49 protein-coding genes (1 of these 49 running past the window's edge) are annotated in these 57671 nt (G+C 65.7%); 30 read left to right on the top strand and 19 right to left on the bottom strand.

Annotation, left to right across the window (positions count from 1 at the left end):
• From IP86_RS15490 to IP86_RS15500, 3 genes are all read right to left on the bottom strand, one after another.
• The coding region (locus IP86_RS15490) for an LLM class flavin-dependent oxidoreductase (protein ID WP_156332523.1) at nt 1-517 on the bottom strand (517 nt) is incomplete at its 3' end.
• A 93-nt stretch (nt 518-610) separates the two neighbouring features.
• Nucleotides 611-2599, bottom strand: a complete 1989-nt coding sequence (locus IP86_RS15495; RefSeq protein ID WP_054163432.1) for an adenylate/guanylate cyclase domain-containing protein — start codon at nt 2597-2599, stop codon at nt 611-613.
• A 219-nt stretch (nt 2600-2818) separates the two neighbouring features.
• Entirely contained in the window at nt 2819-3466 is a 648-nt protein-coding gene (locus IP86_RS15500) for a TetR/AcrR family transcriptional regulator (RefSeq protein ID WP_054163433.1), read from the bottom strand.
• A 114-nt stretch (nt 3467-3580) separates the two neighbouring features.
• Here IP86_RS15500 and IP86_RS15505 point away from each other — a divergent pair, with 114 nt between their 5' ends.
• The 4 genes from IP86_RS15505 (at nt 3581) to dusA (ending at nt 10501) form a co-directional block, all read left to right on the top strand.
• The gene (locus tag IP86_RS15505; RefSeq protein ID WP_082364037.1) at nt 3581-5119 is read left to right on the top strand and encodes an efflux transporter outer membrane subunit; all 1539 of its coding nucleotides are present in this window, start codon (nt 3581-3583) and stop codon (nt 5117-5119) included.
• Between the two features lie 65 nt (nt 5120-5184).
• Entirely contained in the window at nt 5185-6306 is a 1122-nt protein-coding gene (locus tag IP86_RS15510) for an efflux RND transporter periplasmic adaptor subunit (protein ID WP_054163434.1), read from the top strand.
• An 11-nt stretch (nt 6307-6317) separates the two neighbouring features.
• Nucleotides 6318-9401 (top strand): efflux RND transporter permease subunit, encoded by a 3084-nt coding sequence (locus IP86_RS15515; RefSeq protein ID WP_054163435.1) that lies wholly within the window; start codon nt 6318-6320, stop codon nt 9399-9401.
• Nucleotides 9402-9508: 107 nt separating this feature from the next.
• Nucleotides 9509-10501, top strand: coding sequence for a tRNA dihydrouridine(20/20a) synthase DusA (gene dusA / locus IP86_RS15520; protein ID WP_082364039.1), 993 nt, complete (start codon nt 9509-9511; stop codon nt 10499-10501).
• 6 nt (nt 10502-10507) lie between these two features.
• Here dusA and IP86_RS15525 read toward each other — a convergent pair whose 3' ends face one another.
• The 4 genes from IP86_RS15525 to IP86_RS15540 form a co-directional block, all read right to left on the bottom strand.
• The gene (locus tag IP86_RS15525) at nt 10508-11038 is read right to left on the bottom strand and encodes a TIGR02281 family clan AA aspartic protease (protein WP_054163437.1); all 531 of its coding nucleotides are present in this window, start codon (nt 11036-11038) and stop codon (nt 10508-10510) included.
• Between the two features lie 10 nt (nt 11039-11048).
• The gene (locus tag IP86_RS15530) at nt 11049-11255 is read right to left on the bottom strand and encodes a DUF1289 domain-containing protein (RefSeq protein WP_054163438.1); all 207 of its coding nucleotides are present in this window, start codon (nt 11253-11255) and stop codon (nt 11049-11051) included.
• Nucleotides 11256-11300: 45 nt separating this feature from the next.
• Nucleotides 11301-12893 (bottom strand): sensor histidine kinase, encoded by a 1593-nt coding sequence (locus IP86_RS15535; RefSeq protein ID WP_054163439.1) that lies wholly within the window; start codon nt 12891-12893, stop codon nt 11301-11303.
• Nucleotides 12894-13064: 171 nt separating this feature from the next.
• Complete coding sequence (locus IP86_RS15540; RefSeq protein WP_054163440.1) at nt 13065-13934, bottom strand: NAD(P)-dependent oxidoreductase; 870 nt, start codon at nt 13932-13934, stop codon at nt 13065-13067.
• A gap of 298 nt (nt 13935-14232) precedes the next feature.
• Between IP86_RS15540 and IP86_RS15545 the strand changes: the two genes are divergently transcribed.
• Complete coding sequence (locus IP86_RS15545; protein WP_054163441.1) at nt 14233-15351, top strand: Mrp/NBP35 family ATP-binding protein; 1119 nt, start codon at nt 14233-14235, stop codon at nt 15349-15351.
• Nucleotides 15352-15555: 204 nt separating this feature from the next.
• On the top strand, nt 15556-16644 hold the full coding sequence (locus IP86_RS15550) for a TRAP transporter substrate-binding protein (RefSeq protein ID WP_054163442.1): 1089 nt from the start codon (nt 15556-15558) through the stop codon (nt 16642-16644).
• A gap of 329 nt (nt 16645-16973) precedes the next feature.
• On the opposite strand, the gene IP86_RS15555 is transcribed toward IP86_RS15550, so the two are convergent.
• The 5 genes from IP86_RS15555 to IP86_RS15575 all read right to left on the bottom strand — a co-directional run bounded on the left by IP86_RS15555 (nt 16974) and on the right by IP86_RS15575 (nt 22043).
• Nucleotides 16974-18815 carry a TRAP transporter large permease gene (locus IP86_RS15555; RefSeq protein WP_054163443.1) on the bottom strand — a complete coding sequence of 614 codons (1842 nt, stop codon included), beginning with the start codon at nt 18813-18815 and terminating at the stop codon, nt 16974-16976.
• 37 nt (nt 18816-18852) lie between these two features.
• Complete coding sequence (locus tag IP86_RS15560) at nt 18853-19446, bottom strand: TRAP transporter small permease subunit (RefSeq protein ID WP_054163444.1); 594 nt, start codon at nt 19444-19446, stop codon at nt 18853-18855.
• Nucleotides 19447-19617: 171 nt separating this feature from the next.
• Nucleotides 19618-20649 (bottom strand): GTP 3',8-cyclase MoaA, encoded by a 1032-nt coding sequence (gene moaA / locus IP86_RS15565; protein WP_054163445.1) that lies wholly within the window; start codon nt 20647-20649, stop codon nt 19618-19620.
• 119 nt (nt 20650-20768) lie between these two features.
• A complete protein-coding gene (locus IP86_RS15570) occupies nt 20769-21218 on the bottom strand; it encodes a PEGA domain-containing protein (protein WP_054163446.1) in 450 nt (149 codons plus the stop codon).
• Nucleotides 21219-21368: 150 nt separating this feature from the next.
• Nucleotides 21369-22043, bottom strand: coding sequence for an HAD-IA family hydrolase (locus IP86_RS15575; protein ID WP_054163447.1), 675 nt, complete (start codon nt 22041-22043; stop codon nt 21369-21371).
• 141 nt (nt 22044-22184) lie between these two features.
• Here IP86_RS15575 and rpiA point away from each other — a divergent pair, with 141 nt between their 5' ends.
• From rpiA to IP86_RS15620, 8 genes are all read left to right on the top strand, one after another.
• On the top strand, nt 22185-22883 hold the full coding sequence (rpiA, locus tag IP86_RS15580) for a ribose-5-phosphate isomerase RpiA (RefSeq protein ID WP_054163448.1): 699 nt from the start codon (nt 22185-22187) through the stop codon (nt 22881-22883).
• 24 nt (nt 22884-22907) lie between these two features.
• Nucleotides 22908-23417, top strand: a complete 510-nt coding sequence (locus tag IP86_RS15585; RefSeq protein ID WP_054163449.1) for a DUF2059 domain-containing protein — start codon at nt 22908-22910, stop codon at nt 23415-23417.
• A gap of 158 nt (nt 23418-23575) precedes the next feature.
• A complete protein-coding gene (gor, locus tag IP86_RS15590) occupies nt 23576-24961 on the top strand; it encodes a glutathione-disulfide reductase (protein WP_054163450.1) in 1386 nt (461 codons plus the stop codon).
• A gap of 178 nt (nt 24962-25139) precedes the next feature.
• The gene (locus tag IP86_RS15595; RefSeq protein ID WP_054163451.1) at nt 25140-26528 is read left to right on the top strand and encodes a class II 3-deoxy-7-phosphoheptulonate synthase; all 1389 of its coding nucleotides are present in this window, start codon (nt 25140-25142) and stop codon (nt 26526-26528) included.
• A gap of 312 nt (nt 26529-26840) precedes the next feature.
• Nucleotides 26841-27194: a diacylglycerol kinase gene (locus IP86_RS15605; protein ID WP_054163453.1), complete on the top strand. Its 354-nt coding sequence runs from the start codon at nt 26841-26843 to the stop codon at nt 27192-27194.
• A gap of 45 nt (nt 27195-27239) precedes the next feature.
• The gene (locus IP86_RS15610) at nt 27240-28994 is read left to right on the top strand and encodes an NAD+ synthase (protein ID WP_054163454.1); all 1755 of its coding nucleotides are present in this window, start codon (nt 27240-27242) and stop codon (nt 28992-28994) included.
• A 178-nt stretch (nt 28995-29172) separates the two neighbouring features.
• A complete protein-coding gene (locus IP86_RS15615) occupies nt 29173-29916 on the top strand; it encodes an AbiU2 domain-containing protein (protein ID WP_054163455.1) in 744 nt (247 codons plus the stop codon).
• Between the two features lie 323 nt (nt 29917-30239).
• On the top strand, nt 30240-30665 hold the full coding sequence (locus tag IP86_RS15620; protein ID WP_054163456.1) for a cupin domain-containing protein: 426 nt from the start codon (nt 30240-30242) through the stop codon (nt 30663-30665).
• A 417-nt stretch (nt 30666-31082) separates the two neighbouring features.
• On the opposite strand, the gene IP86_RS15625 is transcribed toward IP86_RS15620, so the two are convergent.
• Together IP86_RS15625 and IP86_RS15630 are read right to left on the bottom strand one after the other, a co-directional pair.
• A complete protein-coding gene (locus IP86_RS15625; protein ID WP_054163457.1) occupies nt 31083-32300 on the bottom strand; it encodes a zinc-dependent alcohol dehydrogenase in 1218 nt (405 codons plus the stop codon).
• Between the two features lie 126 nt (nt 32301-32426).
• Nucleotides 32427-34238, bottom strand: a complete 1812-nt coding sequence (locus tag IP86_RS15630; protein ID WP_054163458.1) for an amidohydrolase — start codon at nt 34236-34238, stop codon at nt 32427-32429.
• A 586-nt stretch (nt 34239-34824) separates the two neighbouring features.
• Here IP86_RS15630 and IP86_RS15635 point away from each other — a divergent pair.
• On the top strand, nt 34825-35565 hold the full coding sequence (locus IP86_RS15635; RefSeq protein ID WP_054163459.1) for a helix-turn-helix transcriptional regulator: 741 nt from the start codon (nt 34825-34827) through the stop codon (nt 35563-35565).
• On the opposite strand, the gene IP86_RS15640 is transcribed toward IP86_RS15635, so the two are convergent.
• The 3 genes from IP86_RS15640 to IP86_RS15650 form a co-directional block, all read right to left on the bottom strand.
• Nucleotides 35562-36899, bottom strand: coding sequence for an FAD-dependent oxidoreductase (locus tag IP86_RS15640; RefSeq protein ID WP_054163460.1), 1338 nt, complete (start codon nt 36897-36899; stop codon nt 35562-35564). The two genes, IP86_RS15635 and IP86_RS15640, sit on opposite strands and share 4 nt — an antisense overlap.
• Before the next feature lie 109 nt (nt 36900-37008).
• On the bottom strand, nt 37009-38163 hold the full coding sequence (locus IP86_RS15645; protein WP_054163461.1) for a DUF2865 domain-containing protein: 1155 nt from the start codon (nt 38161-38163) through the stop codon (nt 37009-37011).
• 186 nt (nt 38164-38349) lie between these two features.
• On the bottom strand, nt 38350-38658 hold the full coding sequence (locus tag IP86_RS15650) for a hypothetical protein (RefSeq protein ID WP_054163462.1): 309 nt from the start codon (nt 38656-38658) through the stop codon (nt 38350-38352).
• Nucleotides 38659-38968: 310 nt separating this feature from the next.
• Here IP86_RS15650 and cysS point away from each other — a divergent pair, with 310 nt between their 5' ends.
• The 5 genes from cysS to IP86_RS15670 all read left to right on the top strand — a co-directional run bounded on the left by cysS (nt 38969) and on the right by IP86_RS15670 (nt 44838).
• Entirely contained in the window at nt 38969-40435 is a 1467-nt protein-coding gene (gene cysS / locus IP86_RS15655) for a cysteine--tRNA ligase (protein ID WP_054163463.1), read from the top strand.
• 421 nt (nt 40436-40856) lie between these two features.
• A complete protein-coding gene (locus IP86_RS29610) occupies nt 40857-40988 on the top strand; it encodes a hypothetical protein (RefSeq protein WP_283804782.1) in 132 nt (43 codons plus the stop codon).
• 3 nt (nt 40989-40991) lie between these two features.
• Nucleotides 40992-41498 carry a GNAT family N-acetyltransferase gene (locus IP86_RS15660; protein WP_054163464.1) on the top strand — a complete coding sequence of 169 codons (507 nt, stop codon included), beginning with the start codon at nt 40992-40994 and terminating at the stop codon, nt 41496-41498.
• Entirely contained in the window at nt 41498-43096 is a 1599-nt protein-coding gene (gene cimA / locus IP86_RS15665; RefSeq protein ID WP_054163465.1) for a citramalate synthase, read from the top strand. Before IP86_RS15660 ends, cimA begins: the two co-directional genes overlap by 1 nt.
• Nucleotides 43097-43281: 185 nt before the next feature.
• Nucleotides 43282-44838 carry an acetolactate synthase large subunit gene (locus IP86_RS15670; protein WP_054163466.1) on the top strand — a complete coding sequence of 519 codons (1557 nt, stop codon included), beginning with the start codon at nt 43282-43284 and terminating at the stop codon, nt 44836-44838.
• A gap of 3 nt (nt 44839-44841) precedes the next feature.
• Here the strand turns inward: IP86_RS15670 and IP86_RS15675 are convergent, their stop codons facing one another.
• A complete protein-coding gene (locus tag IP86_RS15675; protein ID WP_054163467.1) occupies nt 44842-45441 on the bottom strand; it encodes an LOG family protein in 600 nt (199 codons plus the stop codon).
• 192 nt (nt 45442-45633) lie between these two features.
• Between IP86_RS15675 and IP86_RS15680 the strand changes: the two genes are divergently transcribed.
• The 10 genes from IP86_RS15680 to IP86_RS15725 all read left to right on the top strand — a co-directional run bounded on the left by IP86_RS15680 (nt 45634) and on the right by IP86_RS15725 (nt 57194).
• A complete protein-coding gene (locus IP86_RS15680; protein ID WP_054163468.1) occupies nt 45634-47589 on the top strand; it encodes an ABCB family ABC transporter ATP-binding protein/permease in 1956 nt (651 codons plus the stop codon).
• Between the two features lie 48 nt (nt 47590-47637).
• Nucleotides 47638-48336: a phosphatidylserine decarboxylase gene (locus IP86_RS15685; protein WP_054163469.1), complete on the top strand. Its 699-nt coding sequence runs from the start codon at nt 47638-47640 to the stop codon at nt 48334-48336.
• Nucleotides 48337-48412: 76 nt separating this feature from the next.
• Nucleotides 48413-49285, top strand: a complete 873-nt coding sequence (gene pssA, locus IP86_RS15690) for a CDP-diacylglycerol--serine O-phosphatidyltransferase (protein WP_054163488.1) — start codon at nt 48413-48415, stop codon at nt 49283-49285.
• Between the two features lie 244 nt (nt 49286-49529).
• On the top strand, nt 49530-50303 hold the full coding sequence (locus tag IP86_RS15695; protein ID WP_054163489.1) for a motility protein A: 774 nt from the start codon (nt 49530-49532) through the stop codon (nt 50301-50303).
• Between the two features lie 30 nt (nt 50304-50333).
• Entirely contained in the window at nt 50334-51155 is an 822-nt protein-coding gene (locus IP86_RS15700; RefSeq protein ID WP_054163470.1) for an OmpA/MotB family protein, read from the top strand.
• Nucleotides 51156-51278: 123 nt separating this feature from the next.
• On the top strand, nt 51279-53177 hold the full coding sequence (locus IP86_RS15705; RefSeq protein ID WP_054163471.1) for a potassium transporter Kup: 1899 nt from the start codon (nt 51279-51281) through the stop codon (nt 53175-53177).
• 201 nt (nt 53178-53378) lie between these two features.
• A complete protein-coding gene (locus tag IP86_RS15710) occupies nt 53379-53705 on the top strand; it encodes a rhodanese-like domain-containing protein (protein ID WP_054163472.1) in 327 nt (108 codons plus the stop codon).
• 7 nt (nt 53706-53712) lie between these two features.
• On the top strand, nt 53713-54867 hold the full coding sequence (locus IP86_RS15715) for an aminotransferase (RefSeq protein WP_054163473.1): 1155 nt from the start codon (nt 53713-53715) through the stop codon (nt 54865-54867).
• Nucleotides 54868-54907: 40 nt separating this feature from the next.
• Nucleotides 54908-55990, top strand: a complete 1083-nt coding sequence (locus IP86_RS15720; RefSeq protein WP_245290643.1) for a polyamine ABC transporter substrate-binding protein — start codon at nt 54908-54910, stop codon at nt 55988-55990.
• Between the two features lie 214 nt (nt 55991-56204).
• Nucleotides 56205-57194, top strand: coding sequence for a hypothetical protein (locus IP86_RS15725; RefSeq protein ID WP_245290640.1), 990 nt, complete (start codon nt 56205-56207; stop codon nt 57192-57194).
• Between the two features lie 89 nt (nt 57195-57283).
• Here the strand turns inward: IP86_RS15725 and IP86_RS15730 are convergent, their stop codons facing one another.
• Nucleotides 57284-57671, bottom strand: partial view of a B12-binding domain-containing radical SAM protein gene (locus tag IP86_RS15730; protein WP_245290641.1) — the final stretch only. The gene runs 1421 nt beyond the window's last position; 388 of the gene's 1809 nt are visible here — the last part of the coding sequence; the start codon falls outside the window, past its right edge — the gene reads right to left on this strand; the stop codon is at nt 57284-57286.

Below are 57671 nucleotides of genomic sequence, written 5' to 3' on the forward strand. Positions count from 1 at the left end.
GGAGCCGCAACAGGCCCGGCGGATTGGGAAACATCGGCCGCGGATTCGGCTTGGCAAAGCCTTCGCCGCGCAGCACGTCGAGCAGCACTTCGGTGTGGCGCCGGCCCATGTCGGCGTCGCTCTGTCCCTCGGCCGGCTGATAGCCGAAGTAGCGCCAGCCATCGATCACCTGCTCGGGCGAGCCGCGGCTGATGCCGAGCTGCAGACGTCCGCCGGCGATCAGATCGGCCGCGCCGGCATCCTCCGCCATGTACAGCGGGTTCTCGTAGCGCATGTCGATCACCGCGGTGCCGATCTCGATGCGGCTGGTCTTGGCGCCGATCGCGGCGAGCAGCGGAAACGGCGATGCGAGTTGCCGCGCGAAATGATGCACGCGGACATAGGCGCCGTCGGCGCCGAGCTGTTCGGCGGCCTGCGCCAGCTCGATCGATTGCAACAGGGCGTCGGCGGCCGAGCGCGTGCCGGATTGCGGCGACGGCGACCAATGGCCGAACGAGAGAAAGCCGATCTTCTTCATGCGGAAAGGGCCTCGAAGGTTTGAGGCCCTAGATAGGGAGTTTCACGGCGTTGGGAAGTCATGCCTGCAATGCGGCGCATCGCGGCCACGGCTTCACGCGCTGTCGAGCTCCTCGACCACTTTGGCGAGAGCTTCGCGAACCTCGCCGCGATCGGCCGCCGCCGTATCGATGAACAGCCGCATTCCGGGCAGCTCCTTGCGGATCACTTCGGCAGGCGCGGCGGCTTTCAGCCCGCGCACCGCATAGGCGCGCACCGGCTCGCCGAATCCCTTCACGGTCAGCGCCGGCCGCTCCTCGGCATCGATCACCTCGTTCACCAGCGACCAGGTGACGTGCGAGATCAGGATCGAGCCCGGCTCGCAGTTCTGTTCGAGGCGGGACGTCAGGTTCACCGCGCTGCCGATGATGGTGTAGTCCATGCGGTCCGGGCTGCCGAAATTGCCGACGGTGCAGAACCCGGTGTTGATGCCGATGCGGACCTGGAACGGACGCTCTGCGCCGGAATCCATCCACTCCATTTCCAGCTGCGCGAGTTTCTGCTGCATCTCGATCGCCATCATCACGCAGGCGATCGCGTCCTCCTTGACGCCGCGGCTTTCCGGATCGCCGAAGAAGGCGAGCACGGCGTCGCCGACGTATTTGTCGATCGTGGCGCCGTGCTTGAGCGCGATCTGCGCCATCTCGGCGAGATAGCGGTTGAGCATCGCGGTGAGGTCCTCGGATTCGAGCTTGTCGGTGGTGGCCGTGAAGTTGGCGATGTCCGACAGAAAGATTGTCAGCTTCTTGCGCTTCGAGGCGATCTCGGCGACCTGATCGCCGCTGAAAATCGAGGAGTAGACCTGCGGCGACAGATATTTCGACAGTGCCGCCGACAGTCCTTCGAGGCTGCGGTTGCGAGTCTCCAGTTCTTCGGTGCGCTGCTTCACCATCGAGTCGAGATATTCTTCACGAGCGGCGACCTGGCCGGCCATGCCGGTGAACACCCGCGCCAGCTGGCCGAGTTCGTCGCGGCGTTGCGACACATGTGCGAGCAGCTTCGGATCGAACCGGTGCGCCTCCAGCGCGGTGGCGGCACGGGTGATTTCGCGCAGCGGCGCCGACTGATAGCGGGCGACGCCGATCGACAACAGGATGCCGAGCACGGCGATCGCCGAGGCGGTGACGGCGGCGATCTCGGCCTGGCTCTGCACCGTCGCCCATACCCGGTTCATTGGCAGCCGCACCAGCGCGGCGCCGACGATCTCCTTCTGGTCGTTGCGCACCGGCGCGATCACGCTGAGATTGTCGCGGCTCTCGACGTGCCGGGTCTGGCCGTCGGCAATCACCAGCCGGACCGGGCCGAGCTCCTTCTGGTTCGGGCCGTCGCGAAGGTCCGCGCCGTAGATGCCGGGGCCGACCAGCGCATCGAGCTTGCGATCGAACACCCACACTGCATTGATGTCGCCGTCGGCCAGCAGGTTTTCCACGGTGCGCGGCAGGCCGACCTTCATGGTGAGCTGTTCGAGGAATTTGGCGCTGCGCCCGACCTGGATGATCCGCGGCTTGTCGATGCCGCCGACGCCGACGTACTTGAAGTGCTCGTTGTCGATGTCGCGCTTGCGCGCTTCCTGATTGACGATCTGCTGTTTGCCGGTCAGCAGGTCGTGAAACGCATAGGCTTGCGGCTGCATCTGCGGCGAGTTGCTGAACGTGAAGTCGACGTCCGGCATGCTGTGCAGATAAGCGTGTCCCTTGTCGTCGGTGATCCAGATCTCGTCGAGCGTGGTGCCGTCGGTGATGCTCTTCAGCCGGCGATTGATCTCGTCGGTCGGCATGCTGGCGCGCTCCGCCGCCTCGACGAAATGTCCGAGGATCGTGGCCTGCGCCACCATTTCCTGAGCGAGGATCGATTCCACCTCGGTTGGAATCGAGCTGGCGAGGCTGGCGCTGCGAGCCAGCAGCCGCGCGACCTTCTCGCCCGACGCTTCCGCTTCGGTGATGATGGCGCGCCGCGTGGTCCATGTGAGCAGCGCCGCGGTGACCAGTGTCGCACTGACGGTCAGAACGGTGACGAGAAGGACCAGGCGGGTGGTGAATTTCATCGAACAACCTGTTCTTGCCGCTCGCGAAGGCACGATGTGGAGAGCCGCGAGGAGCTTGGCAGCGGCGAGGCGCAGGCTCGCGCTGCGACGAGCGAACTATCGTCGCGGGCGGATCGCGCTGTCAACAAATCGCGCCTGCTATGCTCAATCCACGCGGAGGCGGCTGATCGCGTGTACGCGAACGGAATGCATGTGCATCGAGACGCGGCGGGGCGGCCTTCAAGGCGTCGAAGAGCCGGGCGCCGAATAGTACCGGATGAACATGGCGATGCTGCTGCGAGCCATTTCCTCGCTGCTCTCCGCCGACCTACGCGGCAGCGAAAGAGCGCCGCGTAACTCGAGGTCGCCGGTGACCAGGAAAATGAACTGCTCGGCGGCGATCTCCGGATCCGGGATCTGCAATCGGCCGGTCTCGCAAAGGCTCTGCAGGTAGGCCGCAGTGTCGCGGATCGCGGCTCCCGGACCTTCCTCGAAGAAGATCTGCGCAAGGCGCGGAAAGCGGGCCGCGACCGGCACGATGATCCTGTACACGGCCGGCACGTCGTTCCCGCTGAACAGCTTCCGCAGATTGGCCGCCAGCTTCTCCAACTCGTCCGCCCAGGCTTCTGCGCCCGGGTCCGGTCGATAGAAGGTGGCGCCGATCGTCTGGCATTCGAACCGGATCAGGGCTTCGAACAAGTCCTCCTTGTTCTCGAAATGCGCGTAGAGCGTCGCCTTGGAGACGCCCGCCTGGCGGGCGATCGCATCCATCGAGGCGGTATCGAATCCGGCTTCGAGAAAGATCACCCGCGCGGCATCCAGGATCTGCTGGGCCTTCGGCCGCAGCTGGCGAATTCGGCCCTCGCCATAGGACACAACCACGCTCATCGGCGCGGTAAAACGGAATTGAACTGAACGGTTCGGTTCATATTGACTCTCCTAGAAGCGCAGCCTAACGATAAACTGAACTGTACGGTTTAGTTTCTAATTGTTTCGGCCGCCATGATTCTAAAGAAGCACAAGGGTAGCGCGATCAGGTGTTGGGCGGGGAGGGCCGCGAGCCAGGCCTCCTTGCTGCTGCTCGCCGGCTGCATGGTGGGGCCGGACTTCGTCCCGCTGGATGCCCCCGCCGTCTCCGGGTATGTCAGGGAAACCAGCCTGCCGCCAACCAGTTCGGCGGAGACGCATGCCGGCGATGCGCAGGCCTTCCGCATGGGCCGCGATCTGCCCGGTGACTGGTGGTCGATCTTCCGAAATCGCCAGATCAACGACTTCGTCGCCGAGGCGATCCAGAACCATCCCGACATTGCGGGGGCGCAGGCGGCGCTGCGCGCAGCTCGTGAGAACGTGCTGGCCGAACAAGGGGCGCTGTTTCCGCAGGTCTCGGCCAGCAGCAGCGCCACCCGGGAGCTGGTGTCCCCCGCGAGCCTCGGTCAGACCGGCTCGGGCAGCCTGTTCAATCTCTACAACGCCAATGTCAGCGTCAGCTACACCCTGGACGTCTGGGGCGGCACGCGTCGCCAGGTCGAGGCCCTGCAGGCGCAGGCGGACTATCAGCGCTTCCAGCTCGAAGCGAGCTATCTCAGCCTCACCGCCAACGTCGTGACGGCGGCGATCAACGACGCCTCGCTCCGCGCCCAGATCGACGCCACCAACGACATCATCAAGTCCGAGCAGGAGCAGCTCACCCTGGTCCAGCGCCAGTTCGATCTCGGCGCGGTGGCGCGCTCGGACGTGCTGTCGCAGCAGTCGACGCTGGCGCAGACGCAGTCGACCCTGCCGCCTTTGGAAAAGCAGCTCGCGCAACAGCGCAATCAGCTGATGGCCTATCTCGGCCGGCTGCCGAGCCAGGATCGTGGCGAGCACGTCAACCTCGCCAGCCTGGCGCTGCCGCGCAATCTGCCGGTGAGCGTGCCATCCGCGCTGGTGCGCCAGCGTCCCGACATCGCGTCCGCCGAGGCGAGCTTGCACAAGGCCACCGCCACCGTCGGCGTCGATATCGCCAACATGCTGCCGCAGGTGAAGCTCACCGGCAGCTATGGTGGTTCGAGCCTCACCCCGGACAAACTGTTCTCGCCGAGTTCGGCCGCCTGGAGCGCGGCCGGCAGTGTTGCGCAGACCGTGTTCGACGGCGGCACGCTGTTCCACGACAAGGAGGCGGCGATCGCGCTGCGCGAGCAGGCGTTCGCCAGCTACAAGAGCACGGTGATCACCGCGTTCCAGAACGTCGCCGACTCGCTGCGCGCGATCCAGGCCGACGCGAAAACCCTGAAGGCGCAGCTCGCTTATGAGCGCTCCGCGCAGGATAGTCTGACGATCGCCCGTTCGCAGTATCTGTCCGGCGCCGTAACCTATCCGTCCGTCCTCACTGCGCAGCAGAACTACCAGCAGGCAGTGATCGCCCGGGTGAAGGCCCAGGCGGCGCGCTTCAGCGATACGGCGGCTCTGTATCAGGCGCTCGGCGGCGGGTGGTGGAATCGCATGGACCAGACCGCGCAGGCCTTTCCCCGCACCCAGGCCGGCTTGTTTCAGGACCACTGACTGGATCGTTCGTGACGAGGCGCGGGCGCTCGGCGCCCGCTCGCCGGCGGACAGGAGAGATACGCATGAAGAAACGCATGATCATCATGCTGGCCGTCGTCGGTCTCGTATTCGGCGCCTTGTACGGCTTTCAGACCTTCAAGGCGAGCATGATCAAGCAGGCGCTGGCCTCGCTGCGCGACCCGCCCCAGACCGTCGCCACGACGCAGGCCGCGGTGACGCGGTGGCAGACCACCATCAAGGCGGTCGGCAGCGTCCGCGCCGAGAAGGGTGCCGATCTGGCGCTGGAGGTCTCCGGTACGGTGACGGAGCTGAACTTCACGTCGGGCGACGACGTTCGCGAAGGCCAAATTCTGATGCGGCTGCGGGCCGACGACGATATCGCCAACCTCGACGCGCTGAAGGCGACCGCAGATCTCAACAACATCGTCCTCAAGCGCGATCAGGAGCAGATCAAGATCCACGCCGTCAGCCAGGCCACGATCGACAGCGACGCCGCCAACCTGAAGAAAGCCGTCGCGCAAGTCGCGCAGCAGCAGGCGGTGGTCGACAAGAAGATCCTGACGGCGCCGTTCTCGGGGCGGCTCGGCATCCGCTCGGTGGATCTCGGCCAGTATCTCGGCGCCGGCACGACGGTGGTTACGCTGCAGTCGCTCGATCCGGTGTTTGTCGATTTCTATCTGCCACAGCAGGCGCTTGCGAATGTCAGGTCCGGGCAAGGGGTGAAGGCGCGCGTCGACACCTATCCGGACAGCGCGTTCGACGGCAAGATCACCGCGATCAACCCCAAGGTCGATAGTACGTCGCGCAACGTGCAGGTGCGCGCCGAGTTCGCCAACGCCGACCACCGGCTGGTGCCGGGCATGTTCGCCACTGTGGAGATCATGATCGGTGATCCGAGCGGATTGGTGACGCTGCCGCAGACCGCCATCACCGAAAATCCCTACGGCGACGTGGTCTTCCTGGTCGAGAAGAAGGATGGCTCGAGCACCGGCCTGGCCGTGAAGCAGGTGTTCGTCAAAACCGGCGAAACCCGCGGCGATCAGATCGCAGTGACCTCGGGCGTGCAGGCGGGCGATCAGGTGGTGATCGCCGGGCAGATGAAGCTGCACAACGGCTCTCAGGTGAAGATCAACAACGCCGTCGTCCCGACCGACGACGCCCATCCCACCATCGTCGATCGCTGAGCGGAGCCGCCATGTCGTCCTTCACCGACATCTTCATCCGCCGGCCGGTGCTGGCCATCGTCGTCAGCCTGATGATCCTCGTGCTCGGGTTGCGCGCGATGAGCGGGATGCCGATCCTGCAGTACCCGCGCACGCAGAACGCCATCGTCACGGTCACCACGTCCTATCCCGGCGCCGATCCGGACGTCGTCGCCGGCTTCATCACACAGCCGCTGGAAAATGCCGTCGCGCAGGCCAACGGCATCGATTACATGACGTCCACCAGCACCACCGGCACCAGCACCATCTCGATCAACCTGCGGCTCAACTACGACACCGGCAAGGCCCTCACCGAGATCAACACCAAGGTCAACTCGGTACTCAATCAGCTGCCGTCCGGCACCCAGCAGCCGGTCCTGACCGTGAAGGTCGGGCAGACGATCGACTCGATGTATATCGGCTTCCGCAGCGACGTGATCGACAGCAACCAGATCACCGACTATCTGCTGCGCGTGGTGCAGCCGAAGCTGCAGGCGGTGGAGGGCGTGCAGACGGCCGAACTGCTCGGCAGCAAGACGTTCGCGATGCGGGCGTGGCTCGATCCGATCCGGCTCGCGGCCTATGGGGTGACGGCCAGCGAAGTCGCCACCGCGCTCACCAACAACGACTACATCGCCAGTCTCGGCAACACCAAAGGCCAGATGGTGCAGGTCAATCTGACCGCCTCCACCAGCCTGCACAGCGTCGACGAGTTCAAGAAGCTGATCGTCAAGCAGGCCAACGGCGCGATCGTTCGCCTGCAGGACGTCGCCAACGTCACGCTCGGCGCCGACGACTACGAATCCGCCACGATGTTCAACGGCAGGCAGTCGGTCTATATCGGCATCCAGATTGCGCCGGCCGCCAATCTGCTCGACGTCATCAAGGGCGTGCGCGCGGCGCTGCCCGGCATCGAGCAGCAATTGCCCAACGGGCTGACGATGGGGGTGATCTACGACAGCTCCGAATTCGTCAACAGCTCGATCGACGAGGTGATCCACACGCTGGTTGAAGCGCTGGTGATCGTGACGCTGGTCGTATTCGCGTTCCTCGGCTCGTGGCGCTCGGTGCTGATTCCGGTGATCGCGATTCCGCTGTCGCTGATCGGTACCTTTCTGATGATGCTGGTGTTCGGCTTCAGCATCAACCTGCTGACGCTGCTGGCGCTGGTGCTCGCGATCGGGCTCGTCGTCGACGACGCCATCATCGTTGTGGAGAGCGTCAATCATCACATGGAAGAGGGCATGACTGCACGGCAGGCGGCATTCGCCGCCGCGCGGCAGCTCGCCAATCCGATCATCGCGATGACCGTGGTGCTGATCGCGGTCTATGTGCCGATCGGCTTCCAGGGCGGGCTGACGGGCGCGCTGTTCACCGAGTTCGCCTTCACGCTGGTCGGCGCGGTGACGATTTCGGCGATCGTCGCGCTGACGCTGACGCCGATGATGTCGGCCAACATGCTGAAGCCGGTGGATCACGCCGGCGGCGATCTGGAATCCCGCATGGTGCTCGCGGTCGACCGGGTGATGGGGCGGTTGACCGCCGCGTATTCGCGCTCGCTCGCCGGCGCGCTCAATTTCCTGCCGGTGATCGCGGTGTTCGCCGTTCTGGTGCTGAGCAGCGTGTACTGGCTCTACACGTCCTCGCAGAGCGAGCTCGCGCCCGAGGAGGACCAGGGCATCATCCTGGCGCAGAGCGTATCGGCGCCGGATGCGACGCTGCAGCAGAAGCTGCTCTACACCCAGCAGGCCTACGAGACGTTCAAGAAGCATCCCGAGACCGAGGCGGTGTTCCAGGTCGAGGCGCAGAGCACCAGCATCGCCGGCTGGGTGCTCAAGCCCTGGGATCAGCGCCGCGCGACAACGAAGACGCTGCAGCCGATGATCCAGCAGGAGCTGAACGAGATCGCCGGCCAGAAGATCGTGGCGTTCCAGCAGTCGCCGCTGCCGGGTTCGACCGGTCTGCCGATGCGGGTGGTGATCGGCACCTCCGACGGTTTCGACAAGCTCAACGGCGTCGCCGACAAGTTCATGCAGGACGCGCTGAACACCGGCCTGTTCATCTTTCTCAACAACGATCTGAAGATCGACCAGCCTCGGGCCTCGGTGATCATCGACCGCGAGAAGACCTCGCTGCTCGGCCTCAAGATGAGCGATGTCGGCGCCGCGCTGTCGAGCCTGCTCGGCGGCGGCTATGTGAACTACTTCAGCCTCGATGGCCGCTCCTACAAGGTGATTCCGCAGGTCAAGCAGGAGGCGCGGCTGAACACCGATCAGGTGCTCGACTATTACATCCGCGCTTCCGACAACACGATGGTGCCGCTGTCCACGGTGGCGCGCATCCAGAAGAAGACCGTTCCGGAATCGCTCAATCACTTCCAGCAGGTCAATGCGGCGACGGTTTCGGGCGTCGTCGCGCCGGGAGTGACCACCGGCGATGCGATCACCGCGCTGCGGGATCTCGCCAAGCGGACGCTGCCGGCCGGTTACACGATCGATTTCGGCGGCGCGTCGCGGCAATTCGTCCAGGAGAGCGGCGGTTTCGTCACCACCTTCGCGTTCGCGCTGATCGTGATCTTCCTGTCGCTGGCGGCGCTGTTCAACAGTTTCCGCGATCCGATCGTGATCCTGCTGTCGGTGCCGATGTCGCTCGCCGGCGCGCTGATCTTCATCAGTCTCGGAATCGGCGGCGCCAGCATCAACATCTACACTCAGGTCGGCCTCACCACGTTGATGGGCCTGATCAGCAAGCACGGCATCCTGATGCTGGAGGTGGCCAACGAGGAGCAGATCGCCGGCAAGTCGAAGCGCGACGCGATCATCGCGGCCGCGACGCTGCGGCTTCGGCCGATCCTGATGACCACGGCCGCCATGGTGCTCGGCGTGGTGCCGCTGATCATCGCCTCGGGCGCCGGCGCGTCCGCGCGCTACAACCTCGGGCTGGTGATCGGCACCGGGCTGGCGATCGGAACCCTGTTCACGCTCTACGTCGTGCCCGCGGCCTATGTTCTGATGGCCAAGACGCATTCGGCCGAGGCCGGGGAGGGCGCGGCCGAGTCGGTGGCGCATCCGGCGTGAGCGAAGCCGGCCTGCCGCGCTGATCCGCTGCCGAGATACAAAAACGCCACAAGATGGCGTAAGACAGCCGGGCGAGACGCGACGAAATCGAACCGACCGGAAAACGTGTGATCAGCCAGGCATTTAGATTCTGCACCGCCCCGATGATGGAATGGAGCGACACGCATTGCCGCGTGTTCCATCGGCTGCTGACGAAGCGGGCGCGGCTCTACACCGAGATGGTGACGACCGGCGCGGTGATCCACGGCGACCGCCAGCGGCTGCTCGGCTTCGATCCGTCGGAGCACGCGGTCGCGCTGCAGCTCGGCGGCTCCGATCCGCGCGACCTCGCGACCAGCGCCAGGATCGGCGAGGATTTCGGCTATGACGAGATCAACATCAATGTCGGTTGCCCGTCGGATCGCGTGAAGGAAGGCCGGTTCGGCGCCTGCCTGATGGCCGAGCCGCAGCTCGTCGCCGAGGGCGTGGCGGCGATGAAGGCCGCGGTGAAAGTGCCGGTGACGGTGAAGTGCCGGATCGGCATCGACGATCAGGACCCCGAGGTGGCGCTCGACGCGCTCGCCCGCGCGGTGGTCGCCGCCGGCGCCGATGCGCTGATCGTGCACGCCCGCAAGGCGTGGCTGAACGGCCTGTCGCCGAAAGAGAACCGCGATATCCCGCCGCTCGACTATGATCGTGTCTATCGGCTGAAGCAGGCGATGCCGAACGTGCCGATCATCATCAATGGCGGCATCAAGAGCATCGCCGAGGCGAAGCAGCATCTCGCTCATGTCGACGGCGTGATGCTCGGCCGCGCCGCCTATCAGGAGCCGTGGCGGCTGCTCGAGGTCGATCCGGAGCTGTTCGGCGAAGCCCAGCCTTATGCAACCATGAAGGACGCGCTCGAGGCCCTGATCCCGTACATCGAGCGCCAGCTCGCGCAGGGCCTGCGGCTGCACGCGATCACCCGGCACCTGATCGGCTCGTATCAGGGCGTGCCCGGCGCGCGGGCGTTCCGGCGCTATCTGTCGGAGTTCGGCGTCCGGCCGGATGCCGATGCCGGCGTGCTGCTGAAAGCGATGGTCGCGGTCACCGAGAGGGCGCCGGCCGAGGCCGCCTGACCGTCGTCACGGATAGCCGTGCAGCCGGAGCTGATCGGCGCGCACCTCCCAGCTCTCCAGCCGGTCGAGGAAGCTCATGCCGAGCAGGTTGGTCTTCATCTGGCCCCGCGGCACCACCAGCGCCGGCACCGAGCGCTCCACCAGCTTGCCGATCGCGATGCTGTCAAGCGACAGCCGCGCCGCGCGGGTGCGGCCGCCGACGGTGTCGAGGTCGACGTTGAAATCGAGGATCTCCAGCGGCAGCCCGGCCGCCTTGGCGGTCTCGTAGGTGAGCACCACCGAGGTCGCGCCGGTGTCGATCACCATCGGCGCGCTGACGCCGTTCACCTTGGCGCGCACCGCGAACTCACCGCCGGTGCCGCGCGGGATTTGCACCACACGGTCGTGGGCCGCTGCGGCCGTCGCCGCCGCAACGCGCTTGCGCAGCATCGTGGAGACCGCGTCGCCGGCATCGGAGATCCGCTTCGGGTCACCATAGGCCACCACCGCGCCCGCAGTGCCCAGCAGCACGACCAGGACGAGCAGCAGCCGGCTCACGGGGCACCTGTCAGCGTGCGCGGGCCGCGCGCGGTTTCGGCGGCTCGAGCCCGGCTTCGGACATCCGCTGCGGCAGCACCGCCATGATGGCGAGCCGCTCGTCGCGGTCGAGTCGGTGCCAGCGGGCGATTTCCGGCATGGTGCGGCCGCAGCCGAAGCACAGACTGGTTTGCGGATCGATCAGGCAGACCGCGATGCAAGGCGTTTCGATGCTCATACCCGATGGTGACGGACATTGGACGGTTTCCGCAAGGCCCCATCGCTATAATCCGGTGCCGGCATTCATGATCGGCTTGCTGCGGGCGCGCTTGCGTTCGTCGGTCTCGACGAGGATGGGCTGCAGCGGCGCTTCGTCGGCCATCGGCGCCAGCGCCGACATCACGCGCTCCGGCGGGAAGGTGACGATCACTTCGGTGCCGATGCGCAGCTTCGACTTCAGCGTGAAGGTGCCGCCGTGCATGTCGACCAGGCTCTTGGCGATCGGCAGGCCGAGGCCGGCGCCCTGTTCGGCCGACTTGATCGAGTTGGAGCCCTGGCCGAACGAGGCCAGCACGATCGGAATTTCCTCTTCGGGAATGCCCGATCCCGTGTCCTTGACGCTGAGATACTGCCCGCCCGACGCAGTCCAGCCGACCTTGAGCCAGATCTCGCCGCCCTGCGGGGTGAACTTGATCGAGTTCGACAGCAGGTTCAGCACCACCTGGCGCACCGCGCGCTCGTCGCCCCACAGCCGCGGCATGTCCTGTTCGAACACTTCGTGGATGGTGATGCCGCGGCTGCTGGCGCGCAGCTTGAGCAGATGGTGGCAGTCGCTCACCACGTGCACCAGCGAGATCGCTTCCTCGTTGAGTTCGTAGCGGCCCGCTTCGATCCGCGACAGATCGAGGATCTCGTTGATCAGGTTGAGCAGGTGGACGCCGGAATTGTGGATGTCGCCGGAGTAATCCTTGTACACCGGCACCGCGTGGCCGCCGAAGATCTCGCTCTTCATCACCTCGGAGAAGCCGAGGATGGCGTTGAGCGGCGTGCGCAGCTCGTGGCTCATCTGCGCGAGGAAACGCGACTTCGCCACGTTGGCGGCCTCGGCGCGATGGCGCGCCTCGTCGGAGATTGCCTTGGACTGTTCGAGTTCGCCGATCAGCGCGTCCTTTTCGGCGCGCGCCTCCAGCGTCGCCAGCGTGGTCGAATGCAGGCGATGCGACAGCAGCGCGAAGCAGGCTTCGGCCGCCACCGTCAGCGCCGCCAGCACGTAGCCGTCGAGCGTTCCGCCGAGCGCAAAGTTCAGGGCGATCGCGCAGGTCACCGGCACGGTCGCCGCGAGCGCCGCGATCGGCAGGCTCGCCGCCAACATGCTGGAGACGGCGACGACCAGCAGCATCAGGAACATCAGCAGCGTGTTGGAGACGGTCGTCAGCCCGAGCGGATGCACCAGGATCGAGGTCCAGCCGAGCCCGTAGAACAGGTCGAGGATCACGAAGCGGCGATGCCACGACCGCGTCGTCTGCGGCGACACCGGCTCGTGCATGAAGCGCTTGCAGCCGCTGATCACCACCGCGTGGATGCACAGCATCGCGACCGTCCAGACCGCCGCAGTGATCGGATCGATCCAGAAGCCGAACAGCGCGCCGGTGACGATCACCAGCAGCATGATGACGAAGGAGGCCGACAGCCGGGTCTGCGCGTATTGCCGGATCAGTTCGTGATCGAAGGCGGGGCGGGTGCCGCTGGTCGAGGTCAGCCGGTCGCGCGCCTCGCGTACGCGCTGAGCGGCCGCGCGCCGGTTGCGAGCCGGAGCGACCACCGGGTCCTCAGCCGGAAGCTGGAAAACTTCAGGCTTTTCGGCGGACTCACTCATCACCAACACGATTCCAGCGCAAAAAACGCGCGCAGTTACATCAGCCTATATCTGGCGAGAAATCCTTAAGAGTAGCCTTAGAGGGAAAGATATTCCGGTTAACGAGGCGCTAACGATCGCGGTTACCAAAGTCTGAACACCGCGATCGTGGCGATGTGTGGGCGCCGCGCCTCAGCGTTCCAGCCGCGCCAGCAGGCTCGACGTATCCCAGCGACGGCCGCCTAGTTTCTCGACTTCGGCGTAGAACGCATCGACCAGCGCGGTGACCGGCAGGCTGGCGCCGTTGCGACGGGACTCCGCGAGGCAGATCGACAGGTCCTTGCGCATCCATTCGACGGCGAAGCCGAATTCGTATTTGCCGTCGTTCATGGTCTTGTGCCGGTTCTCCATCTGCCAGGACTGCGCCGCGCCCTTGGAGATGGTGTCGATCACCTGATTGACGTCGAGGCCGGCCTTCTTGGCGAAGTGGATGCCTTCCGACAGGCCCTGCACCAGACCGGCGATGCAGATCTGGTTGACCATCTTGGTGAGCTGGCCCGAGCCTGCGGGCCCGAGCAGTTTGCACATCCGTGCGTAGGACGCGATCACCGGCTCGGCCTTGGCGTAGTCCTCGGCGCCGCCGCCGCACATCACCGTCAGCACGCCGTTCTCGGCGCCGGCCTGGCCGCCCGACACCGGCGCATCGATGAAGCCGAAGCCGGCCTTGGTGGCGGCGGCGTCGAGTTCGCGCGCGACCTCGGCGGAGGCGGTGGTGTGATCGACGAACAGCGCTCCCGATTTCATCGCCGCGAAGGCGCCATCCGGGCCGAGCGTGACCGAGCGCAGATCGTTGTCGTTGCCGACGCAGGCCATCACGAAGTCCTGACCTTCCGCTGCCGCTGCCGGCGTCGCCGCGGTCTTGCCGCCGAACTGATCGGCCCAGGCCTTCGCCTTGGCCGGGGTGCGGTTATAGACGGTGACCTCGTGGCCGCCTTTCTTGGCGAGATGTCCGGCCATCGGAAAACCCATCACGCCGAGACCGAGGAAAGCGACTTTGGCCATGTCTGTACCCTTCATTGCGCGGCTTGAACGAGACGCCGGATGGATGAATTGAGGGAGCGGGCGCGGCCCAATGCGGGCCGGCGGCAGGGGCTGCAGCATAGGCCGCGAGGTCCGGCGGGCAAGGGGCTGCCGGAGGATATCGATGCGGCGAGGGCGGGCGCCCGTCTCGCAGTGCAGCAGCCCGATCGATGCCGCCGAACGATGCGCTCACAGGGGCAGGTCTGGGCCGTCCGATTCCGCCCTTGAACCCTGCGATGTCATGTGTTCGTACAGGGCCGACCGGCCAAGGAGATTTGCATTGAGCGTCACCCAGCAACAGATTCGCGACAGCCTGACCAAGGTGGCGACCCCGCGCGGCGTGCCGCTGACGCAAGCGGATGTGCTGTCCGAAATCGCCGTGACCGACGGCAAGGTGTACTTCTCGATCAACGTCGATGCCGCCGAAGCGCGCGCCTGGGAGAGCGTGCGAGCCGCTGCCGAAGCGGCCGTGCGCGCGGTTCCCGGCGTTCGCAGCGTGCTGGTCGCGCTGACGGCGGAACGCAAGCCGGGTGCAGCGCAGCCGCAGCGGGCAGGCGTCGCGCCGGCTTCGGCGCATCGTCCGGCGCCGACTGGCGGTGCGCAGTCGCCGATGTCCAAGCAGGCCGAGATTCCGGGCGTCCGCGCGGTGATCGCCGTGGCGTCCGGCAAAGGCGGCGTCGGCAAATCGACCACGGCGCTCAATCTCGCGCTCGGGCTGCGCGACCAGGGCCTGCGCGTCGGACTGCTGGACGCTGATATCTACGGCCCGTCGGTGCCGCGCCTCACCGGCATCCAGCAGAAGCCCGAGCTCGACGACAGCCGCCGCATGATTCCGATCAAGCGCTTCGGCCTGTCGGTGATGTCGATCGGCTTCCTGGTCGACGAGGAGGCGCCGATGATCTGGCGCGGCCCGATGGTGATGTCGGCGATCACCCAGATGCTGCGCGACGTCGATTGGGGCCAGCTCGATGTGCTGGTGGTCGACATGCCGCCCGGCACCGGCGACGCCCAGCTGACGCTGGCGCAAAACGTGCCGCTGAAAGGGGCGGTGATCGTTTCGACGCCACAGGACCTCGCGCTGATCGATGCGCGGCGGGGCCTCGCGATGTTCACCAAGGTCGACGTGCCGGTGCTCGGCATCATCGAGAACATGAGCTACTTCATGTGTCCGCACTGCGGCACGCGGTCGGACATCTTCGGCCACGGCGGCGCGCTGCACGAGGCCGAGCGGCTCGGCGTGCCGTTTCTCGGCGAGGTCCCGCTGCACATGGAGATTCGCGCCAGCTCCGACGCCGGCAAGCCGGTGGTCGAGAGCGAGCCGAATGGCCCGCACGCGGCGATCTATCGGACCATCGCCGGCAAGGTCCGGGACAGGCTGAAAGCGGCCGCTGCAATCTGACGCAGCCCCGCCGCGGTGCGGCCGGCGTGACGTGCTGGCCGGATTCGACTTTGGTTGAATCTCGATGATCCGGCCGCCGGCAACGTTTCCGCCGCTGACCAATCATGATAGAGACGCACCACCAATCGGCTTTGCACGGATATATTCTTATCCGACAACGCGAGCCGGGAATCCGGGAAACGCCGGCAACCAAGGAGATGCCTTATGAAGCGTCGTGACTTTCTGAAAGTATCAGCAACCGGCGCCGCAGTCGCGGCGGTGGCTTCACCGGCGATCGCGCAGTCGTCGCCCGAAGTGAAGTGGCGGTTGACCTCGAGCTTCCCGAAGTCGCTCGACACCATCTACGGCGGCGCGGAGTATCTCTCCAAGCAGGTCGCCGAGATGACCGACAACAAGTTTCAGATCCAGGTGTTCGCCGCCGGCGAAGTCGTCCCGGGTCTGCAGGCGCTCGACGCCACCTCGAACGGCACCGTCGAGATGTGCCACACCGTGTCGTACTACTATGTCGGCAAGGACCCGACTTTCGCGGTGTTCGCCTCGGTGCCGTTCGGCCTCAACGCCCGTCAGCAGAACTCCTGGCTGTATCAGGGCGGCGGCAACGAGCTCGCCAACGAGTTCTACAAGAAGCACGGCGTCACCGGCTTCCCCTGCGGCAACACCGGCACCCAGATGGGCGGCTGGTTCCGCAAGGAGATCAAGACCGTCGCCGACATGAGCGGCCTGAAGATGCGCATCGGCGGCATTGCCGGCCAGGTGCTGCAGAAGGTCGGCGTCGTGCCGCAGCAGATCGCCGGCGGCGACATCTATCCGGCGCTGGAAAAGGGCACCATCGACGCTGCCGAGTGGGTCGGCCCGTATGACGACGAGAAGCTCGGCTTCCAGAAGGTCGCGAAGTACTACTACTATCCGGGCTTCTGGGAAGGCGGTCCGACCGTGCACGCCTTCGCCAATCTCGAGAAGTTCAACGCGCTGCCGAAGAACTATCAGTCGATCCTCGCCAACGCGGCGGAAGCGACCAACACCTGGATGGCCGCGCGTTACGACATGCAGAACCCGACCGCGCTGAAGCGGCTGGTGGCGAGCGGCACGCAGCTGCGTCCGTTCTCCAACGAAATCCTCGACGCCTGCCTCAAGGCCACCAACGAGCTGTGGGGCGAGATCTCGGCGAAGAACCCGGACTTCAAGAAGGCGATCGACGCGATGCAGGCCTACCGCTCGGATCAGTATCTGTGGTGGCAGGTCGCCGAATACACCTACGACAGCTTCATGATCCGCTCGCGCACCCGCGGCTGATCAGCTCGAGCGTCGCCAAACAATCAGCCCGGCCTCCGCAAGGAGGCCGGGCTTTTTTATTCAAGCTGCGATTATTTCCGTCATGGCCGGGCTTGTCCCGGCCATCCACGCCTTTTCGGCATTTCGGTCAGCAAGGCGTCGATGCCCGGCACAAGGCCGGGCATGACGAGTTGATACTCACGGCCTCTCAACGCGTTATTGCGAGCGAAGCGAAGCAATCCAGCGCCGTGCACCTAGCTGGATTGCTTCGTCGCGGAGCCTGTACTCGGACGGCGCGGAGCGCCGATCCGGGTGCTCCTCGCTATGACGGGGAGGACGTTGCGCCTCGATCAGAACTTCGGCGGGCCGAAGTCGAGCGGCGGCGCGTCCATTTGGGGCAGGTCGATCTGCACCTTCGAAGGATCGACCGTGCTGGCGGCGCCCTTGTAGTGCATCACCATGGCCGGGAAGGTGATCACCAGGCCGACCATGATCAGCTGGATCAGCACGAACGGCACCGAGCCCCAGTAGATCTGCCCGGTCGTGACCGGCTCCATTCGTTTGCCGCTGACCCGGTCGATATAGGATTCCTTCGGCGCTACCGAGCGCAGATAGAACAGCGCGAAGCCGAACGGCGGATGCATGAACGAGGTCTGCATGTTGACGCCGAGGATGACGCCGAACCAGATCAGGTCGATGCCGAGCTTCTCGGCCGGCGGGCCGAGCAGCGGGATGACGATGAAAGCGAGTTCGAAGAAGTCGAGGAAGAACGCCAGCACGAACACGAAGGCGTTGACGAAGATCAGGAAGCCGATCTGGCCGCCGGGCAGCGACACCAGCAGTTCCTCGACCCAGCGATGGCCGTCGACGCCGTAGAAGGTCAGCGAGAACACGCGGGCGCCGACCAGGATCATCACCACGAAGGCCGACAGCTTGGCGGTCGCCTCGGTGGCCTGCCGGGTGAGGTCGAAGGTAAGCCGGCCCTTCATCAACGCCAGGATCACCGCGCCGGCCGCGCCCATCGCGCCGCCTTCGGTCGGGGTCGCGACGCCGATGAAGATGGTGCCGAGCACCAAGAAGATCAGGCCGAGCGGCGGCACCATCACGAACACGACCTGCTCGGCGAGCTTGGAGAGCAGATTGAGCCGCGTCACCTTGTTGAGCACCGCGATCACGAACGACAGGCCCACCGTCACCGACATGGTCAGCACGACGTAGTCGGCGCCGCCTTTGACGTCGGTGAAGCTCATCGCCAGGATGCCGACCGCGGTGGACAGCACGACCACGATGTACAGCGACATCGTCAAGGTGCGGATCACGCCGATGAACGGCCGGAACAGCACGGCGAGCAGGATCACGAACCAGAAGCCCTGCATTACGATCTTGGACAGGCCGATCTTGGCGAAGGCCGGCAAGCTCCAGTCGAACAGGTCGAGGTGCACCGCGAACAGATAGGCCGCGCCGGCCGCCGAGATCGCCGCCAGCGGCATGATCAGCGGATGGCGGGCGGTCTCCGGCTCGCGCAGCGTCTGGGCTTCCAGCGGCAGGCCGGGCGCGGCCTGCGGCGCGAACACCGTCACCAGGAAGATGTAGCCCGCATACAGCAGCGACAGCACGATGCCGGGAATGAACGCGCCTTCGTACATGTCGCCGACCGAGCGGCCGAGCTGGTCGGCCATCACGATCAGCACCAGCGACGGCGGGATGATCTGCGCCAGCGTGCCGGACGCCGCGATGATGCCGGTCGCGACGCGGCGGTCGTAGCCGTAGCGCAGCATGATCGGCAGCGAGATCAGGCCCATCGAGATCACCGAGGCGGCGACCACGCCGGTGGTGGCGGCGAGCAGGGCGCCGACGAACACCACCGCATAGGCGATGCCGCCGCGGATCGAGCCGAATAATTGACCTATCGTTTCGAGCAGATCCTCGGCCATGCCGGATCTCTCCAGCACCAGCCCCATGAAGGTGAAGAACGGAATCGCCAGCAGGGTGTCGTTGTTCATCACGCCGTAGACGCGATCGGGCAGCGCCTGCATGAAGTCGGGGCGGAACAGGCCGAGTTCGATGCCGATGAAGGCGAACAGCAGGCCGTTGGCGGCGAGAGAAAACGCGACCGGATAGCCCAGCAGCAGAAAGATCACCAGGGAGCCGAACATGATCGGCGCCATGTAGTGGATGAACATTGCGGTCATTCGACCCAGCCCCCTAAGACAACGACCACAGTTCGATTTACGGCTTGTCGCCGCTGATGTGCATCACCAGCCGCTCGGCTTCGAGTTCGGCGGCGTGCTGATTGCTTTGCTTGGCGTTGCTGTCGGGGATGGTCCCGGCCAGCATCGCGGCGCGCTTGATGATCTCGGAAATGCCCTGGATGATCAGCAGCACGCAGGCGATCATGATCAGCGATTTCGCGGGCCACTGCGGCAGGCCGCCGGCGCTGAACGACTGCTCATTCTGACGATAGGAGACGAGGAAGAACGGGATCGACCACCACAGCAGGATGATGGCGAACGGCATCAGGAAGAACACGTGGCCGATCATGTCGATCCAGCCGCGTAGCTTCAGCGGCAGGGTGTGGTTGATGATGTCGATGCGGATGTGTTCGTTGCTCAGCAGCGTCCAGGGCGAGCACAGCAGGAACACGATGCTGAACAGCACCCACTGCAGTTCGAGGAAGGAGTTCGACGACACGTCGAACAGCTTGCGGATGATGGCGTTGGCGGACGAGATCACCACGGCCACCACGATCAACCATGACAGCCAGCGCCCGACCAGTGTGTTGAACGCGTCGATTTTCCGGCTCAGTCCCAGCAAAGCCCGCAACGGTCAACTCCTCCCGTATCTGCCCTGATCGTGCAGTGTACGAACCCGCACTTGCAGCCAAGGCGTGAAGCGGAGGCACCATTTCAGCGCGCACGGATGCCGTCAATCGGAATTTGGCATTCCGATGACGTATCAAAAGGTTGTGGTAGAGAAGGCCGATGCCGGCCGATATCAACCGCCGGTGACGCTCATGTGCCGGCTCACACTCGGCCGGTTGTGCTTGCGGTCGATGATGAAGTCGTGGCCCTTCGGCTTGCCGCCGATGGCGCGGTCGATGGCCGCATTGAGCAGGTCGTCGTCCGGCGAGGCGCGCAGCGGATGCCGCAGGTCGGACGCGTCCTCCTGGCCCAGGCAGGTGTGGATCGTGCCGGTGCAGGTGATGCGCACCCGGTTGCAGGATTCACAGAAATTGTGGGTGAGGGGGGTGATGAAGCCGAGCTTGCCGCCGGTTTCCTCCACCCGCACATAGCGCGCCGGGCCGCCGGTCGAGTCCGGCAGATCGGTCAGCGTGTAGTTGGTGGCGAGGCGGGCGCGGATCAGCGACAGCGGCACGTACTGATCGATGCGGCCTTCGCCGACTTCGCCGAGCGGCATCACCTCGATCAGCGTCAGGCCCATGCCGAGGCCGTGGGCCCAGCGCATCAGCGACGGGATCTCGTCCTCGTTCTCGCCCTTCAGCGCCACGGCATTGATCTTGACGGCGAGGCCGGCGGCGCGGGCCGCCTCGATACCCTCGAGCACGCGGCCGAGATCACCCCAGCGGGTGATGGCGCGAAACTTCTCCGGGTCGAGGGTGTCCAGCGAGACATTGACGCGGCGCACGCCGCAGTCGCGCAGTTCGGCGGCGAAGCGGGCGAGCTGCGAGCCGTTGGTGGTCAAGGTGAGTTCGTCGAGCGCGCCGGAGTCGAGATGCCGCGACAGCGAGCGCACCAGCGACATCATGTTGCGGCGGACCAGCGGCTCGCCGCCGGTCAGTCGCAGCTTGCGCACGCCGCGGGCGATGAACGCCGAGCACAGCCGGTCGAGTTCTTCGAGCGTGAGCAGATCCGCGCGCGGCAGGAACGTCATGTCTTCCGACATGCAGTACACGCAGCGGAAGTCGCAACGATCGGTGATCGACACCCGCAGGTAGCTGATCGTTCGACCGAACGGATCGGTCATCGCCGATCCGCCAGCGCGCGGGGTCATTACATCACTGATCATTCGCGGCCCTGTCAGACACGCCTCCTCGGCGGCAGGCGTTCGACTTTATATGTAGGCATGATCAGGGCGGCACACAATCGCATCGTGTGCCGCGCACGCGTCCCGTCTCGCAACCCGCGTCAGCGCGCGGGCGCGGCGCCCGGTGCGGGGAACGGCGAGCCTTCGGCAGCCGGCGCGGCGGCGGCAGCCGGTTTCGGCGCGCGCGGTCGCTTGGCCCTCGGCTTGCGCACCGGCTTCAGCGGCTGCAGTTCAGCGACCACCGGGTTCGGCGTCGCGGTCACGGTCGCGGAGGTGGTGAAGTCGCCCGGATTGACCACGACCGTCACCGGCACCGTCGCCGGCTGGAACTTGTCGAGGCTGAAGGTCACGCTGAAATCGTTGCCGGGAACGGTGATCGAGCAGGGCGTCTTGCAGCTTTGACCGCTGGAGGCGAGCGCCTCGGCGCCGGGCGGCGTCGTTTCGAGCTGGACGGTTGCGGTCGGCGGTGCCGACTTGAACGCGTCGAACGACAAAGAAGAACAACCGGCGAGGCTTAAGCCAGCCGCAGCGATAACGACGAAACGACGCATGGATACCCACCCTTGGTGCGGCTAACAGCCACAGCCCCCGGCGCGACCATAAAAGGCTCGGCGTGCGCATGCAACTGCCGGCGCCGCAATCTTAAGTATTGGTTAACGCCGCTTGCCGCGCAGGCGTGCAAAAACCCCTCGCAGGCCGGCTTAGCCGGGCAGTAATCGGGTGACGGCCTGCGGCAGATCCCGCATATGGCCGACCACGATGTCCGGATTGAGTTCGGCGATCGGAACCTCGGTGTAGCCGAACTCGACCCCGATCACCGGGACGCCGGCCCGGCGGGCGACGCCGACGTCGGGGCCGGCGTCGCCGACCATCACGGTCGAGGCGAGGGTGCCGCCGGCCTTGGCGACCGTCTCGCGCAGGATCGTCGGATCCGGCTTGGCGGCGCCGAACGTATCCGCGCCGCAGATCGCCGCGAAGCGCGAGCTGAGGCCGAGCTGGTCGAGCAGCAGCTTCGACAGCCATTCCAGCTTGTTGGTGCAGACCGCGAATTGGTAGCCCTGGCCCGCCAGGTGGTCGAGCGTCGCCTCCAGCCCTTCGAACGGCCGGGATTCGACCGCGATATTGGCCGCGTAATAGTCGATGAAGTCCACCGCCAGCCGGTTGACGTCGTCCGGGCTGATGACGCGGCCGTCGAGCTCCAGGCCGCGCTCCAGCAGGCGCCGGGCGCCCTGGCCGATCATGTTGCGCGCCTTGGCCAGCGGCACGGCCGGCATGCCTTCGCGGACCAGGATGTAGTTGAGGGCGTTGATCAGGTCCGGCGCGGTGTCGATCAGCGTGCCGTCCAGGTCGAAAACAACGGTGCGAACTGTGCTCATGGCATCAGCGCTACCGTTCCCCGCGGATTTCTGCAACCGCCCCATAAGCAGTGGCGGGCCGCAATCCGCCCTGTTGTTCTCCCGCAAACGCCGTTAGATATGCCGCGCCGCGGGGGACGCTGGCGGAGCGGGGATATCCGGATGGACAAGGAAAATCTGAAGCGGCTGGCGGCGGCACGGGCCCTGGAGGAAGTGCGCGGCGGCATGAAGCTCGGCCTCGGCACCGGCTCGACCGCCAAGCATTTCGTCGAGCTGCTGGGCGAAAAGGTTCGCGGCGGGCTCGATGTCGTCGGCGTGCCGACGTCGGAGGCGACCCGCGCCGACGCCGAGCGCTGTGGTATCCGGCTGAGCACGCTCGACGAGATCGACCATCTCGACCTGACGGTGGACGGCGCCGACGAGGTCGATACCCGGCTCGACCTGATCAAGGGCGGCGGCGGCGCGCTGCTCCGCGAAAAGATCGTCGCGGCCGCATCGGATCGCATGATCGTGATCGCCGACGAATCGAAATGGGTCGACCGGCTCGGCCGCTTTCCGCTCCCGGTGGAGGTGATCCCGTTCGGCCTCGCGGCGACCCGCCGGGCGATCGAGAAAGCCTGCGCCGAGGTCGGCGCCGCGGGCGAATTAAAGCTCCGCGCCGGCAAGGACGGCCATGCTTTTGTCACCGATGGTGGCCACTGGATCGTCGATGCCCATCTTGGGCAGATCTCGGATGCTCCTCGCTTGGCCCAGTACCTCTCGGCGATTCCGGGCGTAGTCGAGCATGGGTTGTTTATCGGGATCGCCAGCACCGTGGTGCTCGCGGGCGCCGAAGGAATTCGAACTGTCGAACGGGCGTAGCGCCCACCATCCTGGAGACATGCAATGAAGTACCTCTCGAAAGCACTGCTGGCCGCCGGCCTGACGCTGGGCATCGCGTTGTCCGCGGGGCAGGCGATGGCGCAGGCGAAGCCGCCGACCCCCGCCGCGATCGCTGCCGCCAAGGAGATTCTGGAGCTGAAGCGCGCCAACACCATCTATGCCAACGCGGTGCCGAACATCGTCCAGCGCACCATGGACACCCTGATGCAGACCAATCTGAACTATCAGAAGGATCTCAAGGAGGTCGCCGAGGTGGTCGCCAAGAACATGGCCGGCCGCGAGAAGGAGATCGGCGACGGCATGGCCAAGATCTACGCGCAGGACTTCACCGAGCAGGAGCTGAAGGACCTGGTGACGTTCTACAAGACGCCGCTCGGCCAGAAGCTGCTGAACGAAGAGCCGAAGGCGATCGCGTCGAGCATGCAGTACATGAACCAGTGGGCGCAGACCTTCGCCGAGGAAGTCAACGGTCAGTTCCGCGCCGAAATGCGCAAGCGCGGCAAGGCGATCTGATCGACGGCGCGGCGGAGCATTCCGCCTCGTATTCCGTCATTGCGAGCGAAGCGAAGCAATCCAGAAGCGTCGTGCACTGAGCTGGATTGCTTCGTCGCTTCGCTCCTCGCAATGACGGAGAACTAAGTTTCGGGCCTTAGCCCCAGGGCGAACACGTCATGACCGACTTTGATACTGATCTGTTCGTCATTGGTGGCGGCTCCGGCGGCGTGCGCGCCGCCCGGATCGCCGCCGGCCATGGCGCCCGCGTGATGATCGCCGAGGAATATCGCTTCGGCGGCACCTGCGTGATCCGCGGCTGCGTGCCGAAGAAGCTGATGGTCCACGCCTCGCACGTTCACGATGAAATCCGCGACGCCGCGGGCTTCGGCTGGACCATCCCGGAGGCGCGGTTCGACTGGCGGGTGCTGACCCGCAACATCGACACCGAGCTCGCGCGGCTCGAAAACATCTACGCCAGCAATGTCGAGAAGTCGGGCGCCAAGACCGTCAAGGCGCGCGCCGTGTTCGAGGATCCGCACACGCTACGGCTGTCGACGGGCGAGACGATCCGGGCGCAGCATGTGCTGATCGCGACCGGCGGCGCGCCCAACCACGGCACGATGATCCCGGGCATCGAGCACGTCATCTCGTCCAACGAAGTCTTCCACCTGAAGCAGTTGCCGAAGCGCATCCTGATCCAGGGCGGCGGCTACATCGCGCTGGAATTCGCCTGCATCTTCGCCGGCCTCGGCAGCGACGTCACCGTGGTGTATCGCGGCGACAACGTGTTGCGCGGCTTCGACGAGGACGTCCGCGCGCATGTCCGCACCGAGATGGAGCGGGCCGGCATCACCATTCTGACCGGCTGCACCGTCGCCCGCGTCGAGAAGCCGGGCGAGGAATACATCTCGCATCTGTCGAGCGGCTCCAGCGTCGCGTCCGACCAGGTGCTGTTCGCGATCGGCCGCCACCCGAACGTCGCCAATCTCGGGCTCGAGAAGGCCGGCGTCGCGATCAACCCGGACAATGGCGGCATCGCCGTCAATGAATTCTGCCAGACCAACGTCCCGCACATCTATGCGATCGGCGACGTCACGCATCGCATCAATCTGACCCCGGTGGCGATCCGCGAGGGTCACGCCTTCGCCGACACCGTGTTCGGCAAGCGGCCGGTGCAGGTCGACTACACCAACATCCCGACCGCGGTGTTCTCGCAGCCGGAGGTCGGCACCGTCGGCCTGACGGAATCGCAGGCGCGGTCGCTGTATCCGCGCGTCGACATCTACAAGACCGACTTCCGCCCGCTGAAGGCGACCGTTTCGGGCAGCCAGGTCCGTACGCTGATGAAGCTCGTGGTCGACGGCGCCACCGACCGCGTGGTCGGCTGCCACATCGTCGGACCGGAGGCGGGCGAACTGGTGCAGGTGCTGGCGATCGCGGTGAAGATGAAAGCCACCAAGGCCGACTTCGACGCCACCATGGCGCTGCATCCCACGGCCGCCGAAGAGCTGGTGACGATGCGGACGCCCACGGCCCGCTACGGCCTCGAAGCCGCGGAGTAGCCTGCCGGCGGGCCGGCTTGCCGCGGCGTCCGTGATTGCCCGGAATTGATTTCCGTTGCCCACGCAACAGGTTGTAGTCTTGGGCGGATTTCCGTCTAGCGATTGGCGGGGAGGCTGTGTATAACGCGGCCGCCGCGAACCATTGTTAAGTCGTGGCTTTTCTTCAGGAGTTGGTCCTATGTCCGAGCGATGGACACCCGAGAGTTGGCGCAGCAAACCCGTGCAGCAGATGCCGGGCTATCCCGACGCGAAGGCGCTCGCGGATGTCGAGGCGCAGCTCGCGACGTTTCCGCCGCTGGTGTTCGCCGGCGAGGCGCGCAACCTGAAGAAGCAGCTCGCCAGCGTCGCGGCCGGCGAGGCGTTCCTGCTGCAGGGCGGCGACTGCGCCGAGAGCTTCGCCGAACACGGCGCCAACAACATCCGCGACCTGTTCCGCGTCTTCCTGCAGATGGCGATCGTGCTGACTTACGCCGGCGCCTCGCCGGTGGTGAAGGTCGGGCGTATCGCCGGGCAGTTCGCCAAGCCGCGCTCGGCCCCGGTCGAGAAGCGCGACGGCGTCGAGCTGCCGAGCTATCGCGGCGACATCATCAACGACATCGCCTTCACCGAAGACGCGCGCGTGCCCGATCCGCGCCGCCAGCTCGAAGCCTATCGCCAGTCGGCCGCGACGCTCAATCTGCTGCGCGCCTTCGCCAAGGGCGGCTATGCCAGCGTCGAGAACGTGCATCGCTGGATGCTGCAGTCGGTCAGCGATAGTCCGCAGTCGAAGGCCTATGCGGATTTGGCCGACCGCGTCTCCGGCGCGCTGGATTTCATGCGCGCCTGCGGGCTGACTTTCGCGGTCGATTCCTCGCTCGGCACCACCGACTTCTACACCTCCCACGAGGCGCTGCTGCTCGGCTACGAGCAGGCGATGACCCGCGTCGACTCGACCACGGGCGACTGGTACGCGACCAGCGGCCACATGCTGTGGATCGGCGATCGCACCCGTCAGCTCGACCACGCCCATGTCGAGTACTTCCGCGGCATCAAGAATCCGATCGGCCTGAAATGCGGCCCGTCGCTGAAGACCGACGAACTGCTGAAGCTGATCGACGTGCTCAATCCCGAGAACGAAGCCGGGCGGCTGACCCTGATCGGCCGTTTCGGCCACGAGAAGATCGGCGATCATCTGCCGGCGATGGTCCGCGCCGTGCAGCGCGAGGGCCGCAACGTGGTGTGGTCGTGCGATCCGATGCACGGCAACACCATCACGTCGAACTCCGGCTACAAGACCCGGCCGTTCGACCGCATCCTCTCCGAGGTGCGCTCGTTCTTCGCGGTTCACGCCGCGGAGGGGACGCATGCCGGCGGCGTGCATCTGGAGATGACCGGCCAGAACGTCACCGAGTGCCTCGGCGGCGCCCGCGCCATCACCGACGAAGATCTCAACAACCGCTATCACACCGCCTGCGATCCGCGGCTCAACGCCGAGCAGTCGATCGACATGGCGTTCCTGATCGCGGATCTCCTGAAGCAGGGCCGCGCCGGCAAGGTCAGCCCGCTGCCGGTGGCGGCGGGGCTGTAAAGGCTCAGCTTCCGGTGGAAGCTGCGCTCACCATCGGGATGCCCGCCGCACGCAGAACCTCATGGTGAGGAGGCGCGAAGCGCCGTCTCGAACCATGGGCCACTGGTGCTGCGTGGCCCCATCCTTCGAGACGCCCGGCTTTGCCGGGCTCCTCAGGATGAGGACTCAGTGCAAGATGGCGAGGGCGGCATTGCTTCAACTCGTGGATCGCCGGGCTAGCAGGAAATCCACGCTTTCATTTGATGAACATTCCAAGACGTGGATGCCCCGCGACAAGCGCGGGCATGACGAGCAACAGGGGCTGCGGGTCAGTTGCTGAGGTTCTGGCGAGCGACGATCAATTCGTGGCGCGGGCTGAAATTCGCGATCCGCTCCGAGCAGGCGATCCGCGAGGAGCTGGTCGCGCTGGTCCTCGCCGTCCCGCTCGCCTGGCTGATCGGCACCACGCCGGTGCGCCGGGTCGAACTCGTCGCGGTGGTGGCGCTGGTGATCGTGGTCGAGCTGCTCAACACCGCGATCGAAAAGCTCGCCGACCGCCTCACCACCGAACACGACCCGCAGATCGGCCGGGTCAAGGACATGGGCTCGGCCGCGGTCGGCGTCGCGCTGGCGATCGCCGGCCTCGTCTGGCTGTTCGCGCTCGGTGAGCGCATGGGGTTTGTCTAGCCCCGCCGATTGCGGAGCGGGCGGGGGGCCGTTACATCTTTGGGCATGACCGACACAGCCCGCTTCACCCTCACGCTCGCCCAGCTCAATCCGACCGTCGGCGACGTCGCCGGCAATGCCGACAAGGCTCGCGCCGCGCGCAAGCAGGCAGCAGCGGACGGTGCCGCGCTGATCGTGTTCCCCGAATTGTTCATCGCCGGCTATCCGCCGGAGGATCTGGTGCTGAAGCCGGCGTTCCAGGCGGCCTGTCGCTCCGCCGTCGAGGAGCTGGCGCGCGAGACCGCCGATGGCGGCCCGGCGATGCTGATCGGCTCGCCCTGGGTGGATAACGGCAAGCTGTACAACGCCTGCGCGCTGCTCGACGGCGGCAAGATCGCGGCGATCCGCTACAAGGTCAATCTGCCGAACTACGGCGTGTTCGACGAGAAGCGCGTGTTCTGTCGCGGCCCGGTCGCGGGCCCGATGACGATCCGCGGCGTCCGGGTCGGCGTGCCGATCTGCGAGGACACCTGGCTGGAGGAGTCCGAGGACTACGAGAACGTCGTCGAGTGCCTGGCCGAGACCGGCGCCGAGCTGCTGATCGTGCCGAACGGCTCGCCCTATGCGCGCGGCAAGCAGGATCTGCGGATGTCGGTGTCGGTGGCCCGCGTCACCGAGAGCGACCTGCCGCTGGTGTATCTCAATCAGGTCAGCGGCCAGGACGAACTGGTGTTCGACGGCGCGTCGTTCGTGCTCAACGCCGACCGCACGCTCGGCGCGCAGCTGCCGGCCTTCGCCGAGACCATCACCACGCTGTCCTTCGAGAAGGGCACCGCCGGCTGGCGCTGCGACGGTCCGGTCGCGCCGCTCTTGGAAGGCGACGAGGCCGACTACGCCGCCTGCGTGCTCGGCCTGCGCGACTACGTCCGCAAGAACGGCTTCCCCGGCGTGCTGCTCGGCATCTCCGGCGGCATCGACTCGGCGCTGTGCGCGGCGATCGCCGTCGATGCGCTCGGCGCCGACAAGGTCCGCGGCGTAATGCTGCCGTTCCGCTACACCGCGCAGATCTCGCTCGACGACGCGGCGCGCCTGACGACGCTGCTCGGCATCCGCTACGAAGTGCTGCCGATCGCCCAGGCGGTCGAAGGCTTCGAGGCGATCCTGGCCAAGCCGTTCGCGGGCCTGGAGCGCGACATCACCGAAGAAAACCTGCAGGCGCGCACCCGCGGCACGCTGTTGATGGCGATCTCCAACAAGACCGGCGCCATGGTGGTGACCACCGGCAACAAGTCGGAAATGAGCGTCGGCTACGCCACGCTGTACGGCGACATGAACGGCGGCTTCAACCCGATCAAGGACATCTACAAGACTCAGGTGTTCCGGATGTGCACCCTGCGCAACCGCTGGAAACCCGACGGCGCACTCGGCCCGGACGGCGAAGTGATCCCCGAAAGCATCATCGTCCGCCCGCCGAGCGCCGAACTGCGCGAAGACCAGACCGACCAGGATTCGCTGCCGCCCTACGACATGCTCGACGCCATCCTCGAACGCTTAGTCGAACGCGAGGAGCCGCTAGCCTCGATCGTCGCCGAAGGTTTTGACAAGGACACGGTGGTGCGGATCGACCGGTTGTTGAACATCGCCGAATACAAGCGCCGCCAGGCCGCGCCCGGCGTGAAGGTGACGCGCAAGAACTTCGGCCGAGATCGGCGCTATCCGATCACCAACCGGTTTCGGGACAAGGCGGAGGCGTTGGCGAAGCCGGACGAGACGCTGGTGGTGAGGAGCGGGCGAGCGTCAAGCGAGGCGTTTGAGGGGTAGGGCGAAGTCGGGGGCGCGGACTGTCGACCCGTTACGGGCGCAGCACGCTCGGTTTGTCCGGCGTAAAACCGACCAGCTCAGGGTGGGGCCAGCCGCTGCCGCATATAAATGATTATTGAGTGGGACGCCGACTGGCAAGTATGGTCGCGTCGCTGGGCCTCCATGGTGTGCTGCGAAGATGCCCGAAAAGAATTTGTACGTCCCGCCGTCGCCTCCCGACATCCAGAAGGAGATCGAGATCTTCCGGAAGGAGGAGGAGGCCGCGCAGCAGACCTTCTTCGCCTACCTTGGGATCCGCGACCTGCTCTCCAAGCGGCCAGACGTCCGGGCGGCCGTTAACAGGAATTCGATGTTTTGGTTGACGACCAACCACGCGCTGTTCGTGTCGACGTTCATATGGCTCGGGCGCATCTTCGATACGAAATCCGCTCACAACGTCGGCGTGCTGCTGAAGGCCGTCGAGCAGAACCTGCCAAAGCTCGACCGCAAGGCCCTGCGCAAGCGCAAAGAGGAATTCATCGCCCCCGCAGAGGCCGCCGAATACGTAGAGGAAAAGCACGACACCGCTATCGATGACGTGCGCGAGCTGCGCAAGCAGGTCCGCGAGTGGCGTAAGATCTATGAGTCGGTCTACGGTGAGGTACGCGACCACCTCGCGCACAATAAGGGCGCCAAGGACGAACTCGACGCGCTGCTGGCGCGCACTAACATCGACGAGATGAAGCGAATGTTCGCGTTCCTACACGGGCTCCACGAAGCCCTGATCGAATTATACCTCAACGGCCGCAACCCGCTGCCGCTGCCGGATGTGACATTTAATCCGCCGCCGACGAGGCCACGCCATCCCGGCGACGAGGCCTACGCCGAGGCGCAGGCGTCACTGCTCTCGATGGTCGGCGAGCAACTTGGCCGTCTTGTTTAAACCAGTGACTGCAACGTCAATAAAATGCAAGATTCGCTAATGGCCCTAGCGGGCGTACCGCAACTTTGAACTTGTTGGCCCCTTTCATTAGTGGGCATCCGGCAGCGTGCTCGGGCGCCGTCGCTTACCCCTCAACTGATCTCCGCCCAATTCTCGATCCGTACGTGATTAATATCAGGAATGCATTATCGATAGAGTGATGTTAGGAGGCTCGAAAGCCGAGGCTGCTAACATCTTCCCAGAACTTCCTTCCCAATGATCGTCGGCTCTGCCATCCTTCCCCCACGCCCGCGCAGACGGGCTTTCGACATTGGGAGGAATTCATGCTGACACGACGAGGATTTGTGGCGGTTGCGGGCTGTGCGATCTGCAGCGTTGCGGGGTTCGGGGCGAGCGAGGCGTTTGCGCAGGGCGCTGCGGCGACGACGGCGAACGGCGTCACGCGCAAGGTGCTCAGCCGGGTCGACGGTCCGGCCGCGGGCTACGAGACGATTATCATGGACGTGACGCTCGATCCCGGCGCAGTGGTGGGGCGCCATACCCACCCGGGCATCGAGTCGACCTATGTGATGGAAGGCGAACTCGAACTGCCGATCGAGGGACGGCCGACCACGATCGCGAAAGCCGGCGACGCCTTCCAGGTGCCGCTCAACACCCCGCATGCCGGCGGCAAGCCCGCGACGGCCAAGACCCGGCTGATGGTCAACTACATCGTCGAAAAGGGCAAGCCGCTGGCCAGCCCGGTGTGACACGGGGTCTTCTCGCGCGCTTTGTCGATAAGCGAAGCGCGCGCCTGCCTGGCTTGCAGAGCCGTCAGCCCGAGGTGCGCGCGCAGCGCGCCTCGAACGGTGCGGCCGAGCGCTTGTGGCCACCCGTCGAGGCCAGCCAAGCCGCGCACAGCGCGTCCCGGCGGGCACCTCAAAGTCTGGACGAAATTCGATCCGTGAATGAGGTCTTGAACGTCGTCATTGCGAGGAGCGAAGCGACGAAGCAATCCAGGAAACGACCAAGGCGCCGCCTCTGGATTGCTTCGCTTCGCTCGCAATGACGAAAGGGTTGCTGACTTTGCTGCATTCATGTCCGGTCAGGCTCGCAGGATGACGGCGGCAGTCCATCGCACACCGATTGCTCCAGCCTGATTTCACATGGAAGCCGCAGCTTCGACGTCACGCCACCGGCTTGAGTTCCACCTTCAGCCAGCCGGGCTTGCGCGAGTCGAACGCCTCATAGGCCTCGATCACCGAACCGAGCGGCTCGTGCTTGGTCAGGAGTTGCTGCGGGTCGATCGCGCCGGAGGCGACGAGGTCGAGCAGATGCGGGATGTACTTGCGGTGATTACAGTTGCCCATCTTGATGGTGAGATTCTTGTTCATCGCCTCGCCGATCGGGAAGGTCCGCTTGGTCGGCGGATAGACGCCGATGATCGACAGCGTGCCGGCCTTGGCCAGCGCCTGCACGGCCCAGTCGAGCGCCTGCTCCGGCGCATCGCCCGGCTTGTAGCTGTGCTTGCGCGATTTCACCGCGTCCGGTGTGACGGCGCTGGCGACCGACTTGATCGCTTCGCCGGCGCGCGTGCCGGTCGAGGCGGCTGGGCCGTGATGGGCGTGCTCGGCGTCGACACCAACCGCATCGATGGCGCGATCGACGCCGATGCCGCCGGTCATCGCCACGATGGTCTTCACCGGATCTTCCTTGTCGAAGTCGACGATCTCGGCGCCTTGCCGCTGCGCCCTGTCCAGCCGGTCGGGCAGGTGATCGACCGCGATGATGCGGCCCGCCCCCATCAGCCGCGCGCTGGCGATGACGAACTGGCCGACCGGTCCGCAGCCGAACACGGCGACGGTCGAGCCTTCGTGAATATCGGCGATATCCGCGCCGAACCACCCGGTCGGAAAAATATCGGAGATGGTGATCGCCTGATCGTCGGTGACGTTGTCGGGGATCTTCACCATGGTGACGTGCGCGAACGGGATCCGCGCTTTCTCGGCCTGCAGTCCGTTCCACGGTCCGGTCGGGCCGGGGCCGCCGAAGAACGCCGTGCCGGCGCGCTTGCCGTTGGGATTGGCGTTGTCGCATTGCGCGAAGTAACCGGCCCGGCAATACGAGCAACTGCCGCAGCCGATGGTCGAGCCGATCACGACCCGATCGCCGGGACGAAAATTGCGGACCATGTCGCCGACTTGTTCGACGATGCCGACGCCCTCGTGGCCGAGAATCGTGCCCGGCTCCATGCCCGAGAACGACCCACGGACGAAGTGCAGGTCGGTGCCGCAGATCGCCGACGCGGTCAGCCGCACGATGGCGTCGGTCGGTTCCTGGATCGTCGGCTCGGGAACGTCGTCGAGCCGGATGTCGCCTTGTCCATGATACACGACGGCCTTCATGATGCTCTCCCGGATTGCCTGGCTTCAGCGGCGGCAACCGGCACCGCACGCACGGGTTCCTAGAGCTCACACTTTGCGGTCATGCGACTTGGCTCGGCAGCAAGGCGGCGCTGCGCGACCTTTTGCTTATCCCGACAACTTGTCGTGCCGGACCTTGCCGTCCATCAGCGTCAGCAGCACCGGGACGGTGTGGATCTCGTGCGGCGCGACCTCGAACAGATTGCGCTCGAGCACGACGAGATCGGCTTTCTTGCCGACTTCGATCGAGCCGATTTTGGCGTCCAGGCCGAGCTGATACGCGGCCCCCATGGTGGCGGCGCGCAGCGCCTCAGCGAGGCTGATGCGCTCGTCGGCCGGCAGGAGTAGCGGCTGCTCCGGCTTGTTCAGCTCGCGCCGCGTAATGGCGATCTCGATCGCCTCCAGCGGTTTGTATGTGCTGTAATAGCCGGCGGCGGGCCAGTCGGTGCCGAGCGAGACGTTGGCGCCGTGGCGCAGGATCGAGCCGATCCGATAGATCGCGTCGGCGCGGGCGCCGAGCCGCGTCCTCAGCACCTGGCGCCAATAGGCATCCGGCACCGCCCATTGCGCCGAGAACTCCGCCGTGACGCCGAGCGCGGCGAAGCGCGGCAGATCTTCCGGCGCGACGACGACCAGATGGCAGACCGTGTGCCGACGCTGGCGCGGCGGATTGGCCTTGATGGCCGCTTCGAAGGCGTCGAGGCACAGCCGCGCGCCGCGGTCGCCGCAGCAATGCACGTGAATGTCGAGGCCGTCGCGGTCGGCGCGCAGCACGATGTCCTTGAACAGGTCCGGCGGCAGCAGCGTGTCGCCGCTGCGCGACGGATCGTCGTCGTAGGGCGCCAGCATCGCCGAGGTACGCTGCGCCTCGCCGCCATCGATGTTGAGCTTGAGCACCGACGCCTGGACCAATTCGGAATGGAAGCGGCCGCGGAGTTCCTTGATGAGCGGAATCGGATCGATCGCCGGATCGTTGTGATAGGTCGATCCGACGACGCGGAACGGCAGCAGCCCGCGCTGCTCGAAGTCTTGATAGAGCTGAAAGCCCGCCGCTTCCGGCAGCACCTGCATGCCCGCGTCGAATACGGTGGTGATGCCGGCCGCGGAGGCTTTGGGCAGCCAGTCGCCGAGCGACTGCGCCAGGTACGTGCCGGTGAACGGCGCGGCGGCGTTGAGGATGACGATCATCGCCGGCACTTCGACCGCATAGCCGGTTGGCTCGCCCGATGCCGGGTCGCGCTGGAAGTAACTGAAACCGGGCAGGGGATCTGCGGTCGTGGTAGTGATCCCGGCCAGCGCCAGAGCCTTGGAATTCACCCAGGCGCAATGGCCGTCGATCGCACTCAGGATCACCGGCGTGTCCGGCCACAGCGCGTCGAGATCCTGCTTGCGTGGGCCGCTGGCCGGAAATGCATTGTAGCGCCAGCCGAAGCCGCGGATCACGTCGGCGTCGCCGAGCTTTGCGCGATACGCTGCGAGCGCCGCGAGCGTTTCGTCCCGCGTGTCGTATTGCAGGTCGACGCCGCTGGTGATCGCTGCGCCGGAGATCGGATGGATATGGCCCTCGACGAAGCCGGGCAACAGCAGCCTGCCGGCAAGATCGACGACGCGCGTGTTCGGCCCGATGAAGCGTGTCACGCCGGCATCGTCGCCGACATAGACGATGGAGTCGGCCCGGACCGCCACGGCGCGCGCCCATTCAGGGCCGCGGCTCACGGTGTAGACCGGGCCGTTGCGGAAGACGAGATCGGCTTTGCTATCAGCCGCGACGGCGCGCGCCGGCATCGCGTCGGTCACGCCGACCGCCGCGAACGCCGCTCCGGCCTGCAACAGGCCGCGCCGCGTCGGCTCCGTCAGCTGCAGCGTACTATCGATCTTCAGCAGGTTGCGGAAGTTGGCCCAGTCACAAGCAATGCACATCTCCCGACCTCGATGATCAAGGGGGGCGTTCGTCGAGCGAGTGTGTTCGATTCCGCGACGCCACCCAACCTTGGGATCGTACGAGGCGCTTGAGGACGAGGGAGTGGATGAGTTGCGCTGCTGTCCAGATGCGGACGGCCATGACGAACGTGCGCATCACGAGCGGGCTCGATCGCTGCTGGCCATGGGGGCATCCTGGACTGCGAATGCATCGCAGAACTGGTCCGGACAGCCGGCGCCGAATGCGGCCGAAGGTCGGCGCTTCGGTGGTGGATCGATGGAAGTACCTCTGATCCGGAATGTGGCGAAGGACACGGTTTCGCCGCAACGGATTCTGCCGTCGCGATGCGGTGCCACAGGTTTGCCGCAAGGTTTTTCAGACCCCAATCGCGGCATTTGCGACTCGTTCTCGGCTCCGCAGTCGGCTCGCCGACCATCCAGATCGCCCTCGCGGGGGCCGCTGCGCGGCGGTCGATCTCCGGCCGCAGTCTTGCGCAGCTCGCCGCAACTCGGTTTGATGGTCGCGCCGCGAAACGGCGGGCCGTCTCCTCACGGCACCGAACGGGCAACTAACAGCGAGCCGCGAATGCCGATCCACGATCCTTCAGCACTGGCTCCCGATCTGTCCCACCCTGCCACGCCCGCGGCCTTCGCCGAGGCTGCGCTACGGTCGCTGCGGCCTGTGTTCGGTGCGAGCCGTGCGGTGTTCTCCGATCGGCATAGCGGCGGCCCCGGCCGGATGCACTTCATCAACTGGCCGTCCTGGTGCGAGGCGCATTATTGCGCCGAAGTCCGCGCCCGCGATCCGATCCGGAGCTGGCTTGACGGCGCTGCCCACGCGGAGGAACACGGCGTGGCGCGGTTGTCCGAATTGCGCCGGGCGGCGCTGCCCGACGAGCCGCTGCTGACCGATTGCGGCGCGGCCTTCGTGCTGACATTGGCGCTACGCGATCGCCGCCGGATCGTCGGTGCGCTGAGCCTGGTGCGCGACGCTGGTCGCGGCGATTTCGACGAGCGCGACCGCGTTCTGGCGCTGTCGCTGCGGCCGCTGCTGGAAATGGCGTTTGGCGGCGTCACGACGCGCTGCGCGGCGGTGGAGCCGTCGACCGGCGACGATCCGCTGCACGCACTCACCAAGCGCGAGAGCGAAGTCGCCCGGCTCGCTGCGGCAGGCCATTCCAACAAGGCGATTGCCCGGATGCTCGACATCAGTCCGTGGACGATCAAGAACCAGATTCGCGCGGTGCTGGACAAGACCGGCACGCGCAATCGCACCGAGCTGAGCGCGCTGCTCGGATCGCGCAGCCGCGCGAAAGGCGGCAGCTAATCGCCGCGGGCGATGAGGTCTTCCGCGGCCTTCAGTCCCGACCAATGCGCCTGGCCGACCGTGCTGTTGGTCAGATAGTCCCCACAGAACGCGACGCGCGGCATCGGTCCGAGATCGAGGAAGCGGCGCAGGCCGCGGATGTAGCCCTTCGGCCGCTTGCAGATCGCATCCGGCTGGCGCGAGACAAAGCTGTCGATCACCCTTGTCTCGGCGAGCTGGGGCAGGGCATCGCCGACGTCGCTCCAGGCGATGGTGAGCAGCTCCGCGGTGCTGGCGCCGGCGTGCTGTCGGCAGCCCCAATCCTTCCATTGCGAATGCGCGAAGGTGGTGCCGTTGCCCATGTCGGTGAAGCGCAGATTGCCGGTCCGGCGGAAGCCGTCGGCCGCGGGCAGCACATAGGTGTCGAGCAGGTCGTCCTTCGGACGGTCGAGCAGGTAGTACACGATGTGATGGCCGGCGTAGTCGACTCCGTCGAAGAAGCTGCGCCGCTCGGCGTCGAGGCCGGGCATCAGCGCCGACACCTTGTTGCCCGGGACCGCCATCACCACCGCGTCGCCCCGAACGGTCTCGCTGCGGCCGTCGTGCACGACGTCGACCTCGACGCCGTCGGCATGCGGGCGCACTTCGGCGACGCTGGCGCCGAGCCGAAGATCGACGCGCTGATCGGCTGCGAGGCTGCGGCCGAGCTCCCAGGTGAGCCGGCCGGCGCCGCGCTCCTTGAAGCTCCAGATCTGATCGCCCGACCACGACAGCCGTCCGGCCGTGCTCCAGGCCGTCCAGGCCAGCGAGAAATCGTCCTCGCCATAGCCGCAGAACATCGCGACGCAGGGCTCGAGGAAGTAATCGACGAAGGTTGGCGAGAAGCGGCGGAAGTATTCGCAGGCGTTGACGTCGTCGAACGCGGCCGCGCTGGTGATATCGCGCGGATCGCCGGTGATGGCGATCTGGCCCAGCTTGGGCAGCGTCGCGAGCAGCCGTGCCTTCTCTGCAAAGGGAATGAACGGGTGCTTGGCAGCACTGATCAGATCGAAGGCGCCGAAGCCGACGTTCTGCTGGCGCTTGACCAGCACGTTCCAGCGGTGCGCGGCCGTGAGGTCGGCGAGGCCGTCGGGCTGGTCGATGCCGAGCTTGCGGGCGAGGTCGGCGAGGTTGGTTTCGGCGCCGAGAAACGCGAACGCGCCGGTAACGGCCCAGACCCCGTGCCACAGTACGGAGCGGCAGCGGCCGCCCGGTTCGCTGTCCTGTTCGAGCAGCACGACCTCGTGGCCGTCGTCGCGCAGCCGATCGGCCGCGCCCAATCCGGCAATGCCGCCGCCGACAACGATCACCCGCATGCTGCAACTCCTCCGACCTCGCAAAAGAGGCTGCAGGCTGGAGCAGGGCGCGATGCGGAGCCATAGCCCGGACGGGCTATGCGGGCGGTGTGGTGTCGAGGGCTCGGGCTTACTGCGCCTTCGGCAGGAAGGTCGGCCCGACCGTGCGGATCTTGTTCGGGTCGGTCGCGGGTGCGCCCGGATCCGGCTGCGCGGCGCCGTTGGCCGCTGCCGGAGCCGCGCCCTTGCGGGCGTTGGCGCGCTGCGCCGGTGGCAGCGCCATGCGCTTGGCGCTCTCCTCGGTGACGATGATGTCGCCGTGTTCGCGCGCCGACGTATCGTCGACGCCCTTCAGCGCGTCGGCCCAGCTCTGATTGGCGGCCTTGCACGAGCACGCCGGATCGAAGCTCTGGCGATAGCGGAAGGCGGCGGGCAGCGACGTGTAGGGCTGGCCGTTGATCGACACCGCCTGGTTCATGTCCTGGCCGGGATTGCGATAGGCGTACAGCGCCGCATCGGACGCCGGGCACAGGCTCTTGCAGGTCTTCTCGTCGTCGGCGAAGCGCGCCGGCGTGGTGGCGAAGGAGATCGGGAAGTAATAGCCGTCGCAGGTGCGCACGCACACGGTGCGGAAGGTGCCGGTGTCGGTGTTGAAATCGGGCAGCGGGGCACCCGGGGCGCCCGGCGCCGGCGAGGCGTTGCCGCCGAACAGATTGTTGAGGAAGCCTCCGCCGCCCTGCTGCGCGGCGGCGGCGTATTGCGGGCCGCAATTGTTCTGCGCCAGCGCGGTCAGCACCGAGCGGCGCTGGTTGTCGCGATCCGACCCGCCCGGGCCGCCGGAGCGCAGCCGCTCGAGGCTCGAGGTCATCTGATCGAGATTGCCGCGCATCTGCTGGATCTGGTTGTTGACCGGCCCGCACTGCGCCGACTGGCCGTTGAACAGCGAGAAGAAGCCCGAGCTGTCGCAGCCCATCCGCTTGGCCTGCATGGTGACGCGGTCGAGTTCGGCCTGCTGGCGGTTGACGGAATCTTCGTAGCGCCGGATCTGGTCGGCGCGGGCCGGATCGCCGCCGCCGCGGTCGATCGCGGCGAGCTGTGCTTCAAGCCGCGGGCAGACCGGGTTGACCGCACCCTGCTGGCCGCCGGGCGACTGCTGATAGCCCTGCTGCGGCGGATAGCCTTGCTGCGCCAGCGCGGCGGAGGGCAGCGCCGCCGCCGCCATCAGAACAGCGCCGGTCAGCCACCGGCGGCGCAACAAACTCGCGGTCTCGAAGAGGTCGGGCATTCAAGGATTCCGGCGGATGGTGATCTCGGCGATCGGCCGAATCGTCTCAGCAAATCCGCGCGATCGATGCCGTCCGGCAATCCGTTCAAGCCGCGACGGTTGCGGGTCTTCTACCGGCTTCTCGCGGCATCGTCACGTCGTTTCCGGGGCCTCTCTGTGGCGAAACCCCACGCATTTGCGCGCAGTTCAGCGTTGGCAGGTGATCGCCACATACTCTTCGCAGCCGCCCCGCGCGCACGACATGCCGACGGTCTTCGGCACCGCGCCGGTGATCTCGTCGGGATCGACCCGGCGATAGGCGACCGCCTGGGCAAAATCCCGTGCCTGGCAATAGGCCAGCGCCGCATGGGCGCCGCAGCTCTCGCTTTTGGCCAGGCAGCGGTCGATGCCGTAGCCGTCCGGCTGATTGGCGACGATGAACACGCGGCTGTCGGCGATGGCGGCCGACGCTGGCAGCAGCACCGCGCAGGCCAGAAGAGCAGCAAGAAATTTCATGGGACACCGGTGAGCGAGGGCGCCTAGCCCCCGATCTATAATCGGGAAGTGGTAAAGAATCGTTAACCATGGCGGGGAACCAAGGCACCCGGTCGGTAGGCGCCGATCATGGCCGAAATCGGCCGGCATCGCGCCCTCAGGCATTCGCCGGGCTTGACGCGCCCCGGCCGTCTGGCCATGGTGCGGCAATGAACGGTCTTTTCTCGATTTGTGGCATTTGCCGCGAGATTACGAGCTAGCTCAACGCTGGCTGAGGCCGTCTTTTCTCTCATGAGATCACTGGACGCCCGGCCGCAGGGGACGGGAATCCATGGCTTTGCGCCTTTACGATACGCTGACCAAGCAGAAGCGCGAGTTTGCGCCGCTCGATCCGCACAACGTGCGGATGTATGTCTGCGGCCCGACGGTCTACGACTTCGCCCATATCGGCAACGCCCGGCCGGTGATCGTGTTCGACGTGCTGTTCCGGCTGCTGCGGCACCTCTACGGCGAGAGCCACGTCAAATACGTCCGCAACATCACCGACGTCGACGACAAGATCAACGACCGCGCCGCGCGTGACTATCCCGGCCTGCCGCTGAACGAGGCGATCCGCAAGGTCACCGAGAAGACCGAGCAGCAGTTTCACGACGATGTCGACGCGCTCGGCTGCCTGCGGCCGACCGTCGAGCCGCGCGCGACCGAGCACATCGCCGAGATGCGGCAGATCATCGAGAAGCTGGTGGCGGGCGGTTTCGCCTATGCCGAACAGGACCACGTGCTGTTCTCGCCGGCGGCGATGAACGCCGCAAACGGCGTGCTGCCGCGCTACGGCGCGCTGGCCAATCGCACGCTCGACGAGATGATCGCCGGTGCCCGCGTCGACGTCGCGCCCTACAAGCGCGATGCCACCGACTTCGTACTGTGGAAGCCGTCAAAGCCCGGCGAGCCGTCCTGGCCGTCGCCGGCAGGTATCACCACCGAAGGACGGCCGGGCTGGCATATCGAATGCTCGGCGATGTCGTGGAAACATCTCGGCGAGACCTTCGACATCCACGGCGGCGGCATCGACCTCGTCTTCCCGCACCACGAAAACGAAGTCGCCCAAACCTGCTGCGCCTTCCACACCTCGCGCATGGCCCAGACCTGGATGCACAACGGCTTCCTGCAGGTCGAAGGCGAGAAGATGTCGAAGAGCCTCGGGAATTTCGTGACGATCAGGGAGTTACTGGCGACTGAGAAGTTCGGGGGGCGCAAATGGCCGGGCGAAGTTGTTCGGTTAACGATGCTTAAGACGCACTATCGATCGCCGATCGATTGGACTGCGCAAGCGCTCGAAGAGTCGTTTGAAAACATCAGCTCATGGCACGCTGCGATATCACCCCACTTCTTGTCCGGTATACCGGGAGATTATCCGCCGCCTGAGGAGGTGATTGATGGTCTCGCCGATGATCTGAATTTCTCTCGTGTTGTGGCCGAGATGCATCAATGGGCCAGAGCTGCAAGGGCCGGGGATAGTGCGGCCGCGAAGAAGTTGGCTGCCGCGGCTGACTTCTTTGAACTGAGGCGAATGAGTTGGGACCGGACGCTGCAAGAGTTTGTCTATGAAACTACTGTAGATGATGCCCTGCGCGCCAAATTCGATAGGTTGATCGAGGCCCGCGCCGCCGCCCGCGCCAACAAGGACTGGAAAGAATCCGACCGCATTCGTGACGAACTCGCTGCGATGGGTGTGGTGCTGAAGGACGGCAAGGACGCCGACGGCAAGCCGGTGACGACCTGGGAGATCGCGCGATGAGCAGCCACCTCCGCGGAGTCGTTCCGGGGCGCACGCGCAGCGTGCGAGCCCGGAATCTCGCCGCCGCAACTTCGGGATTCCGGGCCTGCGCTGCCGGCGCAGCGCATCCCGGAATGTCGGGTGTGGGGCTGCGAGGAATTGCGCCGCACAGGTCCACGCATCTTGAGAATTCGAGGGGCGAGGCACTGCCTCACCCCGTCATTCCGGGGCGCGCGCAGCGCGAGCCCGGAATCCATAGCCCCTGGCGTCTCGGCAGGCGCACGTACTCCGCTAGCAAAGTCAGGGGGTATGGATTCCGGGCCTGCGCCCTGCGGGCGCATCCCGGAATGACGAACGAGAAGGAGCGTAGCGCGGCTAGCGCTGCGGGTGCTCGGGGCGGTGCCCAACGATTCAAACTCACGACGCAGCGGGAGCTTGCCCGATGACCGACCCGAAACCGACTGGACGGCCGGACACGCCGTTTCCCAAGCACTGGCTGTACTACATCGCCTTGAAGATCGCGCTGCTCGGCGGCGCGACGGCGCTGGTGCTGAAGCTTTATGGATTCTGGTGAGTCATGAGCCCGACGGAAAAGCCCGGCCTGCGGCCGTATCTGCCCGAGGATGGCCAGATCGCGGCGGCGATCTTCATCGCGGCGATCGAGCAGCTCACCGAGGACGATTACGGCGAGGCGCAGCGTGAAGCGTGGGCCTCGGTGGCGGATGACGATGCGAAGTTCGCGGCGCGGCTCGCGTCGCAGCTGACGCTGATCGCGACGCTGGGCGGCGCGCCGGTCGGCTTCGCGTCGCTGAAGGGCGCGGATCACATCGACATGCTCTACGTGCATCCGGACTTCACCCGGAGGGGTGTCGCGACGTCGTTGATCGACGCTCTGGAGAAGCTTGCCGGCGCGCGCGGCGCACAGGCGCTGACGGTCGATGCCAGCGACAACGCTGCCGAATTCTTCACGCGCCGCGGTTACGTCGCGACGCAGCGCAACACGGTCACCATCAATGGCGAATGGCTCGCCAATACTTCGATGAAAAAGACGCTGGCGGACTCCGCGGCGCCGGGAGCGGATTAATGAGTCGCGAACGTCTGTATCTCTATGACACCACGCTGCGCGACGGCGCGCAGACCAACGGCGTCGACTTCACGCTGCACGACAAGAAGCTGATCGCCGGCCTGCTCGACGACCTCGGCATCGATTACGTCGAGGGCGGTTATCCCGGCGCCAATCCGCTCGACACCGAGTTCTTCGCCGAGGACCAGAAGCTCAGCCGCGCCACCTTCGCGGCGTTCGGCATGACGCGCCGGCCGGGCCGATCGGCGTCGAACGACCCGGGCGTCGCGCTGCTGCTCGAAGCCAAGGCCGGCGCGATCTGCTACGTGGCGAAGTCGAGCGAGTATCAGGTTCGCGTCGCGCTCGAGACCACCAACGAGGAGAATATCGCCTCGATCCGCGACAGCGTCGCGCTGGCGAAGGACAAGGGCCGCGAGGTGCTGGTCGATTGCGAGCATTTCTTCGACGGCTACAAGGAGAACCCGGCGTTCGCGCTGCAATGCGCCGAGGCCGCTTACCAATCCGGCGCACGCTGGGTCGTGCTGTGCGACACCAATGGCGGCACCATGCCGGACGAGATCGAAGCGATCGTCGGCGAGGTGGTGAAGCGCATCCCCGGCACGCATGTCGGCATCCACGCCCATAACGACACCGAGCAGGCGGTGGCGAACTCGTTCGCCGCAGTGCGGGCCGGCGCGCGGCAGATCCAGGGCACGCTGAACGGGCTCGGCGAGCGCTGCGGCAACGCCAATCTGGTGTCGATGATCCCGACGCTGAAGCTGAAGAAGGAGTTCGCCGACAAGTTCGAGATCGGCGTCTCCGACGAGAAGCTCGCCACGCTGGTGCAGGTATCGCGCGCGCTCGACAACATTCTCGACCGCGCGCCCGATACGCACGCGCCCTATGTCGGCGGCAGCGCCTTCGTCACCAAGACCGGCATCCATGCGTCGGCGGTGATGAAGGATCCGCACACTTACGAGCACGTCGCGCCCGAGACCGTCGGCAACCACCGCAAGGTGCTGGTGTCGGATCAGGCCGGCAAGTCTAATGTGCTGGCGGAGCTGGCGCGCACCACCATCCAGGTCGATCGCGACGATCCGAAGCTCGGCCGGCTGATCGAGAAGATGAAGGAGCGGGAAGCCGCCGGTTACGCGTATGAGTCGGCCAACGCGTCGTTCGATCTGCTGGCGCGTGGCGTGCTCGGCAAGGTGCCGGAGTTCTTCCATGTCGAGCAGTTCGACGTGAATGTCGAGCAGCGCTACAATTCGCACGGCAAGCGGGTTACGGTGGCGATGGCGGTGGTTAAAGTCGTCGTAGACGGCGAGACGCTGATTTCGGCCGCGGAAGGCAACGGTCCGGTCAACGCGCTCGACGTCGCGCTGCGCAAGGACCTCGGCAAGTACCAGAAGTACATCGAGGGCCTGAAGCTGGTCGATTATCGTGTCCGTATCCTCAATGGCGGTACCGAGGCCGTGACTCGGGTGCTGATCGAGAGCGAGGACGAACTCGGCGAGCGCTGGACCACGATCGGCGTGTCACCGAACATCATCGATGCGTCGTTCGAAGCGCTGATGGACTCGGTGGTCTACAAGCTTATCAAGAGCAACGCGCCGCTCTAATTCCGCCACGGCCCTATCCCCGTCATTGCGAGCCGAAGGCGAAGCAATCCAGCTCCGAGCACCAAGCTGGATTGCTTCGTCGCCTTCGGCTCCTCGCAATGACGGCCGTCCCGGTTGTCATTGCGCATGGGGCCTGCCACCATGCGTACAACAATCAATGAGAATGCGGGATAGGAGACGGGCCAGTGAGCAACACCCTGAATGGTGCGCAGTCGGTCGTGCAGACGCTGGTGAATTGCGGCGTCGAGGTTTGCTTCGCCAATCCCGGCACCTCCGAGATGCATTTTGTTGCGGCGCTCGACTCGGTGACTGGTTTGCGGCCGGTGCTTTGCCTGTTCGAAGGCGTGGTGACCGGCGCGGCGGATGGCTATGGCCGGATCGCCGGGAAGCCGGCGGTGACGCTGCTGCATCTCGGCCCCGGCCTCGCCAATGGTCTCGCCAATCTGCACAATGCCAAGCGTGCGGCGACGCCGATCGTCAATATCGTCGGCGATCATGCGACCCATCATCTGCAATACGACGCCCCGCTGACGTCGGACATCGTCGGCTTCGCGAGTCCGGTGTCGGACTGGATTCACGAATCGAAGAGCGCGGGAGCGGTCGCGAGCGACGTGGCACTGGCGGTGCGGGCGGCGCGCAGCGCACCGGGCGGCATCGCAACGCTGATCATGCCGGCGGACGTCGCCTGGAATCCTGCGGCGCGGCCCGCGCTGCCGCTCCCCGATATCAAAGCGGCGCGGGTGGACGCCGACACGGTGGACGACATCGCGCGGCTGTTGTCGAACGGCAAGAAGTCGGCGCTGCTGCTGCGCGGTGGCGCGCTGCTGGCCGAGGGGCTGGAAGCCGCTGGCCGCATCCAGGCGAAGTGCAAGGCCCGGCTGCTGTGCGACACCTTCGCGCCGCAAACCGAACTCGGCGCCGGCCGCGTGCCGCTGGAGCGGATTCCGTATTTCGCCGAGCAGATCACCGCGTTCCTGAAGGATATCGAGCAACTGATTTTGGTCGGCGCCAAGCCGCCGGTGTCGTTCTTCGCCTATCCGGGCAAGCCGAGTTGGGGCGCGCCGGACGGCTGTCAGTTCGATTACCTGGCGCAGCCGCATCAGGACGGCGCGCAGGCGCTGAAGGACCTCGCCGATGCGCTCAACGCGCCCGCCGAGCCGGCCGCACGCACGGCGCTGGCGCTGCCTGAATTGCCCAAGGGCAAACTCAACTCGCTCGGCGTCGCGCAAGCGATTGCGCATCTCACGCCCGATCACGCGATCTATGCCGAGGAGGCGAATACGTCCGGTCTGCCGTTGCAAATGATGCTGCCGCGCGCCCGGCCGCATACGCATCTGCCGCTGACCGGCGGCTCGATCGGGCAGGGGCTTCCGCTGGCGATCGGCGCCGCGCTCGCCGCGCCGGACCGCAAGGTGATCTGTCCACATGGCGACGGTGGCGCCGCCTATACGATGCAGGCGCTGTGGACGATGGCGCGCGAAAAGCTCGACGTCGCCGTGGTGATCTACGCCAACCGCTCTTACGCAATTCTCAATGTCGAGCTGCAGCGCGTCGGCGCCTCCGGTGCCGGCTCGAACGCGCTGGCGATGCTGGATCTGCACAATCCGGAAATGAACTGGACGAAGATCGCCGAAGGCCTCGGCGTCGAAGCCAGCCGCGCCACGACGGCGGAGGAGTTCGCGGTGCAGTACGCCTCGGCGATGAACCAGCGCGGCCCGCGTCTGATCGAGGCGCTGATCTGACGCTTAAAGTTTGCGCGCGACCTCGGGAGCCATTTCCTTGGCCTGCTCGGGCGCGGCGGCAGCACGCAGCTTCGGCAGGATGTCGGCAACGCGGTCGACCTTCAGCACTTCGACGGCCAGCTTGGGCCGGATGAAGGCGGCGGCCCGCATGTGGTCGATCAAGGCCATCAGTGGATCCCAGAAGCCGTCGATATTGGCGATCAGGATCGGCTTCTGGTGACGGCCGAGCTGCTGCCAGGTCATCTGCTCGACCAGCTCTTCCAGCGTGCCGATGCCGCCCGGCAGCGCCACGAAGGCGTCCGAGTGCTCGAACATCAGCCGCTTGCGCTCATGCATGTCTTCGGTGACGATCAGGTCCTGGACGCGGGCGAGCGCGATTTCCTTGGTGCGTAAGAATCCGGGGATGATGCCGGTGACCGCGCCGCCATGATCGAGCACCGCATTGGCGACGGCTCCCATCAGGCCGACCGCGCCGCCGCCATAGACCAGCCGGATGCCGGCCTCTGCCAGTTCCTTGCCGAAAGCCTGTGCGGCTTCCATGAAAAGCGGGTTGGTGCCGGGCCCGGAGCCGCAATAGACGCAGACTGTCTTGATCTCGCTCATGGTGGGCGATGTGGCACCGCGAGATCACAGCGTCAAGACAAGACCGGATTGCGCAGCGCAACAGCCTGTTATGACACGATGAAATGCGCCGTCAGGGTGCACGCGGGCGGCGAAACACTATATGACAGCGCATCCGACGCATTTCCTGTCCGCCGCCGCTTTCGTGGCCCCGGACCTTTTCAGGCACTCTTGATGGCTCACCCACATTCCCACTCACGGAGCGGTCCTTCGGTCGCAACTCCGGAGGACGCCGTCGCCCAGAAGGCGACCCTCGGCGCGACCCTGGTCCATCTCTGGCCGTATATCTGGCCGGGTGACCGGGCCGATCTGAAGATGCGGGTGGTCTGGTCAGTGCTGCTGCTGCTCGTCGCCAAGGCGGCGACGCTGATCGTGCCGTTCACGTTCAAATGGGCGACGGATGCGTTGACCGGCGCCGACACCGCACCGGTCGAAGGTTCGAACTGGACGCTGTGGCTGGTAGCCTCGCCGCTGGCCCTGACGCTGAGTTACGGCCTGACCCGGGTGCTGATGGCGGTGCTGACGCAGTGGCGCGACGGCATGTTCGCCCAGGTCGCGATGCATGCCGTCCGCAAGCTAGCCTATCGCACCTTCGTCCACATGCACGAATTGTCGCTGCGCTTTCACCTGGAGCGCAAGACCGGCGGGCTGACGCGCGTGCTGGAGCGTGGCCGGCTCGGCATCGAAGTCATCGTTCGCATGGTGATCCTGCAACTGGTGCCGACCATCATCGAGCTGTCGCTGGTGATGGCGGTGCTGCTGTGGCAGTTCGATTGGCGCTACGTCGCGGCCGTGGTGGTCACGGTCGTGTTCTACATGCTCTACACCTACAAGGCGACCGAGTGGCGGATCGGCATCCGCCGCCGCATGAACGATTCCGACAGCGACGCCAATCAGAAGGCGATCGACTCGCTGCTCAACTACGAGACCGTGAAGTATTTCGGCGCCGAGGAGCGCGAGGCCAAGCGCTACGACAAGTCGATGCAGCGCTACGAAGACGCCAGCGTCTCGACCTACACGTCGCTGGCGGTGCTCAACGCCGGGCAGGCGGTGATCTTCACCTTCGGCCTGACCGCGACCATGCTGATGTGCGCCGTCGGCGTGCGCAACGGCACCAACACGGTCGGCGATTTCGTGATGATCAATGCGATGATGATTCAGCTCTACCAGCCGCTGAACTTCATGGGCATGGTGTATCGCGAGATCAAGCAGGCGATCATCGACATCGAGAAGATGTTCGCGGTGCTGTCGCGCAATCCGGAGGTCAAGGACAAGCCGGGCGCGACGCCGCTGCTGGTCACCAACGGCACTGTGCAGTTCGACGACGTCCGCTTCGCCTATGATCCGTCGCGCCCGATCCTCAAGGGGCTCAGCTTCGAGGTGCCGGCCGGCCAGACGGTGGCGATCGTCGGCCCGTCCGGTGCCGGCAAGTCGACGATCTCCCGGCTACTGTTCCGGCTGTACGACGTGTCGTCCGGCGCGATCCGGATCGACGGCCAGGACATCCGCGACGTGACGCAGACGTCGCTGCGGTCGGCGATCGGCATGGTGCCGCAGGACACCGTGCTGTTCAACGACACCATCCGCTACAACATCCGCTACGGCCGCTGGGACGCGACCGACGCCGAGGTGGAGGAGGCGGCCAAGACCGCGCAGATCGACGCCTTCATCAAGGCGTCGCCGAAAGGCTACGAAACCGAAGTCGGCGAGCGCGGGCTGAAGCTGTCGGGCGGCGAGAAGCAGCGCGTCGCGATTGCGCGAACCGTTCTCAAGTCGCCGCCGATTCTGGTGCTCGATGAAGCGACGTCGGCGCTCGACAGCCATACCGAGCACGAAATCCAAGGGGCGCTCGAGCGCGTTTCGAAGAATCGTACCTCGCTGGTGATCGCGCACCGGCTTTCGACCATCGTCGGGGCCGACGAGATCATCGTGATCGATCAGGGGCGGATCGCCGAGCGCGGCAGCCACGCGCAGCTGCTCGAGCACGGCGGGCTCTACGCCAGCATGTGGAATAGGCAGCGCGAGGCCGAGGAAGCGCGCGAGCGGCTGGCGATGATCGGCGACGACGAGTCGCAGCCGCGGCCATCCGCGCTCGACGACGATCTGGCAAGTTCGGCCGCGGCGGAGTAATCGTGTCGCTGCATTCGGCCCGTCGTCTTCGAAGCTAGGGGACCTTCCATGTCCATCGTCAATTCCGTCCGCGCCCAGATCCCGCCGGTCCATCGGGAAGGCTATCCGTTCATCGCCGCCTTCGCGCTGGCGACGCTCGTCCTGTTCTTGATCTGGGCACCACTCGGCTGGATCGGCGTGGTGCTGACGATCTGGTGCGCGCTGTTCTTCCGCGATCCGGTGCGGGTCACGCCGGTCCGTGACGGGTTGGTTGTGGCGCCCGCCGACGGCCGCGTGTCGATGGTGGTGCAGATCATCCCGCCGCCCGCGCTCGGCCTCGGCGACAAGCCGCTGCCGCGGGTGTCGATCTTTATGAGTGTCTTCAATTGCCACGTGAACCGTAGCCCGGTCGCCGGCCGGGTCGAGCGCATCATCTATTCGCCTGGCAAGTTCATCAATGCCGAGCTCGACAAGGCCAGCGAGGACAACGAGCGCAATTCGCTGGTGATCTCGACGCCGACCGGCCAGATCGGCGTGGTCCAGATCGCCGGGCTGGTCGCGCGCCGGATCGTGTCGTTCGTTCGCGAAGGGCAGCCGTTGGCGGTCGGCGAGCGCTTCGGCCTGATCCGGTTCGGCTCGCGGCTCGACGTTTACCTGCCGGAAGGCACCAAGCCGCTAGTGTCCGAGGGGCAGACCGCGATCGCCGGCGAGACCGTGCTGGCGGATATCAGCCTCGGCGACGGCGGCCGCACCTTCCGGGCCGATTGACGCTGCCTGGAGCGACGGCCCAAAGCCTGCCATGATGGCGGCGCAGCCTGCGGGCTGCGCAAGCGAGGCGATGCAGATGCACTACGATCAGACCCCACCCGAGACGCCGCGGCGCCGCTTCGGCCCGATCCCGGTGCGGCTGCTGGTGCCCAACGTCATCACCCTGCTGGCGATCTGTGCCGGTCTGACCGCGATCCGGCTCGCGGTGGAAGGCCGGATGGAACTCGCGGTCGCCGCCATCGTGTTCGCCGCCGTGCTCGACGGCATCGACGGCCGCGTCGCCCGGATGATCAAGGGCCAGTCGAAATTCGGCGCCGAACTCGACAGTCTGGCCGATTTCGTCAATTTCGGCGTCGCGCCCGGCCTGATCCTGTATTTCTGGCAGCTGCATTTCCTGAGCAATGTCGGCTGGATCGCCGCGATGATCTTCGCGATCAGCGGCGGCCTGCGTCTGGCGCGCTTCAACGCCACCATGGACGACCCCAACAAGCCTGCCTTCGCGGCGAATTTCTTCACCGGCGTGCCGGCGCCGGCCGGGGCCATCACCGTGCTGCTGCCGGTGTATATGGGCTTTCTCGGCGCCCCGACCCCGCCAGCGGTGCTGATCGCGCTGTACACCCTGCTGATCGCGTTCCTGATGGTGTCGCGTCTGCCGGTGTTCTCCGGCAAGGCGGTGCGACTGCGGGTGGCGCCCGAAATGGTGCTGCCGGTGTTCGTATCGGTGGTGTTGTTCATCGCTCTGCTGATCGGCTACCCGTGGCACATGCTGTCGGCCGGCTCGGTGTTGTACCTGCTCAGCCTGCCGCTCGGCTGGCGCTCCTATCGCGATCATAAGCGCAATGCCGCCGCCCAGGAGCCGCAGCCAGCCGCCTCGACCACGGCCAAGAAGCCGACCCGGGTGGTGCCCGAGCCGTCCGCGCAGGACGAGCGGCCGACCCGCCTGAACTGATCTGATCCTTCGGGCACATAGGGCTAGTCGTCATGGCCGACTGGCGTCCCCTGATGGTTAGCGTTGAGTTGACGCCATCCGCCGGTTGCTACGCCTCGCGCCGGCGCCCCTGCGGTCGGCAGCTGCCCGTTTAACCTTTACGCGTCTTTAATGGCGGCTGCTTACGGTGACTCCGTGCAGCGCAGAACGTGCTGCGCCGCCGCCAGCCCGGACTGGCGCGCATGTGCGCGTGTCGGAGTACAAGATGGATATCGCCACACTACTCGGCCTGGTCGCGGGCGCCGCGGTCGTGTCTTCGCTCATCCTGATGGGCGGCAACTTCGGGATGTTTTACGACATCCATGCGGTGATCGTGATTTTCGGCGGATCCTTCGCTGCGACCCTGATCCGTTTTCCGCTTTCCGCGATGCTGCACGGCCTGCCGCTCGGCGCCAAATTCGCCTTCACGCTCAGCAACCTCTCGGCGCGCGATCTGGTCGATGAGCTGGCCCGGATCGCCGAGATCGCGCGCAAGTCCGGTCCGGTCGGGCTGGAGAAGGTCGAGGCCGACGACCCCTTTCTGGCCAAGGGCGTGCGCTACGTGGCCGACGGCTACGACATCGAATTCATCCGCGACAATCTCGAGCGCGATCGCGACAACTTCCTGCTGCACCTGAACGAAGGCTCGAAGATCTATCGCGCGATCGGTGACTGCGCGCCGGCCTTCGGCATGATCGGCACGCTGCTCGGCATGGTGCAGATGTTCTCCAACATGCAGGACCCGTCCAAGCTCGGTCCGTTCATGGCGGTGGCGCTGCTGGCGACGCTGTATGGCGCGGTGGTGGCCAACCTGATCTGTCTGCCGATCGCCGACAAGCTGCACACCAAGCTGGTGGACGAGGACACCAACCGCACGCTGATCATCGACGGCATCCTGATGATCCGCGACTCCAAGAGCCCGACTCTGGTCCGGGAAATGCTGCTCGCGTATCTGCCGGAGAAGCATCGCCACACCGAGGACGAGGGCGTTCCCGCTTAGTCGGGGCGACCGCAGCCCGGAACGCGAGCCATGGCCAAGAAAAAACGGGAGGAGGCACACGGCGGTCACGGCTGGTTCGTGACCTTCGCCGACCTGATGGCGCTGCTGCTCGCGTTCTTCGTGATGCTGACGGCGTTCTCCACTCAGGACAAGGACAAGCTAAAGGTCGTCGCCGGCTCGATGCGCGAAGCGTTCGGCGTCCAGTCCGACGCGCGCTACTCCGGCATCATCGAGAACGACGGCTTGCCGACGCGCGGCAAGGTCAAGAACACCGAGCACGTCAATCCGGAGCTCTCGACCAGCAAGCCGGCGCCTGGTGAAGTCAGCAAGGACGAAGGCGTTCACACCAAGGAAGAACGCGAATTCGCGCTGGCGTCGGCGTCTTTGCGGCAGGCCTTGCAGGACATGCCGGAAATCACCGAACTGTCCAAGAACGTGATGTTCGAGGAAACCAAGCAGGGCCTCAATCTGGAGATCATGGATCAGGACGGCCGGGCGATGTTCGCGGATGGCTCGAAAGCCCCGTTCGAACGTACACGGCGGTTGCTGCAGCGGCTCGCGGGGCCGCTGCGGGCGACGCCGCTGCGGATTACGATCTCCGGCCACACCTCCGCCGGCCTGATGCCGCAACGAAGCGACTACAATGGCTTCGATCTCTCGTCAGACCGCGCCAACGCGGTACGGCAGATCCTCGAACGGGAAGGGGTGCCGATGTCGCACTTCTTCGCGGTCACCGGCAGGGCCGACACCCAGCCGCTGTTTCCTGAAGATCCGTCGATCGCCGCCAACCGGCGTGTCACCATCACGCTGATGCGCGAAAGCCCGACGTTGCCGCCCGGGCTGAAGCCGTAATCCGGAATCTGTCGTCGCGTCCACCGCCTTGACGGCGGCCGCCCGCCGACCGCACACTCAAGCCGAGTTGCGAGACAGTCCCGGCTTGGATCAATTCCGGGGGTCGAGCGTTCTACGGCGACCATGGCCCTCACTGAGGCATCGAAGCAGACGCCAGAAGCTCCCGCGGCGGCCGGATTCTGGACGCTGACTTTGGGTGGCATGGGCGTGGTGTTCGGCGACATCGGTACGTCGCCGCTTTACGCTTTCCGTGAGGCGGTCGCCGGCGCGGCCGGCAGCGAGCCCGCCACCCGCGTCATGGTGCTCGGCGTTCTCTCCCTGATCTTGTGGGCGCTGCTGATCGTCGTCACCGCGAAATACGTCCTGCTGTTGCTGCGCGCCGACAACAATGGCGAGGGCGGCACGCTGTCGCTGATGGCTCTCGGCCAGCGCGCGCTGCGCCGGCGCAGTGTGCTGCTGCTCACCCTCGGCGTGATCGGCGCCTCGATGTTCATCGGCGACTCGATGATCACGCCGGCGATCTCGGTGCTGTCCGCGGTGGAGGGCCTGAAGATCGCCGCACCGGCGCTCGAACATTATGTCGTTCCGCTCACGCTGCTGATCCTGGTCGTGCTGTTCGGTGTGCAGAGCAGCGGCACCGCCAAGGTGGCGCGGGCATTCGGTCCGGTCATGTTCGTCTGGTTCGGCATCCTTGCCGCGATGGGGCTGGCTCACATCAACGACGACCCAACCGTGCTGGCGGCGATCAATCCCTGGTACGCGGGGCAGTTCCTGCTCACCCACGGCACCATCGGCTTGGTGACGCTCGGCGCCGTTTTCCTCGCCGTGACCGGCGGCGAGGCGCTGTATGCGGATCTCGGGCATTTCGGCCGACGGCCGATCCAGGTCGGATGGCTCGGCTTCGTGCTGCCGGCTCTGCTGCTCAATTATTTCGGCCAGGGCGCGCTGGTGCTGTCCAATCCGGCGGCTTTGGAAAACCCGTTCTACCGGATGGTGCCGGACAGCTTCGTCCTGCCGCTGGTCGGAATGGCGACCTTGGCGACGGTGATCGCCAGCCAAGCGGTGATCACCGGCGCATACTCGCTGATCAGCCAAGCGGTCCAGCTCGGTCTGCTGCCGCGCTTCGAAGTGCGCTACACCTCCGAAAACCATGCAGGGCAGGTCTATCTGCCGCGGGTCAACGCGCTGCTGCTGATCGGCGTGCTGGTCCTGGTCCTGGTATTTCAGAGCTCAAGCCGGCTCGCTTCGGCCTACGGCATCGCGGTGTCGACCACCATGGTGGCCGACGGCATCATGGGCTTTGTGGTGGTCTGGAAGCTGTGGGGCTGGCGGCCGGCAGCCGCGGCGTTGCTGATCCTGCCGTTCGTGGCAGTGGATGCGATGTTCTTCAGCGCCAATCTGCTGAAGCTGCTGGACGGCGCCTGGGTGCCGCTGCTGTTCGGCCTGTCGATGGCGGTGGTGATCTGGACGTGGCGCAAGGGCGTCGCGATGCTGATGATCAAGACCCGGCGTTCCGAAGTGCCGTTCCACGATCTGATCGATAGTCTCGAGCGGCATCCGCCGCATGTCGTCAAAGGCACCGCCGTTTTCCTGACGTCCGACCCGGACTATGTGCCGACGGCGCTGCTGCACAATCTCAAGCACAACACGGTGCTGCACGAGCACAACGTAATCCTGACGATCGAGACCGCCCACACCCCGCGGGTGCGGCCGTCCGAGCGCGTGCATCTGGAGAAGGTCAGCGAGAAGTTCAGCAAGGTGCGGCTGCGGTTCGGCTTCATGGAGTCGCCCAACGTGCCCAAAGCGCTGGTGCTCGCCCGCAAGCTCGGCTGGGCATTCGACATCATGACGACCTCCTTCTTCGTCTCCCGGCGTGCGCTGAAGCCCGCCGCGCAATCCGGGATGCCGCGCTGGCAGAACAAGCTGTTCATCGCGCTCAGCCGCTCGGCCAATGACGCCACCGACTATTTTCATATCCCGACCGGACGCGTGGTCGAGGTGGGGACGCAGGTCACGATCTGAAGGCTCCGCCCGGAGCATGCCTGCGACCAAAGGGGCGGTGCATTTCCGGCGGGCAGGCGCTATGCAGCAAAGATGACCGCAACTCTTTCCCGACGCTTGATTTTCCTCGCACTTGGCGCAACCTTGGCGACGCAATGGCCGGGCTTGGTTCGCGTTGTTGCGCTATTGGGTCCGGACAGTGCGATCGCGGGAGAGAACAGAGTGAGTGGCCAGGTTGAGGATTTGACGCCGCAGGAGGTCTCCAAGGGCATCGCGGAAGGACGCTACCTGCTGGTGGATGTGCGCGAGCCGAACGAGGTGGCGGCCGAAGCCTATCCCGACGCCGTGGTGGTTCCGCTCTCGACCTTCGACCCGAAGCTGATCCCCGATCCGGCCGGCAAGGAAATCGTGTTCGCCTGCCGGTCCGGCAAGCGCTCGGTGACCGCCTCGCAGGCCGCGCAAGCCTCGGGGCTCGCCTACAACAAACATCTCGCCGGCGGCATCTTGGGCTGGAAGGCGGCAGGCTTGCCCACCACGCCGGGCCGCTGACGGCGCGATGAACAGGGTTTTCTCTGAGCTGCCCGTCACCGTGTTCGAGGCGATGTCGCAGCTCGCGCGCGACAACAACGCCATCAATCTCGGGCAGGGATTCCCCGACGATCCCGGGCCGGGCGACATCCGCCGCGCCGCCGCCGACGCGGTGCTGAATGGCTACAATCAGTATCCGTCGATGATGGGGATCCCCGAGCTGCGGCAGGCGATCTCCACGCACTACGCGCATTGGCACGGCGTCGCGCTGGATCCGATGACCGAGGTGATGGTGACGTCCGGCGCCACCGAGGCGCTCGCCAGCGCGATCCTGTCGGTGGTGTCGCCCGGCGACGAAGTGATCGTGTTTCAGCCGGTCTACGATTCCTACCTGCCGATCATCCGGCAGGCCGGCGGCATTCCCAAGCTGGTGCGGCTCGAGCCGCCGCATTGGCGGATCACCGAGGAGGCGCTGCGCGCGGTCTTCACGCCGAAGACCAAGGCGATCGTCTTCAACAATCCGCTCAACCCCGCCGCGGTGGTGTATCCGCGCGAAGACCTCGAACTCTTGGCGCGGTTCTGCCAGGAGTTCGACGCGGTGGCGATCTGCGACGAGGTCTGGGAGCACGTCACCTTCGACGGCCTCAGCCATATCCCGCTGATTGCGATCGAAGGGATGCGCGACCGCACCATCAAGATCGGTTCGGCCGGGAAGATCTTCTCCCTGACGGGCTGGAAGGTCGGCTTCGTCTGCGCCGCGCCGCCGCTGCTGCGGGTGGCCGCCAAGGTGCATCAGTTCCTCGCCTTCACCACGGCGCCGAACCTGCAGGTCGCAGTGGCTTACGGCCTCGGCAAGAGCGACGATTACTTCCTGCAGATGCGCAAAGACCTGGCGCGCAGCCGCGATCGGCTGGCGGACGGACTGGCGCGCATCGGGTTCCCGGTCATTCGATCGCAGGGCACCTATTTCCTCACCGTCGACCTCGCGCCGCTCGGCCTGAACGAGACAGACGAGGCGTTCTGCAAGCGGATCGTCAGCGACTATAAAGTCGCGGCGATCCCGGTGTCGGCGTTCTACGAGGAGGAGCCGGTCACATCGGTGGTGCGGTTCTGTTTCGCCAAGAAGGATCAGACGCTGGATACCGCCCTGGAGCGTCTGTCGGACGCGGTGCACGGGCGGTAGGGCTTCGATAATGCGTAACTCTTTCTCCGGGCCGCTGCTGATGCTGAGCGCGGCCGCCGCGCTCATTGCGGGGACTGCCGCGCCTGCGCCGGCTCAGGAGCGCACCGTCAATTTCTACAACTGGTCGAACTACGTCGCGCCGGGCGTGCTCGAGGAGTTCACCCGCGAGACCGGCATCAAGGTGGTGTACGACACCTTCGACGGCAACGAGACGCTGGAGACCAAGCTTCTGGCTGGCAAATCGGGCTACGACGTGGTGGTTCCGACGGCGTATTTCCTGCAGCGCCAGATCGGCGCGAAGGTGTTCCAGAAGCTGGACCCGGCGAAGCTGCCGAACATGAAGAACGCCTGGGATGTCGTGACCAAGAAGCTGGCGCTGTACGATCCCGGCAATCAATACGCCGCCAACTACATGTGGGGCACCACCGGCATCGGCTACAACGTCGCGGCGGTGAAGAAGATTCTCGGCGAGGGTGTTGCGCTCGACAGCTGGAGCCTGGTGTTCAAGCCGGAGAACCTCGCCAAGTTCAAGGATTGCGGCGTCCAGATGCTGGACTCGGCGGACGACATCCTGCCGGCAGCGCTGACCTATCTCGGGCTCGATCCGAACTCGACCAAGCAGGCCGACCTGGAAAAGGCAGCCGACGCCGTTGCGCAGGTGCGCTCCTCGGTCCGCAAATTCCATTCGTCCGAGTATCTGAGCGCTCTGGCCACCGGCGAGATCTGCCTGGTGGTCGGCTGGTCCGGCGACATCAAGCAGGCGCAGTCGCGCGCCGCGGAGTCGAACAACGGCGTCGAGATCGGCTACGCGATCCCTAAAGAGGGCGCGCAGATGTTCTTCGACAATCTGGCGATCCCGGCGGACGCCAGGAACGTCGCCGAGGCCCACGAACTGATCAACTTCCTGTATCGCCCGGACATCGCGGCGCGCAATTCCGACTTCCTGTCCTATGCCAACGGCAACAAGGCCAGCCAGGAATTCATCAATCCGCGGGTTCTCAACGACAAGACGATCTACCCCGACGAGGCGATGCAGGCGCGCCTGTTCGTCATCACCGCACGCGATCCGGTCACGCAGCGGGTGATCAACCGGCTCTGGACGCGGGTGAAGACGGGGCGCTGACCTGCCCGGCGTCATCCGAACTGCGTAAGCGCACGAGTGCCCGAATCGCCCGCGGGGAGGGCAGGATCGCGGCATGCGATCAGCGGCCCAGACCTGCAGCAGCTCTCGTGGTGGCCATTCTCGTGGCGCCTGGTGGCTGTGCGTCCTGGTGGCATGCGTCGGTGCTACAGGCGCGGCATCTGCCGGAGAGTTGCGCCAAGAGGCTCGCTGGCTCGTGTCGGTTGAAGCGCTGGCGTTCGGCCGCTCGGGGACGGGCAATCAGTCGCTGGTGTCGCTGGTGCCCGGCGACGTGCCGTGGTGGACTCCTGCCGGTCCGAACACCACCAACGTCCCGGGCGTCGAGGCCCTCAACAGCCATCAACTCAGCCAGCGCCTGGCTGGCGGCCCGAGGCTCGGCGTCAGCTATCGGGATCCATCGGGCTATGGCGTCGAGCTGTCCTACTTCAATGTGCTCGGGCTGAAGGCGTCCAAGGGCATCGGCCCAGAGGCGCCGGCGCAATGGCTGGTGATGAAGGCTCCCGGCACATTCTGGCAGACCCAGGACTATGCCTATCAATCGATGGGGTGGCAGGACGAGAGCCGGCTGCACAGTCTCGAGGCCAACGCGCGGTTCGACGTGTCGCCGCGCGTGACGCTCCTGGCAGGCGTTCGCTGGCTGCAATTCAGTGATCGACTGCAAGGGACGCTCGATCCGCCGGATCTCGGCCAGCCGCTGTGGAAGTTCAACGTTCCGAGCCGGCTGGCAGACGCCGTCCCGTTACCCGGCAGTCCAGTCGTCCTCAATCCGCCGTTCTGGACGAGTTCGACCACCAACAATTTGTACGGCGTGCAGGTTGGGGCGCGGGCGACTGTCTGGGAGCTCGACCGCTTCTCGCTCGAAGCGATAGCGAAGGTTGGCCTGTTCGAAAACCATGCGACCCATACCGCGCTAGTCAGCATGCAGAAGCAGATTTACCCGGCGCAGGCGGCCACCGACGCGGTCGCTTTTGTCGGACAAGGCGGCATCGCGGCAAGGTATCGGCTCAACGAACGCGTCGCGTTCAAGCTTGGATACGAAGCATTGTGGCTCGGCGGGCTGGCGCTGGCGCCGGCGCAAATTCAGGACACTGCGACGACGCCGAGCAGCGTCACCGCGACCGGCGTCAACTGCCGCTCGACTACGCTGCTGCAAGGCGTAACCGTCGGCATGGAGTACGCGTTTTAGCTAACGGCTGGTTCGACCATGAGAGCGCCGCACGTTCCGAGTCATGGCCGGGACAGGCCCGGCCGTGACGACCTCAGCGCAAGCCGCGATCAGGCCGTCTTCGCCAGCTCCGGCACTGGAGTCCCGTGGAGAGCGACCTTTTCGAGATCCCGCAGGTTGACCGTCCCGGGCAGCGCATGATCGGACGGCTTGTCGCCGACGCCGCGCATCGGGATCGGGCTGACGGGCGCGCGCGCGTGCCGCTCGATGTCGTTTCGGAACAAGCGCCAGGCCCATCCCGCCGTGCGCCGATAGGTGTGGGCCAAGCCGATCATGCCGTAGATCTGCGCGCCGGCGTCGATCAGATGCGCGCGCAGCTTGAGCTGGAAGCGGCGGCGCAGCTTCTTGAGCGTCGAGTAGTTCTTGACCTCTTCCGACGGCCTGGTCTCGGCGCTGGAGAATACGTTCGCGGATTTCGAGAACACCAGCGCGGACAGG

This window comes from Rhodopseudomonas sp. AAP120, from assembly GCF_001295845.1.
Lineage (GTDB): Bacteria > Pseudomonadota > Alphaproteobacteria > Rhizobiales > Xanthobacteraceae > Rhodopseudomonas.

Bases quoted from the DNA above. Each gene is read 5' to 3' on its own strand.
- IP86_RS15570 (WP_054163446.1), bottom strand. From the start codon at position 21,218: ATGCGTCGTTTCGTCGTTATCGCTGCGGCTGGCTTAAGCCTCGCCGGT.
- IP86_RS15685 (WP_054163469.1), top strand. From the start codon at position 47,638: ATGTCCATCGTCAATTCCGTCCGCGCCCAGATCCCGCCGGTCCATCGG.
- IP86_RS15540 (WP_054163440.1), bottom strand. From the start codon at position 13,934: ATGGCCAAAGTCGCTTTCCTCGGTCTCGGCGTGATGGGTTTTCCGATG.
- IP86_RS15585 (WP_054163449.1), top strand. From the start codon at position 22,908: ATGAAGTACCTCTCGAAAGCACTGCTGGCCGCCGGCCTGACGCTGGGC.
- IP86_RS15625 (WP_054163457.1), bottom strand. From the start codon at position 32,300: ATGAAGGCCGTCGTGTATCATGGACAAGGCGACATCCGGCTCGACGAC.
- IP86_RS15645 (WP_054163461.1), bottom strand. From the start codon at position 38,163: ATGCCCGACCTCTTCGAGACCGCGAGTTTGTTGCGCCGCCGGTGGCTG.
- IP86_RS15510 (WP_054163434.1), top strand. From the start codon at position 5,185: ATGAAGAAACGCATGATCATCATGCTGGCCGTCGTCGGTCTCGTATTC.
- IP86_RS15680 (WP_054163468.1), top strand. From the start codon at position 45,634: ATGGCTCACCCACATTCCCACTCACGGAGCGGTCCTTCGGTCGCAACT.
- IP86_RS15695 (WP_054163489.1), top strand. From the start codon at position 49,530: ATGGATATCGCCACACTACTCGGCCTGGTCGCGGGCGCCGCGGTCGTG.
- IP86_RS15500 (WP_054163433.1), bottom strand. From the start codon at position 3,466: ATGAGCGTGGTTGTGTCCTATGGCGAGGGCCGAATTCGCCAGCTGCGG.
- IP86_RS15495 (WP_054163432.1), bottom strand. From the start codon at position 2,599: ATGAAATTCACCACCCGCCTGGTCCTTCTCGTCACCGTTCTGACCGTC.
- IP86_RS15535 (WP_054163439.1), bottom strand. From the start codon at position 12,893: ATGAGTGAGTCCGCCGAAAAGCCTGAAGTTTTCCAGCTTCCGGCTGAG.
- pssA (WP_054163488.1), top strand. From the start codon at position 48,413: ATGCACTACGATCAGACCCCACCCGAGACGCCGCGGCGCCGCTTCGGC.
- IP86_RS15555 (WP_054163443.1), bottom strand. From the start codon at position 18,815: ATGACCGCAATGTTCATCCACTACATGGCGCCGATCATGTTCGGCTCC.
- IP86_RS15595 (WP_054163451.1), top strand. From the start codon at position 25,140: ATGTCCGAGCGATGGACACCCGAGAGTTGGCGCAGCAAACCCGTGCAG.
- IP86_RS15515 (WP_054163435.1), top strand. From the start codon at position 6,318: ATGTCGTCCTTCACCGACATCTTCATCCGCCGGCCGGTGCTGGCCATC.
- IP86_RS29610 (WP_283804782.1), top strand. From the start codon at position 40,857: ATGACCGACCCGAAACCGACTGGACGGCCGGACACGCCGTTTCCCAAG.
- IP86_RS15640 (WP_054163460.1), bottom strand. From the start codon at position 36,899: ATGCGGGTGATCGTTGTCGGCGGCGGCATTGCCGGATTGGGCGCGGCC.
- IP86_RS15575 (WP_054163447.1), bottom strand. From the start codon at position 22,043: ATGAGCACAGTTCGCACCGTTGTTTTCGACCTGGACGGCACGCTGATC.
- IP86_RS15660 (WP_054163464.1), top strand. From the start codon at position 40,992: ATGAGCCCGACGGAAAAGCCCGGCCTGCGGCCGTATCTGCCCGAGGAT.
- gor (WP_054163450.1), top strand. From the start codon at position 23,576: ATGACCGACTTTGATACTGATCTGTTCGTCATTGGTGGCGGCTCCGGC.
- IP86_RS15705 (WP_054163471.1), top strand. From the start codon at position 51,279: ATGGCCCTCACTGAGGCATCGAAGCAGACGCCAGAAGCTCCCGCGGCG.
- IP86_RS15530 (WP_054163438.1), bottom strand. From the start codon at position 11,255: ATGAGCATCGAAACGCCTTGCATCGCGGTCTGCCTGATCGATCCGCAA.
- IP86_RS15715 (WP_054163473.1), top strand. From the start codon at position 53,713: ATGAACAGGGTTTTCTCTGAGCTGCCCGTCACCGTGTTCGAGGCGATG.
- IP86_RS15650 (WP_054163462.1), bottom strand. From the start codon at position 38,658: ATGAAATTTCTTGCTGCTCTTCTGGCCTGCGCGGTGCTGCTGCCAGCG.
- moaA (WP_054163445.1), bottom strand. From the start codon at position 20,649: ATGATCAGTGATGTAATGACCCCGCGCGCTGGCGGATCGGCGATGACC.
- IP86_RS15720 (WP_245290643.1), top strand. From the start codon at position 54,908: ATGCTGAGCGCGGCCGCCGCGCTCATTGCGGGGACTGCCGCGCCTGCG.
- cimA (WP_054163465.1), top strand. From the start codon at position 41,498: ATGAGTCGCGAACGTCTGTATCTCTATGACACCACGCTGCGCGACGGC.
- IP86_RS15675 (WP_054163467.1), bottom strand. From the start codon at position 45,441: ATGAGCGAGATCAAGACAGTCTGCGTCTATTGCGGCTCCGGGCCCGGC.
- IP86_RS15610 (WP_054163454.1), top strand. From the start codon at position 27,240: ATGACCGACACAGCCCGCTTCACCCTCACGCTCGCCCAGCTCAATCCG.
- IP86_RS15505 (WP_082364037.1), top strand. From the start codon at position 3,581: ATGATTCTAAAGAAGCACAAGGGTAGCGCGATCAGGTGTTGGGCGGGG.
- rpiA (WP_054163448.1), top strand. From the start codon at position 22,185: ATGGACAAGGAAAATCTGAAGCGGCTGGCGGCGGCACGGGCCCTGGAG.
- IP86_RS15630 (WP_054163458.1), bottom strand. From the start codon at position 34,238: ATGTGCATTGCTTGTGACTGGGCCAACTTCCGCAACCTGCTGAAGATC.
- IP86_RS15700 (WP_054163470.1), top strand. From the start codon at position 50,334: ATGGCCAAGAAAAAACGGGAGGAGGCACACGGCGGTCACGGCTGGTTC.
- IP86_RS15635 (WP_054163459.1), top strand. From the start codon at position 34,825: ATGCCGATCCACGATCCTTCAGCACTGGCTCCCGATCTGTCCCACCCT.
- IP86_RS15620 (WP_054163456.1), top strand. From the start codon at position 30,240: ATGCTGACACGACGAGGATTTGTGGCGGTTGCGGGCTGTGCGATCTGC.
- IP86_RS15550 (WP_054163442.1), top strand. From the start codon at position 15,556: ATGAAGCGTCGTGACTTTCTGAAAGTATCAGCAACCGGCGCCGCAGTC.
- IP86_RS15615 (WP_054163455.1), top strand. From the start codon at position 29,173: ATGCCCGAAAAGAATTTGTACGTCCCGCCGTCGCCTCCCGACATCCAG.
- cysS (WP_054163463.1), top strand. From the start codon at position 38,969: ATGGCTTTGCGCCTTTACGATACGCTGACCAAGCAGAAGCGCGAGTTT.